The sequence below is a fragment of the Pararhizobium sp. LjRoot235 genome (assembly GCF_964254145.1).
GTDB lineage: Bacteria > Pseudomonadota > Alphaproteobacteria > Rhizobiales > Rhizobiaceae > Pararhizobium.
Map to the genome: position 1 here is coordinate 2,725,866 of NZ_CAXUSP020000001.1, position 53,731 is coordinate 2,779,596.

The 53,731-nt window shown below is 60.6% G+C and carries 59 protein-coding genes and 1 tRNA gene (2 of these 60 only partly in view); 30 read left to right on the forward strand and 30 right to left on the reverse strand.

Annotated elements, in window-relative coordinates:
• The 6 genes from ACSQ2Z_RS13050 to ACSQ2Z_RS13075 form a co-directional block, all read right to left on the reverse strand.
• Positions 1-1,218, reverse strand: the 5' portion of a protein-coding gene (locus ACSQ2Z_RS13050) for an aspartate aminotransferase family protein (protein ID WP_436081600.1). 249 nt of this gene lie to the left of the window's left edge; only the first 1,218 of its 1,467 coding nucleotides appear in the window; it begins with the start codon at positions 1,216-1,218; its stop codon lies beyond the left edge, outside the window.
• 17 nt (positions 1,219-1,235) lie between these two features.
• Complete coding sequence (locus tag ACSQ2Z_RS13055; protein WP_436081601.1) at positions 1,236-2,246, reverse strand: NAD-dependent epimerase/dehydratase family protein; 1,011 nt, start codon at positions 2,244-2,246, stop codon at positions 1,236-1,238.
• A complete protein-coding gene (locus ACSQ2Z_RS13060; RefSeq protein WP_436081602.1) occupies positions 2,243-2,698 on the reverse strand; it encodes a transporter in 456 nt (151 codons plus the stop codon). The genes ACSQ2Z_RS13055 and ACSQ2Z_RS13060 overlap by 4 nt, the downstream gene beginning before the upstream one ends.
• A 94-nt stretch (positions 2,699-2,792) precedes the next feature.
• Positions 2,793-4,115, reverse strand: coding sequence for an FAD-binding protein (locus ACSQ2Z_RS13065; RefSeq protein WP_436081603.1), 1,323 nt, complete (start codon positions 4,113-4,115; stop codon positions 2,793-2,795).
• Complete coding sequence (locus ACSQ2Z_RS13070) at positions 4,112-5,554, reverse strand: UbiA family prenyltransferase (RefSeq protein WP_436081604.1); 1,443 nt, start codon at positions 5,552-5,554, stop codon at positions 4,112-4,114. The genes ACSQ2Z_RS13065 and ACSQ2Z_RS13070 overlap by 4 nt, the downstream gene beginning before the upstream one ends.
• A 129-nt stretch (positions 5,555-5,683) precedes the next feature.
• Positions 5,684-6,568 (reverse strand): alpha/beta fold hydrolase, encoded by an 885-nt coding sequence (locus ACSQ2Z_RS13075; protein ID WP_436081605.1) that lies wholly within the window; start codon positions 6,566-6,568, stop codon positions 5,684-5,686.
• A gap of 242 nt (positions 6,569-6,810) precedes the next feature.
• Here ACSQ2Z_RS13075 and parE point away from each other — a divergent pair, with 242 nt between their 5' ends.
• Entirely contained in the window at positions 6,811-8,886 is a 2,076-nt protein-coding gene (parE, locus tag ACSQ2Z_RS13080) for a DNA topoisomerase IV subunit B (protein ID WP_436081606.1), read from the forward strand.
• Between the two features lie 102 nt (positions 8,887-8,988).
• Here the strand turns inward: parE and ACSQ2Z_RS13085 are convergent, their stop codons facing one another.
• The gene (locus tag ACSQ2Z_RS13085) at positions 8,989-9,447 is read right to left on the reverse strand and encodes a GNAT family N-acetyltransferase (protein WP_436081607.1); all 459 of its coding nucleotides are present in this window, start codon (positions 9,445-9,447) and stop codon (positions 8,989-8,991) included.
• A 249-nt stretch (positions 9,448-9,696) separates the two neighbouring features.
• Here ACSQ2Z_RS13085 and ACSQ2Z_RS13090 point away from each other — a divergent pair, with 249 nt between their 5' ends.
• Complete coding sequence (locus tag ACSQ2Z_RS13090) at positions 9,697-10,143, forward strand: hypothetical protein (RefSeq protein WP_436081608.1); 447 nt, start codon at positions 9,697-9,699, stop codon at positions 10,141-10,143.
• A gap of 3 nt (positions 10,144-10,146) precedes the next feature.
• Here ACSQ2Z_RS13090 and ACSQ2Z_RS13095 read toward each other — a convergent pair whose 3' ends face one another.
• A complete protein-coding gene (locus tag ACSQ2Z_RS13095; protein WP_436081609.1) occupies positions 10,147-11,166 on the reverse strand; it encodes an SDR family oxidoreductase in 1,020 nt (339 codons plus the stop codon).
• Between the two features lie 90 nt (positions 11,167-11,256).
• On the opposite strand from ACSQ2Z_RS13095, the gene ACSQ2Z_RS13100 reads away from it, so the two are divergent.
• Complete coding sequence (locus ACSQ2Z_RS13100) at positions 11,257-11,829, forward strand: TetR/AcrR family transcriptional regulator (RefSeq protein WP_436081610.1); 573 nt, start codon at positions 11,257-11,259, stop codon at positions 11,827-11,829.
• A 2-nt stretch (positions 11,830-11,831) separates the two neighbouring features.
• On the opposite strand, the gene ACSQ2Z_RS13105 is transcribed toward ACSQ2Z_RS13100, so the two are convergent.
• Entirely contained in the window at positions 11,832-13,001 is a 1,170-nt protein-coding gene (locus ACSQ2Z_RS13105; protein ID WP_436081611.1) for a DUF2336 domain-containing protein, read from the reverse strand.
• Between the two features lie 107 nt (positions 13,002-13,108).
• On the opposite strand from ACSQ2Z_RS13105, the gene ACSQ2Z_RS13110 reads away from it, so the two are divergent.
• Entirely contained in the window at positions 13,109-13,765 is a 657-nt protein-coding gene (locus tag ACSQ2Z_RS13110) for an aldolase (RefSeq protein WP_436081612.1), read from the forward strand.
• A 6-nt stretch (positions 13,766-13,771) separates the two neighbouring features.
• Here ACSQ2Z_RS13110 and ACSQ2Z_RS13115 read toward each other — a convergent pair whose 3' ends face one another.
• Positions 13,772-14,374, reverse strand: coding sequence for a flavin reductase family protein (locus ACSQ2Z_RS13115; protein WP_436081613.1), 603 nt, complete (start codon positions 14,372-14,374; stop codon positions 13,772-13,774).
• Positions 14,374-14,958, reverse strand: coding sequence for a nitroreductase family protein (locus ACSQ2Z_RS13120; protein ID WP_436081614.1), 585 nt, complete (start codon positions 14,956-14,958; stop codon positions 14,374-14,376). The genes ACSQ2Z_RS13115 and ACSQ2Z_RS13120 overlap by 1 nt, the downstream gene beginning before the upstream one ends.
• A 126-nt stretch (positions 14,959-15,084) precedes the next feature.
• On the opposite strand from ACSQ2Z_RS13120, the gene ACSQ2Z_RS13125 reads away from it, so the two are divergent.
• Positions 15,085-16,080 (forward strand): hypothetical protein, encoded by a 996-nt coding sequence (locus tag ACSQ2Z_RS13125; protein ID WP_436081615.1) that lies wholly within the window; start codon positions 15,085-15,087, stop codon positions 16,078-16,080.
• A gap of 9 nt (positions 16,081-16,089) precedes the next feature.
• Here ACSQ2Z_RS13125 and ACSQ2Z_RS13130 read toward each other — a convergent pair whose 3' ends face one another.
• The 5 genes from ACSQ2Z_RS13130 to ACSQ2Z_RS13150 all read right to left on the reverse strand — a co-directional run bounded on the left by ACSQ2Z_RS13130 (position 16,090) and on the right by ACSQ2Z_RS13150 (position 20,728).
• Complete coding sequence (locus ACSQ2Z_RS13130; protein WP_436081616.1) at positions 16,090-16,932, reverse strand: lysophospholipid acyltransferase family protein; 843 nt, start codon at positions 16,930-16,932, stop codon at positions 16,090-16,092.
• A 209-nt stretch (positions 16,933-17,141) separates the two neighbouring features.
• Positions 17,142-19,130 carry a threonine--tRNA ligase gene (thrS, locus tag ACSQ2Z_RS13135; RefSeq protein ID WP_436081617.1) on the reverse strand — a complete coding sequence of 663 codons (1,989 nt, stop codon included), beginning with the start codon at positions 19,128-19,130 and terminating at the stop codon, positions 17,142-17,144.
• 227 nt (positions 19,131-19,357) lie between these two features.
• Positions 19,358-19,897 (reverse strand): DUF1697 domain-containing protein, encoded by a 540-nt coding sequence (locus ACSQ2Z_RS13140; RefSeq protein ID WP_436081618.1) that lies wholly within the window; start codon positions 19,895-19,897, stop codon positions 19,358-19,360.
• On the reverse strand, positions 19,894-20,277 hold the full coding sequence (yidD, locus tag ACSQ2Z_RS13145; protein WP_436081619.1) for a membrane protein insertion efficiency factor YidD: 384 nt from the start codon (positions 20,275-20,277) through the stop codon (positions 19,894-19,896). The genes ACSQ2Z_RS13140 and yidD overlap by 4 nt, the downstream gene beginning before the upstream one ends.
• A 1-nt stretch (position 20,278) precedes the next feature.
• The gene (locus ACSQ2Z_RS13150; protein ID WP_436081620.1) at positions 20,279-20,728 is read right to left on the reverse strand and encodes an iron-sulfur cluster assembly scaffold protein; all 450 of its coding nucleotides are present in this window, start codon (positions 20,726-20,728) and stop codon (positions 20,279-20,281) included.
• 339 nt (positions 20,729-21,067) lie between these two features.
• Between ACSQ2Z_RS13150 and folE the strand changes: the two genes are divergently transcribed.
• The 3 genes from folE (at position 21,068) to ACSQ2Z_RS13165 (ending at position 23,333) form a co-directional block, all read left to right on the forward strand.
• Entirely contained in the window at positions 21,068-21,685 is a 618-nt protein-coding gene (gene folE / locus ACSQ2Z_RS13155; protein ID WP_436081621.1) for a GTP cyclohydrolase I FolE, read from the forward strand.
• 24 nt (positions 21,686-21,709) lie between these two features.
• Positions 21,710-22,162 carry a phosphoribosyl-AMP cyclohydrolase gene (gene hisI / locus ACSQ2Z_RS13160; protein ID WP_436081622.1) on the forward strand — a complete coding sequence of 151 codons (453 nt, stop codon included), beginning with the start codon at positions 21,710-21,712 and terminating at the stop codon, positions 22,160-22,162.
• 208 nt (positions 22,163-22,370) lie between these two features.
• Entirely contained in the window at positions 22,371-23,333 is a 963-nt protein-coding gene (locus ACSQ2Z_RS13165) for a patatin-like phospholipase family protein (RefSeq protein WP_436081623.1), read from the forward strand.
• 58 nt (positions 23,334-23,391) lie between these two features.
• Here ACSQ2Z_RS13165 and ACSQ2Z_RS13170 read toward each other — a convergent pair whose 3' ends face one another.
• Together ACSQ2Z_RS13170 and ACSQ2Z_RS13175 are read right to left on the reverse strand one after the other, a co-directional pair.
• Positions 23,392-23,844: a CBS domain-containing protein gene (locus ACSQ2Z_RS13170; protein ID WP_436081624.1), complete on the reverse strand. Its 453-nt coding sequence runs from the start codon at positions 23,842-23,844 to the stop codon at positions 23,392-23,394.
• A 236-nt stretch (positions 23,845-24,080) separates the two neighbouring features.
• Positions 24,081-24,815 (reverse strand): rhomboid family intramembrane serine protease, encoded by a 735-nt coding sequence (locus tag ACSQ2Z_RS13175; protein ID WP_436081625.1) that lies wholly within the window; start codon positions 24,813-24,815, stop codon positions 24,081-24,083.
• A gap of 422 nt (positions 24,816-25,237) precedes the next feature.
• On the opposite strand from ACSQ2Z_RS13175, the gene ACSQ2Z_RS13180 reads away from it, so the two are divergent.
• From ACSQ2Z_RS13180 to ACSQ2Z_RS13205, 6 genes are all read left to right on the forward strand, one after another.
• Positions 25,238-25,867, forward strand: a complete 630-nt coding sequence (locus ACSQ2Z_RS13180) for a PAS domain-containing protein (RefSeq protein WP_436081626.1) — start codon at positions 25,238-25,240, stop codon at positions 25,865-25,867.
• Between the two features lie 91 nt (positions 25,868-25,958).
• Entirely contained in the window at positions 25,959-26,567 is a 609-nt protein-coding gene (locus ACSQ2Z_RS13185) for a PilZ domain-containing protein (RefSeq protein ID WP_436081627.1), read from the forward strand.
• A gap of 591 nt (positions 26,568-27,158) precedes the next feature.
• Complete coding sequence (locus ACSQ2Z_RS13190) at positions 27,159-27,767, forward strand: transglutaminase-like cysteine peptidase (protein WP_436081628.1); 609 nt, start codon at positions 27,159-27,161, stop codon at positions 27,765-27,767.
• 626 nt (positions 27,768-28,393) lie between these two features.
• Positions 28,394-29,125, forward strand: a complete 732-nt coding sequence (locus ACSQ2Z_RS13195) for a hypothetical protein (RefSeq protein ID WP_436081629.1) — start codon at positions 28,394-28,396, stop codon at positions 29,123-29,125.
• Between the two features lie 186 nt (positions 29,126-29,311).
• A complete protein-coding gene (locus tag ACSQ2Z_RS13200) occupies positions 29,312-30,796 on the forward strand; it encodes an SPOR domain-containing protein (RefSeq protein WP_436081630.1) in 1,485 nt (494 codons plus the stop codon).
• A gap of 79 nt (positions 30,797-30,875) precedes the next feature.
• Positions 30,876-31,142: a hypothetical protein gene (locus ACSQ2Z_RS13205; RefSeq protein ID WP_436081631.1), complete on the forward strand. Its 267-nt coding sequence runs from the start codon at positions 30,876-30,878 to the stop codon at positions 31,140-31,142.
• A 55-nt stretch (positions 31,143-31,197) separates the two neighbouring features.
• Here the strand turns inward: ACSQ2Z_RS13205 and ACSQ2Z_RS13210 are convergent, their stop codons facing one another.
• The gene (locus ACSQ2Z_RS13210; protein WP_436081632.1) at positions 31,198-31,635 is read right to left on the reverse strand and encodes a DUF1489 family protein; all 438 of its coding nucleotides are present in this window, start codon (positions 31,633-31,635) and stop codon (positions 31,198-31,200) included.
• Between the two features lie 71 nt (positions 31,636-31,706).
• Complete coding sequence (locus ACSQ2Z_RS13215) at positions 31,707-33,107, reverse strand: L-serine ammonia-lyase (protein WP_436081633.1); 1,401 nt, start codon at positions 33,105-33,107, stop codon at positions 31,707-31,709.
• A gap of 256 nt (positions 33,108-33,363) precedes the next feature.
• On the opposite strand from ACSQ2Z_RS13215, the gene ACSQ2Z_RS13220 reads away from it, so the two are divergent.
• From ACSQ2Z_RS13220 to ACSQ2Z_RS13230, 3 genes are all read left to right on the forward strand, one after another.
• A complete protein-coding gene (locus ACSQ2Z_RS13220; protein WP_436081634.1) occupies positions 33,364-34,056 on the forward strand; it encodes a DUF599 domain-containing protein in 693 nt (230 codons plus the stop codon).
• Positions 34,057-34,138: 82 nt separating this feature from the next.
• The gene (locus ACSQ2Z_RS13225) at positions 34,139-35,146 is read left to right on the forward strand and encodes a heparan-alpha-glucosaminide N-acetyltransferase (RefSeq protein WP_436081635.1); all 1,008 of its coding nucleotides are present in this window, start codon (positions 34,139-34,141) and stop codon (positions 35,144-35,146) included.
• A 2-nt stretch (positions 35,147-35,148) separates the two neighbouring features.
• Positions 35,149-35,622: a methyltransferase family protein gene (locus ACSQ2Z_RS13230; RefSeq protein WP_436081636.1), complete on the forward strand. Its 474-nt coding sequence runs from the start codon at positions 35,149-35,151 to the stop codon at positions 35,620-35,622.
• A gap of 24 nt (positions 35,623-35,646) precedes the next feature.
• Here the strand turns inward: ACSQ2Z_RS13230 and ACSQ2Z_RS13235 are convergent, their stop codons facing one another.
• Positions 35,647-36,033, reverse strand: a complete 387-nt coding sequence (locus ACSQ2Z_RS13235; RefSeq protein ID WP_436081637.1) for a MerR family transcriptional regulator — start codon at positions 36,031-36,033, stop codon at positions 35,647-35,649.
• A 165-nt stretch (positions 36,034-36,198) separates the two neighbouring features.
• On the reverse strand, positions 36,199-37,623 hold the full coding sequence (gene mgtE, locus ACSQ2Z_RS13240; protein ID WP_436081638.1) for a magnesium transporter: 1,425 nt from the start codon (positions 37,621-37,623) through the stop codon (positions 36,199-36,201).
• A 258-nt stretch (positions 37,624-37,881) separates the two neighbouring features.
• Here mgtE and ACSQ2Z_RS13245 point away from each other — a divergent pair, with 258 nt between their 5' ends.
• On the forward strand, positions 37,882-38,382 hold the full coding sequence (locus tag ACSQ2Z_RS13245) for a peptide deformylase (RefSeq protein WP_436081639.1): 501 nt from the start codon (positions 37,882-37,884) through the stop codon (positions 38,380-38,382).
• 66 nt (positions 38,383-38,448) lie between these two features.
• Here ACSQ2Z_RS13245 and ACSQ2Z_RS13250 read toward each other — a convergent pair.
• Positions 38,449-38,533, reverse strand: a tRNA-Leu gene (locus ACSQ2Z_RS13250).
• Positions 38,534-38,729: 196 nt separating this feature from the next.
• Here ACSQ2Z_RS13250 and lipB point away from each other — a divergent pair.
• Positions 38,730-39,452 carry a lipoyl(octanoyl) transferase LipB gene (lipB, locus tag ACSQ2Z_RS13255; RefSeq protein WP_436081640.1) on the forward strand — a complete coding sequence of 241 codons (723 nt, stop codon included), beginning with the start codon at positions 38,730-38,732 and terminating at the stop codon, positions 39,450-39,452.
• A 94-nt stretch (positions 39,453-39,546) separates the two neighbouring features.
• Here lipB and ACSQ2Z_RS13260 read toward each other — a convergent pair whose 3' ends face one another.
• Together ACSQ2Z_RS13260 and ACSQ2Z_RS13265 are read right to left on the reverse strand one after the other, a co-directional pair.
• Entirely contained in the window at positions 39,547-40,149 is a 603-nt protein-coding gene (locus ACSQ2Z_RS13260; protein WP_436081641.1) for a hypothetical protein, read from the reverse strand.
• Positions 40,150-40,293: 144 nt separating this feature from the next.
• Complete coding sequence (locus tag ACSQ2Z_RS13265; RefSeq protein WP_436083070.1) at positions 40,294-41,205, reverse strand: DMT family transporter; 912 nt, start codon at positions 41,203-41,205, stop codon at positions 40,294-40,296.
• 230 nt (positions 41,206-41,435) lie between these two features.
• Between ACSQ2Z_RS13265 and ACSQ2Z_RS13270 the strand changes: the two genes are divergently transcribed.
• The 5 genes from ACSQ2Z_RS13270 (at position 41,436) to fghA (ending at position 45,263) form a co-directional block, all read left to right on the forward strand.
• Positions 41,436-41,831, forward strand: a complete 396-nt coding sequence (locus ACSQ2Z_RS13270; protein ID WP_436081642.1) for a helix-turn-helix domain-containing protein — start codon at positions 41,436-41,438, stop codon at positions 41,829-41,831.
• 89 nt (positions 41,832-41,920) lie between these two features.
• Positions 41,921-43,048 (forward strand): S-(hydroxymethyl)glutathione dehydrogenase/class III alcohol dehydrogenase, encoded by a 1,128-nt coding sequence (locus ACSQ2Z_RS13275; RefSeq protein ID WP_436081643.1) that lies wholly within the window; start codon positions 41,921-41,923, stop codon positions 43,046-43,048.
• A 200-nt stretch (positions 43,049-43,248) separates the two neighbouring features.
• Entirely contained in the window at positions 43,249-43,719 is a 471-nt protein-coding gene (locus tag ACSQ2Z_RS13280) for a YaiI/YqxD family protein (protein WP_436083071.1), read from the forward strand.
• Positions 43,720-43,746: 27 nt separating this feature from the next.
• Positions 43,747-44,400 carry a DUF1345 domain-containing protein gene (locus ACSQ2Z_RS13285; protein WP_436081644.1) on the forward strand — a complete coding sequence of 218 codons (654 nt, stop codon included), beginning with the start codon at positions 43,747-43,749 and terminating at the stop codon, positions 44,398-44,400.
• Between the two features lie 29 nt (positions 44,401-44,429).
• Positions 44,430-45,263 (forward strand): S-formylglutathione hydrolase, encoded by an 834-nt coding sequence (fghA, locus tag ACSQ2Z_RS13290; protein WP_436081645.1) that lies wholly within the window; start codon positions 44,430-44,432, stop codon positions 45,261-45,263.
• A gap of 61 nt (positions 45,264-45,324) precedes the next feature.
• On the opposite strand, the gene ACSQ2Z_RS13295 is transcribed toward fghA, so the two are convergent.
• On the reverse strand, positions 45,325-45,636 hold the full coding sequence (locus ACSQ2Z_RS13295; RefSeq protein ID WP_436081646.1) for a DUF1883 domain-containing protein: 312 nt from the start codon (positions 45,634-45,636) through the stop codon (positions 45,325-45,327).
• 38 nt (positions 45,637-45,674) lie between these two features.
• Positions 45,675-45,824 carry a hypothetical protein gene (locus ACSQ2Z_RS13300; RefSeq protein WP_436081647.1) on the reverse strand — a complete coding sequence of 50 codons (150 nt, stop codon included), beginning with the start codon at positions 45,822-45,824 and terminating at the stop codon, positions 45,675-45,677.
• Between ACSQ2Z_RS13300 and crcB the strand changes: the two genes are divergently transcribed.
• The 4 genes from crcB (at position 45,823) to ACSQ2Z_RS13320 (ending at position 48,764) form a co-directional block, all read left to right on the forward strand.
• Positions 45,823-46,200 carry a fluoride efflux transporter CrcB gene (gene crcB, locus ACSQ2Z_RS13305; RefSeq protein ID WP_436081648.1) on the forward strand — a complete coding sequence of 126 codons (378 nt, stop codon included), beginning with the start codon at positions 45,823-45,825 and terminating at the stop codon, positions 46,198-46,200. The two genes, ACSQ2Z_RS13300 and crcB, sit on opposite strands and share 2 nt — an antisense overlap.
• A gap of 128 nt (positions 46,201-46,328) precedes the next feature.
• The gene (locus tag ACSQ2Z_RS13310; protein WP_436081649.1) at positions 46,329-47,321 is read left to right on the forward strand and encodes an RluA family pseudouridine synthase; all 993 of its coding nucleotides are present in this window, start codon (positions 46,329-46,331) and stop codon (positions 47,319-47,321) included.
• Complete coding sequence (locus ACSQ2Z_RS13315; protein WP_436081650.1) at positions 47,321-47,986, forward strand: HAD-IA family hydrolase; 666 nt, start codon at positions 47,321-47,323, stop codon at positions 47,984-47,986. The genes ACSQ2Z_RS13310 and ACSQ2Z_RS13315 overlap by 1 nt, the downstream gene beginning before the upstream one ends.
• Entirely contained in the window at positions 47,979-48,764 is a 786-nt protein-coding gene (locus ACSQ2Z_RS13320) for an ATP12 family chaperone protein (protein WP_436081651.1), read from the forward strand. Before ACSQ2Z_RS13315 ends, ACSQ2Z_RS13320 begins: the two co-directional genes overlap by 8 nt.
• A gap of 79 nt (positions 48,765-48,843) precedes the next feature.
• Here ACSQ2Z_RS13320 and sugE read toward each other — a convergent pair whose 3' ends face one another.
• The 3 genes from sugE to ACSQ2Z_RS13335 all read right to left on the reverse strand — a co-directional run bounded on the left by sugE (position 48,844) and on the right by ACSQ2Z_RS13335 (position 51,972).
• Positions 48,844-49,158, reverse strand: a complete 315-nt coding sequence (sugE, locus tag ACSQ2Z_RS13325; protein ID WP_436081652.1) for a quaternary ammonium compound efflux SMR transporter SugE — start codon at positions 49,156-49,158, stop codon at positions 48,844-48,846.
• Between the two features lie 148 nt (positions 49,159-49,306).
• Positions 49,307-50,617, reverse strand: coding sequence for a replication-associated recombination protein A (locus ACSQ2Z_RS13330; protein WP_436081653.1), 1,311 nt, complete (start codon positions 50,615-50,617; stop codon positions 49,307-49,309).
• Complete coding sequence (locus ACSQ2Z_RS13335; protein ID WP_436083072.1) at positions 50,614-51,972, reverse strand: DegQ family serine endoprotease; 1,359 nt, start codon at positions 51,970-51,972, stop codon at positions 50,614-50,616. The genes ACSQ2Z_RS13330 and ACSQ2Z_RS13335 overlap by 4 nt, the downstream gene beginning before the upstream one ends.
• Before the next feature lie 267 nt (positions 51,973-52,239).
• Here ACSQ2Z_RS13335 and ACSQ2Z_RS13340 point away from each other — a divergent pair, with 267 nt between their 5' ends.
• Positions 52,240-53,220: an RNase A-like domain-containing protein gene (locus ACSQ2Z_RS13340; protein WP_436081654.1), complete on the forward strand. Its 981-nt coding sequence runs from the start codon at positions 52,240-52,242 to the stop codon at positions 53,218-53,220.
• A 218-nt stretch (positions 53,221-53,438) separates the two neighbouring features.
• Positions 53,439-53,731, forward strand: the 5' portion of a protein-coding gene (locus ACSQ2Z_RS13345; RefSeq protein ID WP_436081655.1) for a hypothetical protein. It continues 67 nt past the right edge of the window; 293 of the gene's 360 nt are visible here — the first part of the coding sequence; the start codon lies at positions 53,439-53,441; its stop codon lies off the right edge, out of view.

The following is a 53,731-nucleotide window of genomic DNA, read 5'->3' on the forward strand; positions in this document are numbered from 1 at the left end:
CAGAACCATCGGCAGGGTCTGGCTGAAATCCTGGAACTCCAGGCCAACCATCAGGCCCTGGCCGCGGACATCCTTGATGATTTTCGGATATTTCGCCTTCAGTGCATTCAATCTTTCGAGCAGATAGTCGCCCTGCACCGCCGCGTTTTCGATCAGATCCTCGTCATACATGATGTTGAGGCCTTCGATCGCCGTGATGCAGGCCTCGCCGATACCGCCGAAAGTAGCCTGGGCGTGGATCATCGCGGTATTCTTCGTACCATAGGCCTTCATGTAGACGTCGCGCTTGGCGATCATCGCTGCCATGGCCGACTTGCCGCCGCCAAGTGACTTCGCAAGCGCTGTCACGTCCGGAACGACGCCTGAATGTTCGAAGGCGAAGAAACGGCCGGAGCGGCCCATGCCGCACTGGACCTCATCGGCGACCCAGATCACGCCATGCTTGTCGCAGAGCGCGCGAACCTCGCGCCAGAATTCCGGCGGTGCCGAGATGATGCCGCCGCCGCCCTGGATGGTTTCAAGCACAAGAACGCCGATCGTCGGATCACGTTCGAAGGCGTTGCGGATGGCATCGATATCGCCGAATGGCACCTTGATATTGTTGTCGAGCAGCTTGAATTCGCCGCGATAAAGCGGACCATCTGTGATCGACAGCACACCCTTGGTCTTTCCGTGGAAGGAATTTTCGGCATAGACGATCCGCGGGCGCTTCGGGCCGGCGGCCCGCTCGGCCACCTTGAGCGCCGCCTCCATCGCTTCCGAACCGGAGGAGCCGAGGAAGACCATATCGAGATCGCCCGGCGCGACGGCCGCGAGGTTTTTGGCGAGCGCCGACGCATATTGCGACATGAAGGCGATGGCGATCTCGTGCCGGTTTTCGTCCTGGAATTTCTTGCGGGCCGAGAGGATGCGCGGATGATTGTGGCCGAAGGCGAGCGAGCCGAAGCCGCCGAAGAAATCGAGGATTTTCCGGCCGTTCTGGTCGGTGTAGTACATGCCCTCGGCGCTCTCGACCTTGACCCTGTTGAAGCCGAGCAGCTTCATGAAGTGAAGCTGGCCGGGGTTCAGGTGATCCTTGAAAAGCGTCGTCATGTCGGCAAGGCTCATCGCCTTGGCCTGTTCGACGGTGATCAGATCCGGCTTCCTGATGCCGCCGCCAAGAGCAGGGGCATCGAGGGCGGGTGCGTCTACTGTGACGCGGGCTGGCTTGTCGAGCATTGTGATGATCCCCTCGTTCATTCTGCCGCTACGGCAGGCGCGTGTGCGTAGGCCTTGCCGGCCTTCTTGGAGCGATATTCGTCATAAGCGGCGATCAGCATGGCGCCGTCATTGTATTGCGGCTTCCAGCCGAGCTCCTTTTTGAGCTTGCCGGTTTCGCGGATGCACATCTCGTCGGCGATCAGGTACTGTTCCGGATCCATGATCGGCATGTTGATGAAATCGAACGCCGCGAGCGTCGCCTTGACCGCGAAAGCCGGTGTCGGCAGCAGGAAAGACTTGGAGCCGGCATGAACGATCAGGTCGCCGAGCAGTTTGCGCACGGATGGCGGGTTGTCGGAGCCGAGATTATAGGCCTCGTTCGGCACGCCGCCCTTCCAGGCAAGCCGGGCCGCTTCGGCGCAATCGAACACCGAGATGAACTGATACGGGTTCTTGCCCGAACCGATCATCGGCACCGGCAGGTTGGCGTCGATCAGCTTGAACAGCTTTTCGAGGATGCCGAGACGGCCGGGGCCGATGATCAGGCGCGGGCGGAAAATCGAGACGTTCATGCCCTGCTTGCGCCATTCACCAGCGAGCTGTTCGGTTGCCCATTTCGACTTGCCGTATTCGCCAAGCGGCTTGGCCGGATGGTCTTCTGTCTGCGGCGATTGCACGGTGTGGCCGTAGATCATGTCGGTGGTGAACTGCACCAGCCGGCTGGCGCCGGCTTTGGCCGTCGCCTTCATGATATTTTCGGCACCGTAGTAATTCACCGGCCAGAAGAATTCCCAGCGCTTGGCACGCACCTGCAGCGGAGACAGCATCTTGGCCGCCATATTGTAGACCATGTCGTCCGGGCCGATTTCGACCTTCATCACGTCGTCCGCGTCGGTCACGTCGCAGCGCACGAAGCGGGCGCGGGCATAATGCGGCAGGTCGGACTTGACGATATCGGCGACAAGAACCTCTTCGCCATCCTGTACGAGGCGTTCAGCCAGATGACGGCCGACGAAGCCGTCACCGCCGAAAATGATATGCTTCATGATGCGCTCCCGATTTTTGCTGTTTTTGCGCCCGCGGCTTCAAGCGGCGGCTGGCTGTCATGAGAAGACATGCCGGCCCCAGAGATACCGGATTGGGCAATAAGGATGGTTCCGACGCAGATGAACGCGATGCCGGCGATGCGCCAGGCGTTCAGGTCCTCGCGGAAGACGAAATAGGCAAAGACGGCCACTGCCACATAGGCGAGGCTGAGGAATGGATAGGCGAAGGAAAGTTCCACCTTCGACAGGACGTAGAGATGCGACGCCATCGAAATGACGAAGGTCGCAAGTCCGGCGAAGACCCAGGGGTTGAAAATCACCTGGAAGATGCGGGCAATGAAAGTATCAGCCGTGAAGCTCAAAGGTCCAAGCGACAGCATGCCCTGTTTCAGCATGAGCTGGGCCGCGGCGTTGGTGAGTACGGTGAAGAGAATGAATACGATATACTTCATGTCGGTGTTCCCTGTTCCCATCCACACACCTAGATGCAAGAGCGGTATATTCCGTGAAATTCCCGAATTTATTTAATTCAAATTGTAGCTATTCTCATTTCGGCAAAGCCAAGGCCGTTCTCTTCCAGAAGTTCGAGACCATCGCCGGATCGCGCATTTTTTCCAGCTGACGCCACTGCGGGAACGAAGAATCAAAGGTTTGCGGGCTCATGCGGGCATCCTTGTAGGGATTGACGGCACCGCCGGCCTCGATGACGATGGCATCGAGCCTGTCGAGGAGCTTCAGGGTCTGTTCACCCTGATTTGCGAAATCCAGCGTCAGTGTAAAACCCGGCCGCGGAAATGAAAAAAGCGCCGGCGATCTTTGCTCGCCGAACTTCTTCAGGACTGTCAGGAAGGACGCATGGCCGGCCTGGCGCGCAGCTTCCATGAGCCGGGCGGTAATCAGCACCGCATTGTCCGCCGGATAGACGCTCTGGTGCTGGTAGAGGCCTTTCGGCCCATAGAGCAGGTTCCATTGGCCGATGGCGTCCAAAGGGTGGAAATAGCCGGGCCATTTTACGGTCATAACCGTCTCGCCGCGTTTTTCCCTGCGGAAGTAGAATTCGTTGAATGCCTTCAGCGTGAACCAGTTCAAGAGATTGAACGGCGGCGAAAACGGTACCGACAGTTTCCCGGAACGCGGCATGTCTGGAAATTCGCAGGACGCGTCCGCATGGTCGCCGGCGAGCAGGACGCCCCTGCCCATCCGGTTTCCCGTCGCCAGCTGGTCGATCCATGCCACCGAATATTCATGTTCGCTATCCACATGCTCGACCATGCCGAAATAGTCCTCAAGCCGGTCGAAGCGGATCGTGTGCTGCTGGATATGGGCAGACGGAACCTTCATCAGCTTCAGATCGACGGACAGGATCAGTCCGGTCAGCCCCATGCCGCCGATGGTGGCGTGAAACAGCTCGGGATTTTCCGTTGCCGAGCAGGTCAGCAATTCGCCGGTCGAGCGCAACAGCGTCAGACGCAGCACATGTTTGCCGAAGGTGCCGCGCGCATGGTGGTTCTTGCCGTGAACGTCATTGGCAACCGCGCCGGCCACCGTCACCGCAGCGGTTCCAGGCGTCACCGGCAGGAAGAAGCGATGCGGGATTGTCCGTTCAAGGATGGCGTGAAGCGTCACGCCCGCGTCGCACGAGACAATTCCAGTCCCCGGATCGAAGCCGAGGATGCGGCTGCGCATGCGGCTGTCGATCAAGGCGCCCTGGTCATTGTGGCAGCTGTCGCCGTAGGACCGGCCATTGCCGAAGGGCAGGAAAGCACCGGCGGCCGCCTTGTCCCGCAGGTTTTCATAGGCGTCCGGCGAGATACTTTGGCGCGGACGGCAGTCGATCCGTCCCCAGCTGTCGAATTTACCATCGGTCATTGCGGGCCCAGTGCGCCTGCGAGGATGAGCATCGCGCCAAGCGCCATCGTCACGAGGCTGCGCCAGTCGCGCATGATGAACACCACCGGATCCTCATGCAGCATGCGGCGGCGGGCGAGCATCCAGATCCGCAACAGCATGTAGAGCACCAGCGGGCAGAGAGGCCACAGCGCCCAGGGCAGCGTGTACATTGCCTGCATCTCCTTGCTGTGGATATAGAGCGCCAGCACCAGCGCGGCGGCAAAGGCCGAGGAAACGCCGGCCTGTCCGACCATTTCGAAATCAACCGCCATATAGCCTCGCCCGGGAACCTGGTTGCCGTCGCGCCCGTCATAATCGTCAAGCTCGACATAGCGCTTCACCAGCGCCAGGCTGAGGAAGAAGAAGATCGAGAAGGACAGGAGCCAGAAGGATAGCACCGTGCCGGTGGCGGCGGAACCGGCAACGATGCGCACCGTATAGAGGCCGGCCAGCGTGAAGACGTCCACCAGCAGCTTGCGCTTGAGCACGAACGTGTAGGCGGTTGTCGTGACGGCATAGAACGCAAGAACGAGGGCGAAATCGTAGGGCAACACGGCCGTCAGCGATAGAGATGCGACGAGAAGGCAGAGCGCGATCGTCAGTCCCATCGGCACCGACATCTGACCGCTTGCCAGCGGCCTGTTGCGCTTCGTCGGGTGGCGCCGATCATTGGCAAGGTCGGAGAGATCGTTGATCACATAGACGGCGGAGGCGAGAAAACTGAAAGCGAAGAAGGCGAGGATGACGTTGATCAGCGCATCAAGGTGCAGGATGTCGTGATTGAGTACCATCGGCACGCCGATCAGCACGTTCTTCGCCCACTGATGCACGCGGATCGATTTCAAGGCTGCGAGACGGCTCGTTCCGCCGATATCCAGTCGTTCGGCATCATGGGCACGGCGCCATTTTTCAGCCGCGGCATCCGGCGCAACGACGATCGCCTTGCGGGCCGCATCGAACACCGGCACGTCGTCGCGGCTGTTGCCCATGTAGTCGAAACCGCCCTCGCCGAACTGTTCGATCAGTTTTTCGCGTTTGCGGCGGCTGGTGAGGTTGATGTCGGTCGAGCTGTGAAGGACAGAGGAAAAGACGCCCGTATGGGCTGCGACCCCGAGTGCCACACGTTCGGCAGCGCCGGTCACCAGGATAATCTGACGGCCGGTTTTGCGCTCATGCTCCAGGCGCTTGAGCACGGGTTGGCGATACGGCCAGTCGGCCGCCTGGCGTCCCGAGCGGGCGGCGATTTCGTGTTTCAGCCGGGCCTTGCCTTTGGCCATCCAGAAAAGAACTGCAAACAGCATCAGCGGATTGCGCAGAAGGACGATCGCCACCCCCTCCCAGAGCGTGTCGGCGGCAAGCAACGTGCCGTCCAGATCGACGCACAGCGGAATATGCCGTGTTTCAGTGCGAGCATCCATAAGATCAAACCCCGAGAATACGTGCCGGGGACAGTCCCATGATCAGCTTTAAGAAAAGCAAACGGTGCACGCTTCACGAGTATCAAACTACTGGGGTGGTTAACGATTCTCCGATATAAACACGAGAATTCAATCAACACCGATCCAGTTCAAAGCATCACGCCAGTCCGTCATGCGAACCGGCGTTCCATGCGATCCGGTCTGGAACAGGACGAAACGGCTCGGGTAGTTCGCAGCTTTGAGCGACCGGTAGAGCGCGACCTGATCGGCTGCGGCGTAGACGCTGTCGGCGCTGCCGTGGCTGAAGAACATCGGCAGTCTCTTCCTATAGGCGGCACTGTTGCGGAAAGCCGGGTCCGTGGGGCCGCCCATGATCATCATGCCTTTGAGGGCGGCGACGGCCTGCGGGTTGCGTGTCATGCCCCAGCAGATGAAACTGCCCATCGAGGCGCAGGCCAGCACCACCGGGCGACCCGGAGACCGATGCTCGGCATAGGCGATCAGCCCCGCTATATCGGTGACGCCTGCGTCGTCGAAGGATCGAACGCTCGGCGCGTAATAGACGCCGCCGTTTTCGGCGGCGAGGTTCTTCAGCCGGTTGAAATTGCCGCCGAAGGACCAGTCGTTGGCCCCGAGGCGCCGGTCACCACCGCGGCCGTGGATAAAGATCACCGAGAACGCCGCACCCTGCTCGCGGCCGACACGGGTAATGTCGAGCGGCCGCCCTGCGGCATCGATGGTCTCGTTAGCCTGCTCGCTCTTCACACCCAGTGCAACATAGGCGCGTTTTGCCCGGCGCTCGGGAACCTGATCACGGCCATTGATGTCGCGCATCTCCTGATAGTCGACGACGCGATAATCGCCGCCATCCCGCGTTTCGAGGAGGTTTCCATAGGAAAACAGCTCGTCCTTGAAGGGCTTCAATTGTCCCGCCGCAGCGGGGAAAGCCAAAGCGGCGATAGCGGTGCAGGCAAAAAGACTGCGAAAAATCAAATGAGCTGTGGACAGGTGCATTCGGGATGTTCCTCTTTTGGTCCAAGCCTTGCCATCGGGCCTTCCGCAACGCAACAGTTGACGGTATTGAAGGCGTAACAGGTGTATTTGCGGGCACTCGGCCGAACGACACGACCAGTTTGGTCGCTCTGATGCCAAGAGTCTGGCAGAATTCCGGCGATTCGCGCAGACAATTCATGGCGGCTTATCCGTAACTTGATCGAGCCGAAAGCCGCCACCACGGAAAGACCTCTGAACAGACCATGACCGACAGCAACGATCTCTTTTCAGCATTTCCCGAGAAACCCAAGCCTGCGATGGAACCCGTCGTGCCGAAGCCGGTCGCGCCGGCCGTTGTGCAGCCGGCGGCGGAACAGCGCACCAATGCAACGCCTGCCCTGAAAGCAGATAATGGCGACTACAACGCATCGGCTATCGAAGTGCTCGAGGGGCTGGAGCCGGTGCGCCGGCGTCCCGGCATGTATATCGGCGGCACCGACGAAAAAGCGTTGCATCACCTGTTTGCCGAAGTCATCGACAACTCGATGGACGAGGCTGTCGCCGGACACGCGAATTTTATCGACGTCTATCTCGATGCCGAGGGCTGCCTCTCCGTCACCGACAACGGCCGCGGCATTCCGGTCGAGAACCATCCGAAGTTTCCCGGCAAATCGACGCTGCAAGTGATTATGACCGTGCTGCATGCAGGCGGCAAGTTCGACAGCAAGGTGTATGAGACATCCGGTGGTCTGCACGGCGTCGGCGTCTCCGTCGTCAACGCACTGTCGGATATTCTCGAAGTAGAGATCGCCCGCAATCGCAAGCTCTACCGCCAGCGCTTTTCGCGCGGCATTCCGCAGGGCGGGCTGGAGGAACTCGGCGACATCCAGAACCGGCGCGGCACCAAGGTACGCTTCCATCCGGACCCGGAGATCTTTGGCGCCCATGCCAAGTTCGACCCGGCGCGGCTGTTTCGCATGGCCCGCTCCAAGGCCTATCTGTTCGGCGGCGTCGAAATACGCTGGTCCTGCGATCCGTCGCTGATCGAAGGCACGGAAACGCCGGAAAAGGCCGTCTTCCACTTCCCAGGCGGTCTGAAAGATTATCTTCAGGCGACGATGGGCAAGGAATTCACCGTCACCCGGGAAATCTTTGCGGGCAAGACCGAGAAGACCGGCGGCCACGGGGCGCTGGAATGGGCCGTCACCTGGTATGGCGGCGACAGCGTCGTGCATTCCTATTGCAACACGATCCCGACGCCGGATGGCGGCACGCATGAAGCCGGGTTTCGCATTGCGCTGACCAAGGGGCTCAAGGCCTATGCGGAGCTGACGCAGAACAAGCGGGCAGCAATCATCACGACGGAAGACGTCATGATTTCGGCGGCGGGCATGCTGTCGGTCTTCATCCGCGAGCCGGAATTCGTCGGCCAGACCAAGGACAAGCTGGCGACCGGCGAAGCGCAGCGCATCGTCGAGAACGCCCTCCGCGACCCGTTCGATCATTTCCTCGCCGACAACCCGCAGGAAGCGGCCAAACTGCTCGAATGGGTGATCGAGCGCGCCGACGAGCGGGTGCGCCGCCGCAAGGAAAAGGAGGTCAGCCGCAAGACCGCCGTGCGCAAGCTTCGCCTGCCCGGCAAGCTTGCCGATTGCTCGCAGAATTCGGCCGAAGGCGCCGAGCTTTTCATCGTCGAAGGGGATTCGGCCGGAGGCTCGGCCAAGCAGGCGCGCAACCGCGCCAACCAGGCGATCCTGCCCCTGCGCGGCAAGATCCTCAACGTCGCCAGCGCCGGCCGCGAAAAACTCGGCGCCAACCAGCAGATCGGCGATCTCGTGCAGGCGCTCGGCTGTGGCACGCGCAGCAAATACCGCGAGGAAGACCTGCGCTACGATCGCGTCATCGTCATGACGGATGCGGACGTTGACGGCGCTCACATCGCATCGCTGCTGATCACCTTCTTCTATCAGGAAATGCCGGAACTGATCCGTGGCGGGCATTTGTATCTGGCTGTGCCGCCGCTTTACCGCATTACCCAAGGGGCAAAGACGCTCTATGCCCGTGATGACGCCCATCGGGTGGAGCTGATGGAAACGGAGTTCAACGGCCGCGGCAAGGTGGAGATCGGCCGTTTCAAGGGTCTTGGCGAAATGATGCCGGCGCAACTCAAGGAAACCACGATGGACCCGGCCAAGCGCACGCTGCTGAAGGTTGCCATCGACGAGATCGATTTCGAAGGCACCCGCGAGGCCGTCGACAATCTGATGGGCACCAAGGCGGACGCCCGCTTCCGCTTCATCCAGGAACGCGCAGTGTTCGCGGAAAACCTGGATATCTAGGCGCCTCTCACAGCTTGATTCAACAGGCTGTTGAATTGAATCCGGTTTCCGCTCCAACTTACGCAGCGGAAACGATTTTTCGATGTTTTGCCTGACGCTGCGTCAGCCAATCATCTTTTCCATGAACAGGCTGAGCGGATCCGGCTGGTAGGCACCGAACGGACCGATGTCGAGATAGCCGGCGGTCCTGTAGAGGCGGATGGCTTCGGGCTGATGGATACCCGTTTCGAGCCGGATGGCCGACAGGCCCGCCTCTCGGCCGTGATCCTCGATGGTCTCCAAAAGCTTGCGGCCGATCCTGAGACCGCGCGCCTTCGGATCGACGAACATGCGCTTGATCTCGGCGCTGCCGTCACCGGCATCCACCAGCGCGCAACAGCCGACGATCTCGCCTTCGTGCCGCGCCACGAAGAAGGCCACTGACGGTTTTTCCAGTGTCGATACATCGACCATATGATTGCTTTCCGCCGGATAAAGCGATTGCGCATAGGCGTCGGATTGTTCAAGCAGATCGAGCACTCCGGCCTGGCGGGGCGGTTCTTTTGCAATGACGACGGTCACTTGGCGGTATTCCTTCACAGATCGATTCACTCAGCTATGGCGATACTATGAGCAGCTTGCACGACGGAACAGACGGCAATTTTCGCACAGCGGCAACCAGCGCTCACCCGTCGAAACGAACAGAAACAATTTGTTTCGAAGATTTTTCCAGCCTGCCTTACTTCCGGAGCAAACAGGACGTTACGTCAGCGAAACACGAATCGAGCCCTCGGCGGCTGATGCCGAAATCGAACTGGAGACATATTCGCGATGGTTCCTGCCCTGATCGTCATGACAATCCTCGGCTGCGACGACAGTGTCAGCCAATGCCACTACGTATCGACCGTGAACGGTACCTGGGAGACAGTTGCGATTTGCGACGCCGAATCGCAGAAGCAACTGCCGAAGTTCTCCAACAGCAACTACCCGGTGATCGTCGCCGTCTGCGAGACATCGGACAAACAGATGGCGAAGGTACAGGATCCCGCCCCCTTGCCCGCAGTTCAGACAGAGCTTGACCAGACCCATGTGGTGACGCCGGATCCGGTTCCGACGCCGCCCTTAGCCGAACAGCAGCAGCCGAGTCTGCCGCGTCGCACACTAGCGCTGGTCACGGGTGCCCTTCCCGATACGTCCAAGCTGCGCGACGCCGTGACCAAACCGGTCCACTATATCGAGGACGGCTATTCCTGGGTGGCGCGAAAGTTCACGAAATAGCGATTACAAAAGTCCGGCGGCGATCAGGCTTTCGGCGCTGGCGCGAATGGCGTCCTCTTCCGATCGCGGCTTCCAGCCGAGAACCCGCCTGGCCTTTTCGTTGGAGACGCGCGCATCGCGGCCCAGCTCGCGGATGATCATCTTGAGACCCGGATCGAAGCGCGCGGCAAGGCCGGCCAGCCAATTGGGCAATACGAATTTCGGCAGCTTGCGTGCATAGTCGGGAAAGTCACGTTTCAGCACGCTTGCAATATCCTTCACCGACAAGGCCTCGCCCCCGGCGATGAAGCGTTCGCCCGCCGCCTCCGGCACGGTCAAGGCAAGGACATGCGCCTCGGCGACATCGCGGACGTCGACGACCGATATGCTGAAATCGGGCATGGCCGGATAGCGACCTTTCAACAGGCTTTGCACGACGCCAACCGAAGTCCCCGAATCCTTGCCGAGAATGGGTCCGAGAATCATGCCGGGATTGATCACCACAAGTTCCAGATCGTTCTCACGGGCAAAATCCCAGGCGGCACGCTCCGCGATGGTCTTGGACTTGTAATAAGGCGTGGCCAGCGGGCCATCGACATCCGTCCAGTCGGATTCGGTAAATGGCGCCCTCCCCGAACCATAGTTGATCGCCGCGATCGACGACGTCAGGACAACGCGGCGGATGCCGGCTTTCTTCACGTTCCGCAGGACACGCAGCGTTCCCTCACAGGCGGGCAGAATGAGCTCGTTTTCGTCTCTGGGCACGCTCGAGGGGAATGGTGATGCCGTGTGGATCACGCCGATCGCCCCGGAAAACGCCGTTTCCCAACCATTGTCGGACAGCAAATCGGCCTCGACGAAGGACAGCTCGCCGGCAGTGGCGCCATCTGCAGAGCGGATCGCCGTCTCGATGGAATTTGCCCGTTTCAGCGAGCGCAACGTGCCGCGAACATCGTAGCCGGCGTGCAGCAATCGCACCGCGACGTGCGCTCCAAGGAACCCGCCAATGCCGGTGACAACGACCAGCCCTTTTCCTGTGTGCATTTCTTGATCTCCTATCGGAACTGTCGTTATGACATTTCTTGTCTATTTCGTCAGGTTGACATTTTTAGTCCAAAGTGTCAATTCAGCGGAATGGACGAAAGGAAACAGCACATCGCCATGGCCGCGGCGGAGGTTTTTACCCGCTACGGCTTCAAGAAGGCATCGATGCAGGACATCGCCGATGCCGCCATGATGTCGCGCGCCGCGCTCTACCTGCACTTCCGAAACAAAGACGATCTTTTTCGGTCGCTGATGCAATGGCATCACGGAGAAGCGTTGAAGGCAGCCGAGGCTGCCCTTGCGTCGGAGAAATCCTTCCTTGTCCGCCTGGAGGCGGCGCTGATGGATTTCACGATGGTCCTGTTCGGTCCGGTGAGGGCGAGCACTTACGGGCAGGAACTGTTCGAGGCCAACATGGCCCTGGCAGCCGATACAATGGCGGCGACCTCCACCCGCCTGCGTTCGCTGATCGAAAACGCCGTGACGGAAGCGGTATCCACGGGTGAAATCTCGCTGTCGGCCACCGGGCTTTCCGCGGCAACCCTGACCGATCTTCTCTACGTCTGCCTGGATGGCATCAAGAAGGCGCCGAATGGATTGGACAAGCTCAACGGGCGGCTCTCCGCGCTGATGCGATTGCTCGGCGCCGCAACCTGCATCTGACGTCAGGCAGCTTCCCTCGCCGCAAGCAGCGCGTAGTCGCGTGCCGTCTGCCGCTGCTCGGCGATGGTCAATTTCTCGATGATATCGGTAAGGCTGCCGGATGTTTTCGAGGCATGCCTCTTGCCCCGCAACTTCGACAGCAGGACAGAGGAAATGGTGGCGGCCGGCCCAGGAGAACCGGACCGGTTTTCCTTGCGCCAGATCATCATCGCCTCGGCAAAGAGTGCGCTCACATCGGGGCCAAGGCCGGCGCTATCGAACAGAGCGCGAATGGCGTGGATCCGCCCATCGGAGAGGATCGAACGCACCCGCTTGCCGGTAACGCCCGACAGATTGACAATAACGGCCGCAAAGAAATCAATCTTGCCCGAACACAGGGCATGCAGCAGGAAGGCGGGGGTCAGACGCCCGGTCGCGCGCAGATGCTCGACCAATGCCGGGATCTGATCTGCTTGTGCGGCTCCCGCCATGTCGACGGCGGCCCTGTCGCAGGCTTCGCGGGTGATGCGCTCGACACGGCGCCCGCCGATCGCTGCCTGCACGAGGCCAAAGCTGGACAAGGCCGCGCCGACTTTCTCGGCCAGTGCGTGGCGGGCGTCCGCCGGCAGGTCCTCGCGCTCGAGCAGGCAGTTGCGGATCGACCAGAGGTGACCAAGCCGGTCACTCAACCGCTTCAGCGTCCGGGAGGAAAATCTGGCCTGCTCGTTTTCAAGCAGGATCAGCACTTCTTCCTCGCCACCGATTTCGGCGATCGCGGCGGCAACCGGCCGGGACAGGGGGTGGCGCGCAGCGATGACGGCGCGCGTTTCCGCCGTTCCCCTGGCGGCGAGATCGACGAGATCCATATCATTCAGCACCGGCGAACGGGAAATCACGGCGTAGGCGGTTTCCGGTTGATCTTCGGCCAGCGACAGGATGATTGAGCGGGGGATGCAGTTGAAATCGGCGACTGCCTCGGCGAGCGCAAGACGCACTTTCGGAGAGGGGTCATCGAGAAGAAAGGTCATCGCCATTTCGGCGGCATGGTGGTCGAGCGTGGTCATCTCCGTCGTCACGTAGGCTCGACCCAACGCCGACGCCGCCCGAACCCGATCCCCTGTTTTCGCGGTTTCGACCCAACGAAGAAATGCTTGAATGATCACCGACGCCTCACTACACACCAACCACCACATCATGATGTCGAGTATGTTAGCGATTAAAGGTTTAAGATTGGTTCACCATGTCCGTTAACCGCTTCGAAATCATGCCTTTACTGCTCTGCGCACCGGCGGAGGCGTTGGTGTCGGCAGACGTCCCGGCTGGCCGTCCCGTGACCGTCATCGTCGATATCCGCGAAGACTGGGCGACCGCGAAGGTGCAGCCGGTCCTCGATAGCCGTGCATCTGACAGCACCAAGGGGCTGACGTTGCTGCGTATCGGCATGCCGGACGATGACAATGGTCAGAAAGCGCTTTCACACCTTGTGGCGCTCAGGCCCGACGGCTTCGTCCTATCGCGCTGTGGCGGGGTGGCCGACATCCAGAAACTCGATGTCATGCTGCGGGTTGCCGAAGCCGAAACCGGGCTGGAGGCCGGATCGATCGCCATTCTTGCCGAGGTCGGAGAATTGCCAGCGTTCTTTCTTTCGCCCCATTCGCTTCTCGGCGTATCGGCGCGGCTGCGAGGCCTGATCTTCGACGGTGCGGCGTTAGGAGGGGTGACGGCAAGTGACGCGAACAACGCGTTGGCCGGAAGGCCCGGCGCACCATCCTTGTTTGCCCGAGCAGCCACGATCCTGAAGGCCGCGCAGGCCGATCTTGCATGTTACGAACTGCTTACCGAAGACCCGCTTTCGCCCGACAAATTGCGAGCGAGGCGAGACATCAGCCGTGCCGACGGTTTTTCCGGCGTGATCGCACGTAGCGCCGCCCAGTTGGCGTCTCTCTCGGCGGGCTGACCTGCGCTACCTCTTTGGCCTGAACATCTCGAAGACGTCGCCCGCATCGCAATAGTCCATATAGCCCATGCGGCCGATCGGCCTCACCTTGGCCATGTCGAAGCGCCCATCTCGAATTGCTTCTTCGCGGATATGGATGCCGACGACCTGCCCGATGACCACGTGACTGTCGGAGGTCGAGCCATCAAGAGCCTTCGGCTGAAACATCTCCGTCACCTTGCATTCGAGCACCGCGTAGGCCTCGGCGACAAACGGCGCCCGGACCAGCTTGCCCTCGAGCGGGGTCAATTCGGCAAGAGCGAATTCGCTCTCTCCATGCGGCGCCGGAGCCGATGTCATGTTCATTGCGTCCTTCAGGTCGTGGCTGACGAAGCTGGCGGTGAATTCGCCGGTTTCCTCGATGTTCCTGACCGAATCCTTGCGGCCGGATGACGAGAACATCACCAGCTTCGGTGTGTCGCTGATCGCGTTGAAGAAAGAATAGGGCGCAAGATTGAGGCTGCCGTCCGCCGCCCGCGAACCGATCCATCCGATCGGCCGCGGCGAGACGATCGCCTTGAAAGGGTCATGGGCAAGGCCGTGGGCGTTCTGCCCGGTCTCGTAGAACATCACGCGTCCTCGCCGACCCAGGTGACGATGTCGGCCAGTGCCGGTCGTGGGCGCTCCGTCGGGGGCACTTGCGGCGTGCCGATATGGATGAAGCCTGCAATTTTTTCGCCGGGCTGCACGCCGAGCAGCGGATAGGCCTTTTCATCGAAGGCATACCACTCCGTCAGCCAGTTGGAAGCATAGCCATGCGCGTTGACGGCCATCAGCAGGTTGAGGCAGACGGCACCGGCGGACATGACCTGCTCCCATTCCGGAACCTTGAAATGCGGCGCCGCCGTGCTGACGACGGCGACGACAACGGGCGCCCGGGTCAGGCGCGTGTTTTCCACCTTGATCATCTCTTCCGAAAGATCCGGCTTGGCGGCAAGCGCCATCTTCGCAAGCTCGCCACTGATTCGCACCCGCTCTTCGCCGCGATAGACGATGAAGCGCCATGGCGCGAGTTTGCCATGATCCGGAACGCGGGATGCGAGCTTCAGCATCTCTTCGATTTCCGCCGTTCCAGGCCCCGGACCGCCCATCTGAAAGGCCGGGATGGAGCGGCGGGTTGCCAGATACTCGCGCAGACTGATTTCGGTTTTCATCGCCGTCCATTTCCATTAGTTTTGCCACCGCACGCCACCATCGCACTCCACGATCAAAGAGGCAGCCACGAAATTGCCATACCGGCGTTTCAAGTGGAGCCACACACTCAGGATGTCAACCACCTCATGCGCATCACCGCCGGTCAGTTCCTTGGAGTTTTCACAGCACTTATTTTTGTTGCAGGTGGCTCCGGATCGCGCGCACAGGATCTGGCCGACCCCTTCAAAAGCTTCCCGGCGATATCCTCCCCGCAGAAGATGCCGAAGCTGAACAGCTTCAATCCCGTGGTCTCGGAGCCCGAGGGTGTCAAGGCCAAGGACATCCGGCTTGAAGCACTGCTGACGGAAAAGGGCAAACCTGTCGAGCAGGGCCTGACCTGGCGTGTCTTCAACCCCATCCCCGGATCGGACGGCAAGCTGCCGCTCTTGGCGACCTCGGAAGGGGGATCGGCGGCATTTCAGCTCATTCCCGGCGAGTATTTCGTCAATGTCGCCTTCGGACGCGCCGCCGCAACCCGCAAGATCAGGATCGCGGAAACAGGCGCGGTTGAAAAGCAGGTTCTCGTTCTCGATGCCGGCGGCGTCATGCTGAACGCGATCTCCGGCAGCGACATGCGCATTCCGCCGGGCGAACTGAGTTTCTCCATTTTCTCCGCGGATGAGAAGGAAGATGGAGAACGCGCGCTCGTTGTCGCCGACGTGAAGCCGGGCACCGTGGTCCGGCTGAATACCGGCACCTACCACGTGGTCTCCAACTACGGTTCGGTGAACGCGGTCATTCGCGCCGATATCCAGATCGAGGCAGGAAAGCTGACCGAGGCGACGATCCAGCACCGGGCCGCGAAGCTGACCCTGAAGCTGGTATCGGAACCGGGCGGCGAAGCGATCGCCGATACGGCCTGGTCGATCCTTACGTCGTCCGGCGACGTTGTCAGCGAAAGCGTCGGCGCCTTTCCGACGCTGGTTCTCGCCGAGGGCGGCTATACCGCGATCGCCCGCAACAAAGAGAAGATTTTCCAGCGGGATTTCACCGTGAAGGCAGGCGTCAACACCGACGTCGAGGTCTTGCTGAATGACAAGGGATCACCGGCGGCGGCGAACGGCGCGGCCGCGCAGGATTGAGCGAGACGCTCAGGAGACCGCTTTGCCGAAGAACTGGCGGCGCGGCGGCGCCATGGAAAAGACGGCATCATAAATCCGCGTCAGGATATCCTTACGATCCGCAATGGCGCTGAGCTCTTCCCAGGCGATCAGCTTGCCAATGCGCGACGTGATCGTCGTGCCGGAGAGCCGGCGAAACTCGCGGATGAGCAGCGAAATGCGCAGCGTCATCGATACCTTGCTGGCAAGGTGAAACAGCCGACCGTTCTGGCCCTCGAAATAGATGGGGATGACGCTCGCCTTGGCAGCCTGAATCAGCTTTGCCGGAAACATTTTCCATGGAAGGTCCTCAGCGCGTCCAAAGCCCTTCCTGGCCGTCGCGACGCCGCCGGCCGGGAAAACGATCAAAGTTACACCTTCCTTCAGAAGACGAACGGCCTCGTGGCGTGTCTGCATGTTGAGCGCCAGCGCTTCCTTGGTTTCCTCAAACGAGATAGGCAGCGAATAAGGCGCCATTTCCGGCACCTTCAGCAGCTCATTGTTGATCAGCACCCGGAACGGACGGCCGAGCTGTTCGGCGAGCGACAGGACGGCGATGCCGTCACCGATGCCGAAGGGATGGTTGGCGACGATCACGACCGGGGTGTCGGGCAGATGGCGCGGCGGCCAATCTCCGTGCACGCGCAGGCGCACATTGATTAGTTCCAGCATCTCGCCGAAAATCCGGTCGCTTCTCCCGACGATGTCATGGCGCCACTGATCGTAGAGCCTGGCATAGCGATTGCGCCCGGCAAGCCCTTCCATGGCGCGTATGAACCAACGCTTCAGCCGTCGATCATTCTCGTTGGCGTAGGACAGCTCCTTGAACTGCACGTTGTTCCTCGTTCCATCAAAGCCGCGTCCGGCGGACGCGGCACAGAGCCTTTTGGATTTTGGTCCGGCTGCGCATATTCCGTAGTGCAGCCTGGACCTCAATCGGATAGCCCGCGAATGCTACAGTTTTCCGACATGCGCCGTGGGGCGCCGGGAAGTTTGCGCCGGCGCGAACCTCCTGCACGTCATCATTCGCCACCGGCTGCAGATCAGGCCGTTGCCTTTTTCCGCTGCTCCGCCTTCCGCTTTACATCCGGCGGCGTTGCCTCCGAAACGAGCGAGGCAATCGCCTCGTCGAGCGCCATCGGCGTCTGCGCCTGCGAACCCAGCCTGCGGATATTGACGGTGCGCTCTTCCGCTTCTCGCATGCCGCAGACGATGATCACCGGCACCTTGGTCACCGAATGCTCGCGGACCTTGTAGTTGATCTTCTCGTTGCGGAAGTCGGTCTCGACGTTCAGCCCGGCATCACGCAGAAGTTCGGCCACCTCGCGGCCGTAGTCGTCGGCCTCGGAGGTGATGGTCGCGACGACCACCTGCAGCGGCGAAATCCACAACGGCATGTGGCCGGCGAAATTCTCGATGAGAATGCCGAGGAAGCGCTCCATCGATCCGCAGATGGCGCGGTGGATCATCACAGGCTGCTGCTTGTCGGAATTCTGGTTGATGTAGAAGGCTCCGAACCGTTCCGGCAGGTTGAAGTCCACCTGCGTCGTGCCGCACTGCCATTCGCGGCCGATGGCGTCCTTCAGGGTATATTCGAACTTCGGACCGTAGAAAGCGCCCTCGCCGGGCAGGATGCCGGTCTTGATGCGGCCTTCCGACTGCGCCTCGATCGTCTTCAAGACCTCCATCATCACGCTTTCGGCGCGATCCCACAGAGTGTCATCGCCGACGCGCTTTTCCGGACGGGTCGAGAGTTTGACCACGATTTCCTTGAAGCCGAAGTCCTCATAGACCGAGAGGATGAGGTCGTTGATGCGCAGGCACTCCGCTGCCATCTGCTCGTCGGTGCAGAAGACATGCGCATCGTCCTGGGTGAAGCCGCGCACGCGCATCAGGCCGTGCAACGCGCCCGAAGGCTCGTAGCGGTGGACGTTGCCGAACTCGGCAAGCCGGATCGGCAGTTCGCGGTAGGACTTCAGGCCGTGCTTGAAGATCTGGATGTGGCCGGGGCAGTTCATCGGCTTCAAGGCGAAGACGCGATCGTCATCGGTATCGTCGCCGGCAACCGTCACCTTGAACATGTTGTCGCGGTACCAGCCCCAGTGGCCGGAGGTTTCCCACAGCGACTTGTCAAGCACCTGCGGCGCGTTGACTTCCTGGTAGGTGCCGGCCAAGCGCCGACGCATGTAGGCAACCAGCGTCTGGAAGATACGCCAGCCCTTGCCGTGCCAGAAGACGACGCCCGGGCCTTCTTCCTGGAAATGAAACAGGTCCATCTCGCGGCCGAGGCGGCGGTGATCGCGCTTCTCGGCTTCCGCCAGAACGTGCAGATACTGGTCCAGTTCTTCCTGCGTGCGCCAGGCGGTGCCGTAGATGCGCGTCAGCATCGGATTGTTACTGTCGCCGCGCCAATAGGCGCCGGCCACCCGCATCAGCTTGAAGGCGTTGCCGATCTGACCGGTGGACGCCATGTGCGGCCCGCGGCAGAGATCGAACCAGTCGCCCTGATAATAGATCTTCAGGTCCTGGTTCTCCGGAATGGCATCGACCAGCTCGACCTTGTACTTCTCGCCCTTCTCGGCAAAGACCTGGCGGGCCTTGTCGCGCGACCAGACTTCCTTGGTGAAGGGCTTGTTGCGCTGGATGATCTCCTTCATGCGCTTTTCGATCTTCGGCAGATCGTCGGGCGTGAAGGGCTCGTCCTTGGCGAAATCGTAATAGAAGCCGTTCTCAATCACCGGACCGATGGTGACCTGCGTTCCCGGCCACAACTCCTGCACGGCCTCGGCCATCACATGGGCGGTATCGTGGCGGATCAGTTCCAGCGCGCGGGCGTCTTCGCGAGTGACGATCTCAAGCCGGCCGGTGACAACCGGGTCGGACAGGTCGCGCAATTCGCCATCCAGCGCGATCGCGATGGCTTTCTTTGCAAGCGACTTGGAGATCGATTCGGCGACGTCGCGGCCCGTCGTGCCAGCAGCGTAGCCGCGGACGGAACCATCGGGAAATGTAAGGGAAACAGCGTCAGACATGATTTCTTCCTTGTCCAGTCCCGCCAACGAATGCGGGTGGTGAAAAGCATGATGCCGAAAAGTGTAGGCGGTTTTCGGACGACATCATGCTCTACTTCTTTGTTTCTAGAGCGGATTCAGATTTTAGGTCGATTCGGCCTAAAATCATCCACTCTAGTGGCCGGAAGCCCGGCAAATTGACGCGCGGGTGATAGAGCGTTTTTGCCACGGAGTAAAGAACAGCCTGCTCAGACGCCGATCATGTCCCGCAGGCCGCTCACGGTATTCCAGTTGCGCAGCGTGCCAACGCCGAGGCGTTTCGCGGTCAGCACCGAAAGCAGCCTTGAAGTGCTTGGCTTTCCGGGGAAATAAATCCAGAGGTCACCGTTGACGATGCGGATTTTCTCGCCGTCGGTGCAACGCCGTTGCAAGCCCGGCAGAACATCCTTGCTCAATGGCGTCCGCATCACGCGCACGACAATGTTTGGTGCGTCCGACGCGCTGGCATCCGAAAACGGATTGCCTGCAGCAAGCGCAATCCAGTCTTCGGCAGCGCGCGCGATGATATCGACATGCTTGCCGAAATCGCGGGCGAAGGCCGTTTCCAACGCCGCTTCCACGTCGGCAACCGTTTCATCGTCGGCGTCGAAGACCAGATTGCCGGTGGCGACGAGCGTGCGCGGAGATCGGAAGCCGGCGCTTTCTACGGTTTCCCGCAAATCCGCCATGACGACGCGGCGCCCTGCGCCGAGAACGATGCTGTGCAGCAAGGCGACATAAGTCGTCATTTTATTGCAGTGCCGGTTTTCGCAACACCCGTCCGCCAGTAACGCCAGGGTGTCCACCAATGCTTGGCCGGGTCGAGCGTCTCCGGCACCGGGTCCAATCCGCTCGTACCACCCGGCCCGCATCGCATGACGCGAAACAGGGTCATCCAGCCGCCCGGCCAGAAACCGTGGCGGGCGATGGCCTCATAGCCATATTCCGAACAGGTGGGGATATGCCGGCAGGAATTGCCGATGAAGCCGGAGAGTGTCAGCTGATAGAGCCGGATGAAGGCCATGCCGAAGAGCCGCCCGGGCGTCTTGCGATACGGCCCCGCATAGTTCCGGCCAGAATAGGGTCGATGGACCGCCTCATGCCCCTGGCATCCCGGCTCGCCGCACATCTCACACCGCAGCTCTGACGAGGCGCGTCGCCTCGATCTGTCCGATGGCATCAACCACCGCATCGAAGGTCAGCATGGTTGAGGCATGGCGGGCCTTGTAGTCCCTCACCGGCTTCAGGAACCGCATGTCCTCGAAGCGGCCGGATGGCCCCTCGCCGTCCGCCTTGAGCATGGCGAGCATGTCCTCCCGCGCCTGGCGGATTTCACCGGTCGTCGCACCAACAACGTGACGCGCCATGATCGATGACGAAGCCTGTCCCAGGGCGCAGGCCTTCACCTCATGGGCGAAGTCGGTGACAACATCACCCTCCATTTTCAAGCCGATGCGTACCCTCGACCCGCAGAGCTTGGAATGCGCGGTCGCCTCGGCGTCGGGGTGCTCGAGCCTGCCGCTTCTTGGGATATTCCCGGCGAACTCGAGAATCCTGCTGTTGTAGATTTCATCCATCATTCGACGCGATCCGGTTGTTTTTGCGCGTTTTCAGGCAATCCGCGCATGATTTTCTATCGTATCCAGGAAAAAAACACAGTGTCTTCGCCTGCGCCCCTTTCACATGTATCCCGGCATATTATATGGTATGTCGTGTGGAGGCGACAGGTTCGCAAGAGCGAACGGTCGCCTGTTGTTTGGGAAACCGTGCCGGATGATCCAGAGCCTTAACCTCTGCCAATCTGAAAGCCCCGGAGCCCGCCGACGGAAACCAGGCCTGAAAGCGTCAGGTAAATGGCCAGTGGCGAGTTGTCCGAAAAGATAAACGTCAAGTAACCCGTGTTACAACAAGGGGCCATTATGGACGCAATAGTCAAGAATTTTCCTGCCCTGCCCGCCACGGATGGCAGGCCGAGCCAGAAAGAGGCTGAGGACGCCGTGCGCGTTCTCCTGCGCTGGGCCGGTGACGATCCGGAACGCGAAGGGCTCATCGATACACCCGCGCGCGTCGCCAAGGCCTACAAGGAACTGTTCTCGGGCTACGAACTCGCCGCCGAGGACGTCCTTGGCCGCACCTTCGAGGAAGTTGGCGGCTATGACGATGTCGTGCTCGTCAAGGACATTCCGTTCTTCTCGCATTGCGAACACCACATGGTGCCGATCATCGGCAAGGCGCATATCGCCTATCTGCCTGATGGAAAGGTGCTTGGCCTGTCGAAGATCGCCCGTGTCGTCGATATCTATGGCCGCCGACTGCAGACGCAGGAGACCATGACGGCCCAGATCGCCAAGGCGATCGACGATACCCTGCAGCCGCGCGGCGTGGCCGTGATGATCGAAGCCGAGCATATGTGCATGGCGATGCGCGGCGTTCAAAAGCAGGGCTCGACAACGCTGACCACCACCTTTACCGGTGTCTTCAAGACCGAGCCCGCCGAACAGGCCCGCTTCATGACCTTGCTCAGGGGCTTCAAGTAAGCTCCTTCAAACGGAGCTTTCCCCATGACCGTTGAATTTGCCCCACCGCCCGCCGACAAGGCGGAACTGGAATCAGGTTCCGCCTTCACGCCCCGTTTCGACAGCAACGGACTGATCACAGCCGTTGTTACAGACGCCGGCGACGGCACGCTTCTGATGGTCGCACATATGAACGCCGAAGCGCTCTCGCTCACCATCGAGACCGGCATTGCTCACTACTTTAGCCGTTCGCGCAAAAGCCTCTGGAAGAAGGGCGAAACCTCCGGTAACCTGCAGAATGTAGTGGAACTGCGTACCGATTGCGACCAGGATGCATTGTGGCTGAAGGTTCGCGTTGCCGGTCATGATGCGACCTGCCACACCGGCCGCCGCTCCTGCTTCTACCGTGTCATTGATACCAAGGACGGTGTCACGGCACTTAACATTGTTGATACCGAAATTCATTTCCATCCAGACGACGTCTACGGCAAAAATTAAGCATCTGACGCTTTTTGGATCAGTTTCCGTCAGGATTCACGATTTCGCAACCAGGGTGGGAGCGTAATCTCAACTTCGGACGCGTTCCGCCGGAATCACCGGCAGAGAAGAGTCTGATGTAGATTGTGTCTTACCGCATGCGCTTGCAACGCAGCAACGCGAGACGTGACGGCCTGTAACAATTCGTTCTGCGGCATGGAGGTGCCGGATGTTGAACTGGACATTTAATCGCAGCGGGATCACAGCAGACGCGTCGGCGCCCGGCGGTCCCTCCCACGCTCTGACCTCACCTCCTCCCGAACAGATCAAACCGCCAAAGTCCAAGATCGCCCTCGCCCTCGGCGGCGGCGCGGCGCGCGGCTGGGCCCATATCGGCGTCCTCAAGGCGCTGGATGAAGAAGGCATCGAAGTCGGCATGATCGCCGGCACGTCGATCGGCGCGCTCGTCGGCGGCTGCTATCTTGCCGGAAAGCTCGATGAACTCGAAACGTTCGCCCGTTCACTGACCATGCGGCGCATCGCCGGCCTGCTCGATTTCGCCATCGGCGGCGGCGGCCTGTTCGGGGGCTTGCGCCTGACAAAGCGCATGCAGGAACATCTGCAGGATATATCCATCGAAAACCTGGATCGGCCATTTGTCGCTGTCGCGACCGAGGTCAACTCCGGCCATGAAGTCTGGATCGGCGAAGGATCTCTGATCACCGCAATCCGCGCCTCCTATGCGTTGCCCGGCATCTTCGAGCCGATCAAGTCCAACAACCGCACACTGATGGATGGCGCGCTCGTCAATCCGGTGCCGGTATCGGTCTGCCGCGCCTATGAGCAGCAACTCGTCGTTGCCGTGAACCTTAATTACGATCTTTATGGCCGCTCCGCGGTGATCAAGCATCGCGCCGACAATCAGGCGATCGACAACCAGCCGGCGCCCCGCCCGACGACGCGCCTTGGCATGACGGGTGTCATGGTTCAGGCCTTCAACATCATTCAGGACCGCATCTCACGCGCACGCCTTGCCGGTGACCCGCCGGATCTGGCGCTGCACCCCAAGCTGAACGACATCGGATTGTCGGAATTCCACCGCGCCGGCGAAGCGATCGATCGCGGCTATCACGAAACCAAATCCAGGCTCAGCGAGCTGCAGCGGCTGCAGGACGTGATGGTGCGCGGGTAACGGCGGCCGCACGCTGCGGGCGAAGCCTGACACCTCGCCGCGCCGTTCGCGAAAAGCCTTATAGATGAACAGTCTTGGCGTCCTGCCCGGCGATATAGGCCTTGATGTGCTCGGCCTCGTTCTCGATCGCACGGACATGATGTCTCACCGCGTCGCCAATCGAGACGATTCCGACCAAGCGCCCGTTCTTTTCCACCGGAAGATGGCGCGCGCGCATGTTGTTCATGATTTCCATGATGTCGTGGATGCTCATTTCTTCCGTGCAACGATGGACCTTGGACCACATCACGGCGGAAACCGGTTTATCCAGGCATGCCGCGCCGTACTTATCCATGGCGGCGACCACGTCGCGCTCCGTCAAAATGCCTGCGATCTTGTCACCGGGCTTGACGACAACGATGGCACCGATGCGGTGTTCATGGAGCAACCGGACAGCTGCTCGCACCAGCGAGTGCGGATCGACGGTGAATACCTGACGGCCTTTTTCATTGAGAATTGCAGTGACTGACATTCACGACCTCCCGTTTCAGCGACTCGTCTGACCGGGATATTGGCGAACCGCAAACGCGCATATCGCGCCTTCCCGGTTGGGACCAATCCGCAAGACAGATGTCATTCCTGTCGCGTGTTTTTTCCCATCCTGCAGCCAATCGATCTCCTCTTGATCCGCTGCCCTCGGACAGGAATGGTGCGCTACAGCTTTTGGAAAATCAAGAGTTGTCGGCGAGATCGCCGATCTTTCCAAGGTCAATTCCGGGGATCGAAAAGGCCAAACAGAAAGAAGCCGAACAGGAAACCGCCGATATGCGCTTCCCAGGCAATGCTTGCCGCGCCGCCAAAAGCAAAGACGCCAAGGCCGATCAGGAAATTCGTCAGAAACCATATGCCGGCGAAGAACACGACGGAACGGTTCGACAGTGCTTCGCTCACTGAGAGACGGCGGTTCAGATGGGCAAACTGCCGGCTGATGCGGCCGCTGGGAGAAAAGACGAAGCGAGCGGCAGCCCCCATCAGGCCGGCAACGACGCCCGAGGCGCCGACGACAACGGCGATGTCGCCCCAGTGGAATGCGATATGCAACCCGACCGCGGCCGCGGCCGACAGGCACCAGAAGACTGCGAGGCGCGCCATACCGATCCGGCGAATGACAGGCGCACCAAAGGCCACCATCCAGAAGCCGTTGAAAACCAGATGTTCCCAGGAGCCGTGCAGGAACGAATAGGTGATCGGGCTCCAGAGCCAGGCGAGGCTCTGCTCGGCCAGCGGATGGTCGTAGCGCGCAGGCAAAAAGGCAACATTGAAGACCAGTTCGTTGTCAATTGACTGTGGCAGCAGATAGGTGCGCACGGCGTGGATCGCCACGAGCACCGCCAGGATGCCGACCAGGCCCGAAGGCAGATTGAACGCCGGTTCGCGCACGCGCACCGGCTTTTCCGTTTCGGCATCCTCTGCCGGCGTCACGCCGTCCGGTTCGCCCGTCATGCTGCTCACAATTCCTTCTGCGGTTCCAACCGCTGCCGCACGTTGATGTCCTCGCTTTATACGATAAACGCGCGCACCAAAAGCGGGCGAAAGCGCGGCATCCGTTGGCGAAGATTTCGCACGACATTCATGTCCCTGCTTTTCTAGAAAGCATCCGGCGTTGTCGACGAAAAAAAGCCGTCCAGTCAAAAACCGAACGGCCGGTGAGCTCCCAAAACCCGAGCCCAAAGTTTGTGTGCCGAAGGCAACCCTTCGTGAAGTGATGTCCCAGGATGCCACCGATACCGCCCGCTTTCAATCTAAACCAAAAATTAACCTTAATATCCGTGTGGCACGGAATTCGCACCGTCGTTACTGCGGGGCCAGTTCTCCGCCGCCAAATGTGTCAAAGCGGCACACAGTGTTTCGAACGGACCACGAGAATGCGCAGCAAAACCGCAATCGAGATCTACGCCTACTGGGACGAGTTGCGAGGACATCGCGACGTGCCGGCCCGCGGCCAGATCGAGCCTGCCCACATCCGGCATATTCTGCCGGACCTCTTCATCCTGGAAAAAACACCACGGGGCGAAATCCGCTTCCGATTGGCCGGCACGCGCATCTGTGCATTGTTTGCCCGCGAACTGCGCGGCTCGAGGTTCGACGCGCTGTGGCTTGGCGAACAGACGGCCCGGCTTGATCGGATCGCCGGCGATGTCATGACACAAAAGGCGCCCGTCGTCCTGACGGCGGCGGCCATCGCCGGCGCGGCCGATCATCTGCCGACCGAACTTGTCCTTTTGCCGCTGAAATCACCCGATGGCAGCGTCGACCGCCTCATCGGTGCGCTCGTTCCGCTGGCGCGGCCCCATTGGCTGGGCGCCACCCCCGTCAACTTCCTAGATCTTGGCGAAATTCGCGTCCTCGATATCGAAAAGACCAGCCTGTTTTTGCAGAACCGCCCCGCAATCTCCCTGCCCGCAAATCCGCACCCGGTTTCCGACCACGGTATAGCCGGCGCGATCCGCCGCGTTCTCCATCTGCGCGTCTTCGAGGGTGGTCGGCGCGACTAAAGCGCATCGCACCGCGGAAGCGCAAAAAAACCTTCTGTTAACCGGAACAAGGTAAAGCTGTGATCCAGATGGACATCGCATAAGTGTGGTCATGTATTCGTTTCAGCAAACGCAGACTGCCGGCCCCAAGCAGCACAACGAGAGCGCATTTCAACGCGTTTCGGTGAACCTGACCGGCCGGCTCATGCTTGCGAATCATGACGAATTCGAATGCACAGCGATCGACATGTCGCCGGGTGATGTTCTTTTCACCTGCGACGCGCGGCCGCGCACCGGCGAGCGCATCATCGCCTATGTCGACCATGTCGGCCGCCTGGAAGGCACTGTTTCGCGCCTTGCCGAAAACGCCTTCGTCATCCAGATCAACGCGACCGACCGAAAGCGCGAAAAACTTGCGGCACAGCTGACCTGGATTGCCAACAAGCACGAGCTTGGCCTGCCGGAAGACCGGCGGCATGATCGTCTTGCGCCACGCAAGACCCGCACCGAAATCACGCTCGACGACGGCAGCAAATATGTCTGCCGCATCATCGACCTGTCGCTGTCCGGCGCCGCCGTCGATATCGAAACCCGCCTGCCGCTTGGAACAGCCGTCCTGCTCGGCAGCATGAAGGGCCGCGTCGTCCGCCATTTCCAGGAGGGCATGGCTATCGAATTCCTCGGCATCCAATCGCGCGACGCTTTGAGAGAGTTTCTCTAGGCACGCCTCAACGCGCCGCGTCCACCCCTCGGGTCCGATCCAATCACGCACATTCCGGCGCCACCGCCACGCCGACCGGCAAGTCACACGCGGCGCGCAGAGGCGCGCCGCGACATGCCCCAATCTGGCACATACACCAGGCGGTAAAGGTCCCGATTATTCAAATTTCGTCATTCGGTCCGCAGACTTTCGTGCCAGAATAGAAAATAATTTTGCCTTTTCACCATTATTTCCGGTCGAAATCAGCAAACATCCTGGTAAACAAAGTCTATCCGGAACACGCCCCCGCCGCCCGGAGCCGCGCCAGCCTTAGGGATCACATGGCCGGGCTCCCGGTCGCCGCAGATGCCGCTTGAAGAAAACATCGATTTTTCCGCGATTTAGGTAGTTTCCCATCGATTAATCGCGCCTGAGCACGCGGAAAATGCATAAAAATTTACACATAATTGAATCAAATGAATATCAAACTTTAGTCAAGTTAAATTCGAATTTTGTACTTATTTCAATTTGTTTTGTACTTTATTTTACTTCCAATTTTCGCGAGCGATAAAAAACTCGGTGTCATTGTCTAGCCACAACGGGGAGACAAGAATGACAACGAAAACGTTCCTGAAGGCAGGCCTCATCGGCGCACTCTTCTCTGCAGTCGCAGCCCATTCGGCGCTCGCTTTTCCAGCCAACATGACGACCGATGGCCCGACCAATCCGCCGGTCGGGCACTACGAATTCTGCCGCAGCCTGCCTCAGGAGTGTGGGTCCAATCCGGGTAGCGCGGCGCCAGGCGTGCTGACCCGCGAAGGCTGGAAGAAGATCCTTGAGGTCAACTACGAGATCAACCAGGCGGTGACGCCGATGACGGACAAGGAGATCTACGGCGTCGAAGAGCACTGGGCCTATCCCGACAAGGTCGGTGACTGCGAAGACTATGTGCTTTTGAAGCGCAAGCGGCTGATTGAGACCGGCTTTTCGCCTGCCGACCTTCTGATCACCGTTGTCTTGCAACCGAACGGCGACGGCCATGCGGTGCTGACCGTGCGGACCGATCGCGGCGACTTCGTTCTCGACAACATGCGCAACAAGGTGCTTTTGTGGTCGGAGACCGAATACACCTACCTCAAGCGGCAATCGGAACAGAATTCCGGCCGGTGGGTAAAGCTTCAGGATGGCCGCACGGTGGCCGTCGGCAGCGTAAGCCAGTAGCCCCACAGATAACAGAGATTCGCGGATCGGCTCAGGATACCGGGACCGCGTTTGAAAAGGGCTTCGGTCAGTCCCCAATCCCCGTCCCAGACCAGGCCCTTTTGGCCGGTTCCGCTGTCCCCGGAACCGGCCGTTTCTTGCACGCCGCAATCGCAGCAGAAATCAGGGGGCTGGCAGACCTGCAAAATGGACGCATTGCGCAACCAATAGCCCGTAGCAGCAAGCCCATGCGCAGGCGATCGCGACCCCAACGACACCGTCGCTGATCCGTGCACCTCTCGACAAGAGCATCCGCCACAGCGCCATCACGAACAGGGCCGGTCCAGCAAACAGTGCCAGGAATATGGCGAACGGCCGGAAATTGTCCCTCACCATATGATGCGAGGATGGCCAGTGCGGCGGCCCGCAACGTAGCTGACATCCAGAACAATGAAAGAGACGCCAAATCCGGCAGCTAGCAGAACGAGGATCATCGCAAAAATTCATTGAAAATTAACCATGTTGCAGCAGCGTTGAGATCACCCTGCCAATCAGCAAGTTCCGTGCCGCCGAGGCTGGTTCGTTTCGGGACGTATGCGGCTGGAATTGATACCGCCCGTTAACGAGAGCAAGGTTGCGATCCGCCGATGACAGCCAATCCTGCAGCCACCGATGAGGATCACGGACCGCTGATCTCCGCGCGTTTTGTCTATGGATTAACGGCCGTCGTCGCCAGCCTGGCCCTGTTGACCGCGGGCATTGGCATTGCCGGGCGCTGGTATGGCGAAAACCTGGCGTTGGCGGGACATACGACGAGTACCGAGAACAACGATATTTTCATCGGCTTGGATCACCTCCGTCTGCCGTCCAACGTCATCCGCTTCGAAGAGCAACGCATGACCGGCGTGGCCGAGCGGGCCGACCTCTACCTCACCTGGCCCGGCATGCAGGGCTACACAGACAAGACCCGCACGCTCTTCAACGACGTCAATCACCCCGGAAAGCTGATCTTTCTTCAAATTTCCCAGAGCACGATGTCGCGCGACATGTCGGGGCGGTTGGAGCCGATCTACCAGCATCTTTTTGACGGTACCGCCCTGCCCGGCCCGGCCGGACTGCAACGCCACTTGATGAAGGAGAATTCCGGTTATGGCCAGGAAGTCTTCTTCACGGCGGACCGCGATGGAGATATCACGTATACCGTGCGCTGCATCCTGCCTGCAACGCCCGCGATGTCCAGCAGCGCCGATTGTCAGCGCGATATCCATGCGGGTCGCGATCTTGTTGTGCTTTACCGCTTTTCGAGCCAATTGCTGCCACAATGGCAAGCCATCGACACGGCCGTCCTCAACTACGTCAATAGCAAGCTCGTCCCATGACACTCCCTATCCACCTCGTCATTTTTCTCGGCCAGACCTGCGGCTGATTTTGTACTGAAATGCAATTCAATCGGCGGAATACGGAAACCAATCATTCATCATAAACCGATTGGTAACGCTATCCCGATAGAGTTTTAAGAACGGTCGTTTCTGGAGGCCACGCCCGGACGCCATCTGTGAAAAAGAATGAAGAGTACTGTAGTGTCCAAATCCATATTCAACGGTTCCGTTCAACGCACCATCGCCCCTTTCTTCCAGAAGGCTTGCCGGGTGCTACTGGTTTCGTTGGCTGCTTCGCTGACGACCATTTCCACGGCCGCTGCAGCGCAGTATGCCGGCATCGTCGTTGATGCCAAGACCGGAAAGGTGCTGTATAGCGAGGATGCCGACAGCCTGCGCTACCCCGCATCGCTGACCAAGATGATGACGCTCTATCTGACCTTCGAGGCGCTCGAAGCCGGCAAGATCAGCAAGAGCACACCGGTACCGTTTTCGAAGCGGGCATCGGCGGAGCCGCCGTCCAAGCTTGGCGTACGCGCCGGCCAGTCGATCACGGTGGAACAGGCAATCCTCGCCCTGGTCACCCGTTCGGCGAATGATGCGTCAACCGCCCTTGGCGAGCTGCTCGGCGGCTCGGAGGAGCGTTTCGGCCGGATCATGACAAACAAGGCCCGCGCGCTCGGCATGACCCGCACTACCTATCGCAATGCCAACGGCCTGCCGAACACCGCGCAGATGACGACGGCGCGCGATCAGGCGCGGCTCGGCATCGCGCTTCGCCAGCATTTCCCGCAGTATTATCCCTACTTCTCAACGCGCAGCTTCCGTTTCGGCAAGCAGACGATCGGCAACCACAACCGCCTGCTCGGCAATGTCCGCGGCGTCGACGGTATCAAGACCGGCTATACCCGCGCTGCTGGCTTCAATCTTGTGACATCGGCACAGGCCGATGGCCGCAGCATCGTCGGCGTTGTGCTCGGCGGCAGGTCCGGCGGCGCTCGCGACACGCAGATGCGCGCCCTCGTCGCCAAATACCTGCCCGCGGCCTCGCGCCGCGGTGGCGGTGATCTGATTGCGGAAACTGCCGACGCGCCAACCATGCAGGCGCAAGCCGCCGAACAACCGGCCGAAGCGGCTGTTGCTGCGACCGGCGGCAGCTTCAATCTGCCGAACAGTGGCCCTGTTCCGGATTTCCGCTACAGCGGCGAAACCACCCAGAGCATCGAAGTCGCCTATGCCGAACCGGCAAAGGTCAGCGCCAACCCCGTGCTGAACGAGAGCATCGCGCCGAACACACTGGAAGCCCAGAGCCGCAAGATCGCCAAGGCTGCACCGGTCCCGGCCGCCGCTGTCGACAACCAGATCACCAATTCCGTTGTCAAGCCTGCAGTCGAAACGCCGGTCTCCGCCACCGAATCGACGCCTGCCGGCTGGGTCATTCAGATCGGCGCCACGCCGGACAAGGATCAGGCAATGACGCTGCTTGGAAAAGCCAAGGACAAGGGCGGCAAGGCGCTGCGCGGCGCAACGCCCTTTACCGTGGCCTTTGCCAGCGGTGACGGCCATCTCTATCGGGCACGCTTCGGCGGCTTCGCCAATCAGGACAAGGCCGTCAACGCCTGCAAGACGCTGAAGCGCAAGGGTTTTTCTTGCTGGGCCAGCCTGCAATAGCATCTATGCAAGTTTCGATTGCGGGCGCGTGTTAGCCGGCAATCCTCCTCGGATTTGGTTTTGCGTAACGAGGTCAGTTATGGGAATGAACGAGAATGGTCCGGGCTTGACGCCCGCTCCGGACAAGAAACGCAAGGCGCCGCGCTACGGCCTGCATCCCTTGCACGAAGCGGCCATGCGCATCGCCGAACTCGGCAGCCGCCCGAAGTCGAAGACGAAGGATCTGGTAACGCTGCTTCTGACGCATGGCGCGCGGGCCTGGCGCTCGACCCAGCCGAACGCCCATATCCATGTGCATGTCACCTCGCCCTCGGGGCGCTTTCCAATCCGGATCAAAATCCGGTAAAGGAGTTGACATCCAGAACGATGAAAGCCCGGCATCACCGGGCTTTCATCGTTCGTCAAAGAAGACCAAGCTTTGCGAGTTCCCGGCGCAATTCGAGCGGCATCTCGGTCGCACCGCCTCCGAGAGCTGTCAGATCGCGCGGCGTATCCTTGTCCTCCAGATAACGCCAGCCCTGAAAGGCACGGCGCGGCTGGTAGGCGGTTTCGATCACTTCGGGGCCGAGAATGAGATTACAGCGGCCGATGCCGTCGGCATCCGTAAACGTTTCGATAGCGATCAGCCGCTGGCGTGCCTGCACCTGCCCCTTGATCACCCAATAAAGCGATCCGCCGTCCAACAGTTCCTCGACGCGTTTCGGGACCATGCGCGTCGTGTGCGAGGAATGTGGCTCGAGGCCGGCGGCAATCGCCGTCAGCGCCCGCCGCGAAACCCATTCGCGTAGGTCTCCGATCGAATCCGCGCCAACGCAGAGCTTGATGAGATGCAAAGCCATGGCCGGAGTTGAACACCCAGTCGCCCATCGCGGTCAAGCTTGTTCTTGACCGCTCCACAAACGAGACTGCTTCAGCACTCGACGACATTGACGGCGAGGCCGCCCGTCGAGGTTTCCTTGTATTTGTCGTGCATATCGACCCCGGTCTGGCGCATCGTCTCGATGCAGGCATCCAGCGGCACGAAATGCTGTCCGTCGCCCTTGATCGCCAGCGATGCGGCCGTGACAGCCTTAACCGCGCCGAGCGCGTTGCGCTCGATGCACGGCACCTGCACCAGACCGGCAATCGGATCGCAGGTCATGCCGAGATGGTGTTCGAGCGCGATCTCCGCGGCATTTTCGATCTGCTCGGGCGTGCCGCCCATCACGGCGGCAAGACCCGCCGCCGCCATGGCCGAGGCCGAGCCGACCTCGCCCTGACAGCCGACCTCGGCACCGGAGATCGAGGCGTTGAACTTGATGATGCCACCGATTGCGGCGGCTGTCAGAAGGTAATCGCGAATGCCATGATGATCCGCATCGTCATGGAAATGCAGGTAGTAACGGATGGTTGCCGGGACCACACCCGCAGCGCCATTGGTTGGCGAGGTCACCACCCTGCCGCCTGCGGCGTTCTCCTCGTTGACCGCCATCGCATAGACGCTCAGCCAGTCGTTGGCGAGCAGCGGATTGACCTTGTTGGAGCGCCATTCGTCCTGCAGCTTGTCATGGATCATGGCGGCGCGACGGCGCACCTTCAGCCCGCCGGGCAGGATCCCGCCACCGGTCAGGCCGCGGTCGATGCAACTTTTCATCGCCGCCCAGATGCGGTCGAGGCCCTCGTCGAGTTCTTCCCGCGACATCGAACATTCTTCGTTCGCCCGCTTCATCTGGGCGATCGACAGGCCGGAGCGTGCCGCCATCTCCAGCATTTGCTTGGCCGTTGCGAAGGGATAGGGAACCTTGACGCCGCCCGGCTTGGTCTTGCTCGCCTTCATCGCCTCGAGCTCGGTATCGGTGACGACGAAACCGCCGCCGATGGAATAATAGACACGCTTCAACAAGAGCCGCCCGTCCTTGTCGAAGGCAGAGAAGGACATACCGTTGGCGTGGCCCGGCAAGGGCACCTTCTTGTCGAAGACCAGGTCGGTCTTCGGCTGGAATTCATAGGCCGGATGTCCGGGCGGCGTGATGCGGCCGGTGCGTTCCACCGTTTCGATGATCTCATCCATGCGATCGGGATCGACCTGATCGGGGCGCTCGCCCATCAGGCCGAGGATCACCGCCCTGCCCGTGCCATGGCCGACGCCGGTAAAGGCGAGAGAACCATGCAGGCTCGACTTGATCGAGGCAACGGCGGCATTGGCCGGCCGCGGCCAGTCGCTCGACAGGATCAGGTCGAGAAAGCGGTTCGCCGCCGACATCGGGCCCATGGTGTGCGAGCTTGAAGGACCGATACCGATCTTGAAGACGTCAAAAACCGAAAGAAACATTCGAACTCCGCCCTGGGCACTGGTCGGCCGGAAAGATCGCCGGCCACAATCATATCCATGAAACTAGGCCATCCTGCGCCTGGCCTCCGGCGATCGACCGACATCCGCTCCTGTGCGTGCGACACGCTTTGTCGCGCCAGTACCGACGTGGCGATTCTTTCCCCATAAGTCGCCATGGGCGGCATAGGATTTCAAGGGGCGCCACAAACTTTCGTGATGCCTTGCAATTTCGGCAAACCATGCCAAAAACGCAGGCATGACACTTACGGATTATATCGCATTGGCGGTTTTTGCGCTGCTGTGGACTGGGTACAACTGGGCCACGGACGGCAAGGTGCATCTCAAGCGGATCAGCCTGACGCGGCTGATGATGGAAAACCGCCGCCGGTGGATCCTCAATTCGCTCAATCGCGACCTGAAGATGATCGATACCCAGATCGTCGCCGGGCTACAGGCAGGCACGGCCTTCTTCGCGTCCACGACGATCTTCGCGCTCGGCGGCTGTTTTGCCTTGCTCGGCGCCACGGACGAGGTCCAGAGGATCATGAACGACCTGCCCTACGTCTTCCGTGGCGGGCGCAGTGCCTTTGAGCTGAAGGTCGGCGGCCTTGCCTGCCTGTTCGCCTATGCCTTCTTCAAGTTCGCCTGGTCCTATCGCCTGTTCAATTACTGCTCCATCCTGATCGGCGGCATTCCGATGATGTCGGACATGCATGAGGACCGCGCCGGGGCCGAACGCGCAGCCGGGCGGGCGGTCAGGATGAACATCCTTGCCGCCAAGCATTTCAATGCCGGCCTGCGCAGCATCTTCCTGTCGATCGGCTATCTCGGCTGGTTTGTCAGCCCCTATGTCTTCATCGCCCTGACCGTCTTCGTCATCTTCGTCCTGACGCGGCGGCAATTCTATTCGGAAGCGCGCCAAGCGCTGCTTGACGACACAAACCGCTGAAATCCGCAAAATAGCGCCGCGAAGCATTGCGCCTCGCGCAAGCTCGCGCATGTATGTTCCGATGATTGGAAAAGATAGAGCCATGTCGATTACCAACGCAGTTTCCGCAAGCGACACCGGGGCGGCGCCACCGGCAACAACCGAAAAAGGGGGCCGGATCTGGGCGATCGATGCCCTGCGCGGTGTCGCCCTGATCGCCATGGCGACCTATCATTTCTCCTGGGACCTGGAACTCTTCGGCTATCTTGAACCGGGCACCGTCGGGACCGGTGCATTCAAGATGTATGCCCGGCTGATCGCCGGCAGTTTCCTGTTTCTGGCCGGCGTTAGCCTCGTGCTCGGGCACTACCCCGCCGTCCGCGCCCGCTCCTTCGCCATCCGCTTTGCCAAAATAGCCGCCGCCGCCCTCGCCATCACCGGCGTCACCTGGTTTACCTTTCCCGACAGCTTCATCTTCTTCGGCATCCTGCATTCGATCGCCGCGGCGAGCCTGATCGGCCTGATTTTCCTGCGACTGCCCGCCCTCCTGACGCTGGCAGCGGCGGCCGCTGCCTTCGCGGCGCCCCTCTACTTGCGCTCGGAGGTCTTCGACACGCCGGCGCTCTTATGGGTTGGCCTGTCGGAAACGTTGCCTCGCTCGAACGACTACGTGCCGCTGCTTCCGTGGCTTGCTCCGTTCCTTGCGGGCATTGCGGTGGCGCGCCTCGCGTCGCGCTTTGGATGGTTCAACAAATTGCGCACCGACGGCAGCGCGCGGTGGAAAGCGCTGCTGACCACGGCCGGCCGCCACAGTCTCATCATCTACCTTCTGCATCAGCCGCTGCTGTTGGCACTCGTCTATCTCTTCTCTTTTGGTTTTCCCGCGGCCAAGCCGGACCCGGTCGAGGCCTTCCGCGCCAATTGCGAGGTGACCTGCAGCAAACAGGAAACCGCCGCGCTCTGCGCGAAGTTCTGTGGCTGTACGATAGACAAGCTGATGGAAGAAAATCTGTTCGAGCCGCTGAACACCGGCAAAATCGACATCAACACCGACGAGCGCATTGCGCGCATCGCCGGTCAATGCACCGTGGACGCACAAGCGAAGGAATAGACATGAACGCCTATCGCGCCAAGCCGCTGAGATACCCCTGGCCACCCGTTCTCTATGCGGCTGCCATGCTGGCCGCCGTCAGCTTGGGGCGTTTGGCGCCGATTTCCGTCGCTCAAAGCCAAGGCTTGATACCGTGGCTTGCCGGTGGCGCCCTTATCGTCGTCGCAGTGTCGCTGGATATCTGGGCGATGAAGACGCTGATCGAGCGGCAAACCGCCGTTCTGCCGCACCGGTGTTCGTCGCATCTCGTGACCTGCGGGCCGTTCCGCTACACCCGCAATCCGACTTATCTCGGCTACACGATCATGATGGTGGGCTTCGGCCTGATCATGCTCAATCCATGGTTCTTCATTCTGGCCAGCGCTTCCGTCGCCCTGACGACCGCTTTCGCGATCCGCAATGAAGAACTGCATCTTTTGTCGCGCTTCGGGTTCGAATTCGAGCGCTATTGCCGCGCCACCAGCCGGTGGATTTGACACGGCATCAGGAGACTGAGCCGCTCAGGTGCCAACGCCGATCTCAGCGAGCCGCGTCAGACAGGCTTCCTCGACATTGCCCAGTTCTTCGAGTGTCTCCTCGATGTCCTTGCGCTTCTGCAGCAATTCTTCGCGCTTTTCCTCGACGCGCTTCATCAAAAGGCGCAACTGCCCCGCCTCGCCGGGCGGGTCCTTGTAGACCTGGATGATTTCGCGAATCTCGGCGATCGTGAAGCCGATACGGCGGCCACGCAGGATTTCCATGATCAGCCGGCGATCGGCCGAGCGGAACAGCCGAGTGCGGCCGCGACGCTCGGGATGGATGAGCCCCTCATCCTCGTAGAAACGCAGCGTGCGGGTCGAAATCCCGAATTCCCGTGTCAGTTCCGTAATGGTATAGTATTTGTTCACGCCTGCCTCGCTGGGGAACCGCAGCTTGAAGACCTGACGCGAAACGCCCGTACTGCAGATGCGGTTTAAGTGTCGCGTCGGTCAACCCGCCTGGAACGAGGCCGTCGCATATCGCTGTCCAATCTGATTGACTTTGACGTAAAAGTCAAATTTTTGACGTAACCATCAGCTGACCTGGAACCACCAGGCTGCCAGCCCCAGAAAGGCGAAAAATCCGGTCACATCCGTCACGGTGGTAACGAAAACCGCCGAAGAGACGGCGGGGTCGGCCCCGAAACGGTCGAGCAGCAGCGGGATCATGATCCCGGCCAGAGCGGCGGCGATCATGTTGATCAGCATGGCAGCGGCGATGATGCCGCCGATATTATAGTCCTGGAACCAGGTACCGGCGACGATGCCGATCAGCACGCCAAACAGCATCCCGTTCAAAAGGCCGACGCCGGCCTCGCGCCGAACGATGCGCCAGGCATTGTGGATGTCAAGGTCGCGGGTGGCAAGCGCGCGCACCGTCACCGTCATCGTCTGCGAGCCGGCATTGCCGCCCATGCCGGCAACGATCGGCATCAGCACGGCAAGCGCGACGATTTGCTGGATCGTCGCTTCGAAGAGCCCGATGACCGACGCAGCCAGAAACGCCGTCAGCAGATTGACCATGAGCCACGGCACGCGTGAACGCGACGTACTGCCGATCGAATCGGAGAGTTCTTCGTCGCCGACGCCACCGAGGCGCATCAGGTCTTCTTCGGCTTCCTCCTGGATGACGTCGACGACATCGTCGATGGTCAGGACGCCGACGAGGCGGTTGTTTTCGTCAACGACGGCGGCAGAAAGCAAATCGTATTGCTCGAACAGTTGCGCTGCCTCTTCCTGGTCCATTTCGGCCGGGATAGGATGAGTGGTTTCCCGCATGATCGTCTCGACCTTGACCGAGCGTTTGGTGCGAAGCACGCGGTCGAGATCGAGCGCACCGACCAGCTTGAAGGTCGGATCGATGACGAAAATCTGCGTAAAGCTTTCCGGCAGATCATCATCTTCACGCATGTAGTCGATGGTCTGGCCAACGGTCCAGAATGGCGGCACCGCGACGAATTCCGTCTGCATGCGGCGGCCGGCCGTACTTTCAGGATAATCGAGCGAACGCCGCAACCGCACCCGTTCGGTGAACGGCAATTTCGACAGGATTTCTTCCTGGTCTTCCTGGTCGAGGTCTTCCAGGATGTAGACGGCATCGTCCGAATCCATTTCGCCGATCGCTGCGGCGATCTGCTCGTTCGGCAGGTGTTCGACAATATCGAGGCGGATCGCCTCGTCCACCTCGGTCAGTGCCGAAAGGTCGAAATCCTCGCCGAGCAGGGAAACGAGCGCCCGGCGCTGCTCCGGCTGGATCGCTTCCAGCACGTCGCCCATTTCCGACGCGTGCAGGCGGGCCACATGCTGGCGGAGATAAAGCAGATCGCGATCTGCGATGGCGGCGCCGACATGCATCAGGTAGTCGGAGCGCACCGACCCGTCTTCTGCGTAGATATCGGAGCCGTCATAGGCACCCTCGACCGCAATGCGCTCTTTTTCCTGATCGCCGGTGCTGCTCATGTGCCCGCCCTCGAAAGAATTACAGCCCTCCGAAACGCCGGCTCAGGGTCCGGCGGGAGCAGGAAGGCGATGCCGTATACAGGTGGTCGCAGACGCCTTGCGAACGGCAACCGCGCCTCCCTGCTAACCCAACATACCGGCGAGGTCCACCATCCGATTCGCCCCCAGACCGCCGACGCCATCACTTTTGCCCAAGCTGTTGCAAAATCATAGGAATTGTTTAGCTCTGATGTCGCCGAAAAAACGCGGAGAACGACCTTGCCGATACGATCGATCCTGCGGTTTCCCGATGCGCGGCTGAGCATGCCGGCAGCCCCCGTGGAAAGGTTCGGTCCGGATCTCGCCGCTCTTGCCAGTGATCTCCTGGAAACGATGCGCGCAGCGCCGGGCATCGGCATCACGGCGCCGCATATCGGCGTGCTGCAACGCCTCGCGGTGATCGAGCTGGATTCCGTATCCGGGCCGAAAATCTACGTCAATCCTGAAATTACCTGGTCTTCCGACGACACGGTCTCCAACACCGAAGGCAGTGTCTCCATGCCGGGAATTACCGAAGACGTCGTTCGGCCCCGTCTGGTCCGCGTCCGCTACCAGATGATTTCCGGCGATGTGGTGGAAACAGAAGCGGACGGCTTCCTGTCGATCTGCCTGCAGCATGAAATCGACCAGCTCGACGGCATCTTCTGGCTGCAGCGCCTATCACGGCTGAAGCGCGAGCGCGCGACAAAGCGTTTCGCAAAGCTGGCGAGGAGTGGCTAATCCCCTTGCAGGACATAAAAAAACCCGCTGAAAAGCGGGCTCTTTTTGCTTGGCTCGAAAGCCAAATGGTGCGGTCGAGAAGACTCGAACTTCCACGGGTTGCCCCACAGCGACCTCAACGCTGCGCGTCTACCAATTCCGCCACGACCGCATCGTGGTAGGTGCCAGATTGCTCCGGCGGGGTGCATGTAGCAAAAGCATTTGGGGTGCACAAGAGCAGGATGGCAGAAAGTTGACGGCAACAGCAACTATTTCAACAGGCCGATCTCGCGCTCCCTGAGAACGCTGGACTCTTGGTCTTTCGCGTACCATTTAGAAAACACGCACAAACAGGATTACCCGCGGCCATGCAACGCGAAAGCCTTGAAAAGACATTCTTCTCTGCCGATGGCTCACCGCCGGTGCGCTGGAGAATCGCACCTTCGCTCGTCGATTACGCCGAGGCTGTGGAAACGATGGAGCGCGAAGCAGCGGCAATCTCTGCCGGCGAAGCGGACGAACTTGTGTGGCTGGTCGAGCATCCGCCGCTGTACACCGCCGGCACCAGCGCCGATGCTTCGGACCTCGTTATGCCTGATCGATTTCCGGTGTTCCAGACCGGCCGCGGCGGCGAATACACCTATCACGGGCCGGGACAGCGCGTCGTCTACGTCATGCTCGATCTGAAGCGGCGCAAGCAGGACGTCCGCGCCTTCGTCGCCGCTCTGGAGGGCGTGATCATCGAAACACTCGCCGGGATGAACGTGAAGGGCGAGCGCCGTGAAGAGCGTGTCGGCGTCTGGGTGCGCCGACCGGAACGGCCAGCCCTGCCCGATGGCTCTATGGCGGAAGACAAGATCGCCGCCATCGGTATCCGCCTGCGCAAATGGGTGAGCTTCCACGGGCTTTCGCTGAATGTCGATCCGGATCTCGATCATTTCGGCGGTATCGTGCCCTGCGGCATTCGCGGCTATGGCGTCACCAGCCTCGTCGATCTCGGCCTGCCGGTGATGATGGCCGATGTTGATATCAAGCTGCGGCAGGCGTTCGAGGCTATTTTCGGCCCGACCGTCAACGACGGGTCTGCTTAGGAGAACAGCCGGTCCGTCGCATAGATGATCGCATAACCAGCAGGGCGACAGCGGCCGACGCCACGGCGTCGGCCGCTGTCCTGCGTCCAAGGCCCTATGCTACGGTCGCATCATGGGCCGGCAGGCCCGTTAGAACACCGATCTGGTCGAGCATATGGCGCTCGCGCGCCGTCAGATGGTTGCCGCGCGATCGCGCGATCGCGCTCATCACCCGGCCGATCCGCATGACGTCCGATGCCTGCAGGCCATGCTGCCTGCTGCCGCGCATTCCAGCCCAGGCGCCAACCTCGTCGGTGATCGCGAGGCGAACCTGTTCCAGCGCGAAGACCGAAAGGCTGTCGGGAATGCGAGACGAGATATCGATGACATGAAACAGCAGATCGAGTTCGATGGGCGAATTGATCACGCCTTGCGTCGAGATCATCGCGATCAGCCAATCGGCATTCCGTTCGTCCATGGCGCCCTGCGGATCCTGGTCGTGAACGATGAAATCCGTCATGGTCTCGAGGAAATAGTGATGCCATTCGGGACATTTTTCGCTGCAGGAGCTGTTGATCGCCAGCAGGACCATCGCATCCTGCGACGACGTCAGCGCTCTCGCGAAAACATGCTCGCGCAGAATGCCGATATCCTCGGCCGCCAAGCGCGTCTTCCCGGCGATCGCACATGCCGGATAAGAAAGACGAAGTTCGCTCATCTTTTCTCCTCCCCGTTTCATCATGAAACTGGAGGTAGTGTAGACGCAAGCCCTTTCCATTCAGAAAAGAATGGGCGTTAACAAAAGCCTGCGCGATTCATTCAACTTTTGCCATTCCTGCGCTATCAGAGTTGCGGTTTGTCCTTAGACCGCTTCCGATTCCAGGGAATTATGCAGTCGCCCCGCCCGCCGCTCCCGCCAGATCATGAAAAGACCGGAACCGACGATAATCGCGATGCCGAGCCATTTCGACGCTGTCGGAAATTCGCCGAAGATCAGGAAGCCCAAGGCGGTCCCCGAGATGATCTCGAAATAGTGGAACGGCGCGAGGAGCGATACGGGCGCTGCCTGAAAAGCCTTGACGACGAGGAGATGGCCGTAGCCGGAAATCGTGCCGAGGGTGATGACCAGAACCCATCCGAGCGGGGAATGCGGCAGCGACGGGACGAAATCCACCGCTCCGGCACCATGGCCGACGGCGATCACCACGATCATGAACAGAGACCCGCCGATGCCGGCGATCGTCTGCATCGCCAGCGGCGTGTCGGCACTGCCGACAATTCGGTTCAGCAGGAGATAGCAGGCGAACAGGAAGGCGCAGAAAACCGGCAGCAACGACGTCGCCCCGAAGAGTTCGAAGCTCGGCTGAATGACGATCATCGCCCCGCCGAAACCGACGATGATGGCAAGCCACCGCCGCCACCCGACCTTTTCGCGCAGGACCAGTGCCGAAAGGCAGGTGAGGATGAACGGTTCGACGAAATAGATGGCAAAGACGTCGGCGAGCGGCATGTATTTGACTGCGACGAAGAAGAACAGTGCCGCTGCGGCAAGCAGGACGCCGCGCAGGAGATTGAACCAGAGCCGCCTGGGTTTCAGCGCCCTGAGACCTCCGGTCGTCAGCAGCAGCGGCAGCACCGAAACAAGCTGGAAGAAAAACCGGTAGAACGTCACCTGCCCCGGCGACATGCCCTGATAGACGGCCAGGTATTTGGCAATCGCATCCATACAAGGCAGGATGATCATCGCAAACAGCATGATCGCAAGCCCCTGCATGACGGTGGTAGCGGCGGCGCCGGTTGTGCGGGACGGTGTGCTCAAACTGGAGTTCCCATTTCTTTGTTGCCGGACACGGAAGCGAAGGCGTTTTTGGCGGCATTTTTGGCGTGCTGGAGTGCCCGGTCATGTGCCGGGCCATATAGACTGGCTGAGTAACTATCCGACCGCAACAGCGCGGCCGCCCCGGAACTCGACCATCCAAGCCAGCAAGGCAAAAGGAGAGACCGATGCGCTTATCAACCGATACCTTTTTAGCGATGATTCGCCGGCCAAGCGACAATGATACGCTCGGGGGCCGCATCTGGCGCGCGCGCGACGCGATGAACCTCTCGGCACAGGAACTGGCAGACCGGCTGGGCGTTCGAAGCGACACGATTTCCGCTTGGGAACGCGACCGCTCGGAGCCCCGCACCAGCCGGTTGTTCACGCTGGCGGGCGTGCTTGGCGTCAGCCCGGCCTGGTTGATTGCCGGTATCGGTGAAGCGCCGAAGGACGATCTTGCCAACAGCATTTCCGGACATTTGCGCGACCAGCTGGCGCAGGTGAAGAAACTGCACGAACAGACGGGAAAAGCGATCTGCGCCCTTGAGATGGAGATCAACCGCGTCCTACAGGACACATGATAAATCAGGACCCAATACGGCCGATTCCGGCTTGAGCGCCGCACGCCACTCTGCGATTGTGGCGCCAAATCAATTCAGGGAGAAGAACCATGGACGTACGCGCCGCTGTCGCCGTTCAGGCAGGCAAGCCATTGGAAATCATGACCGTTCAGCTGGAAGGCCCGCGCGCCGGCGAAGTGCTGGTCGAGGTCAAGGCGACCGGCATCTGCCACACCGACGAGTTCACGCTGTCGGGTGCCGATCCGGAAGGCATCTTCCCCGCCATCCTCGGCCATGAGGGTGCCGGTATCGTCGTCGATGTCGGGCCAGGCGTGACGTCGTTGAAGAAGGGCGACCATGTCATTCCGCTCTACACGCCGGAATGCCGCGAATGCTACTCGTGCCTGTCGCGCAAGACCAACCTCTGCACGTCGATCCGCGCGACGCAGGGTCAGGGCCTGATGCCGGACGGCACCTCGCGTTTCTCGATCGGCAAGGACAAGATCTTCCACTATATGGGCTGTTCGACCTTCGCCAACTTCACCGTTTTGCCGGAGATCGCGCTCGCCAAGGTCAATCCCGACGCGCCGTTCGACAAGATCTGCTACATCGGCTGCGGCGTCACGACCGGCATCGGCGCCGTCATCAACACCGCCAAGGTCGAAATCGGCTCAACGGCCATCGTCTTCGGCCTCGGCGGTATCGGCCTCAACGTCATCCAGGGCCTCAAGCTTGCCGGTGCCGACATGATCATCGGCGTCGATATCAACAACGATCGCAAGGCCTGGGGCGAGAAGTTCGGGATGACGCATTTTGTCAATCCGAAGGAGGTTGGCGATGACATCGTGCCCTATCTGGTCAATATGACCAAGCGCAACGGCGACACGATCGGCGGCGCCGACTACACGTTCGACTGCACCGGCAACACCAAGGTGATGCGCCAGGCGCTGGAATCGTCGCATCGCGGCTGGGGTAAGTCGGTCATCATCGGCGTGGCAGGTGCTGGCCAGGAAATCTCCACCCGTCCCTTCCAGCTCGTCACCGGCCGCAACTGGATGGGCACGGCCTTCGGCGGCGCACGCGGCCGCACCGACGTACCGAAGATCGTCGAATGGTACATGGACGGCAAGATCCAGATCGATCCGATGATCACCCACACGATGCCGCTCGAGGAGATCAACAAGGGCTTCGACCTCATGCATGCGGGCGAGAGCATCCGAAGCGTGGTGATCTACTAGGGCTAGCCAAATCGACTTCGATTTTGATGATTCGTGCCTATAATACCGCGTCCCATTCAGGGGCGCAGACTTGATTGAAAACGGCAACGTCCGGATGCAGCCGGCTCGCTCGACCGGCCAAAACGCTGGTCAGCAATGCGATGAAGCCGATGGGCAATCGGTCGCGCGGCCATAACAGTGAAGATCCGGGTTTAGCGGCCATGTCGGAAGAAACGTCTCCCAGCAGCACCATCTACGTCGATGCCGACGCCTGTCCGGTCAAGCCGGAGATCCTGAAGGTTGCCGAGCGACATGGCCTGCCCGTAGTCCTCGTCGCCAATTCGGGCCTGCGGCCGTCCCGCAACCCGATGGTGCGCAACGTCATCGTCTCGGCCGGTTTCGATGCGGCCGACGACTGGATCGCGGAACGGGCCCGCGAAGGCGACATCGTCGTCACGGCTGACGTACCGCTTGCCGGCCGCTGTGTTGCTGCCGGCGCGCAGGTGACGGGGCCGACCGGCCGGGTCTTCGACAAGGCCAATATCGGCATGGCGACAGCGATGCGCGATCTCGGCGCTCACCTGCGCGAAACCGGCGAAAGCAAGGGCTACAACGCCGCCTTCTCGCCCCGTGATCGCTCCGCTTTTCTCGAAACGCTCGACCGGCTTTGCCGCCGTGTCAAACAGCGCTAGTGATGTAAAAAAGCGCCGGGAGCATCCATGAGCAAGACTGACAGGAAGATCGCCCATCGCCGCCATGCGCCCTTCTACACGGGTGGCATTTGCGCCGTCATCACCGCTGTTTTTTGTCTGTTTGTTGCACCAAAATTCGCGATCGGCCTGTCGGCGGTCGTCTTCTTTTCAGCCTATCTGGCTCTCATCGCCCGTCGTCTGCCGAAATTGACGGGCGCCTATCTGAAACGTCATGCCGCGGGAAGCGACGAGCCCGCGGCAGTCATTTTTGTCGTCACACTCCTCGCCGTCGGCGTTTCCATCGTTTCACTGTTCCAGGCGCTCAATTCCGGCGGCACAGAGACAGTGATCGAACTCATACTCGCGTTTGCACCCGTCGTGCTCGGCTGGCTGACCATCCATACGATGGCGGCGATGCACTACGCCCACCGGTTCTGGAGCCCGGAGATGGACGGTAACGAGGGCGACGGCCACAGCCTCGATTTTCCGGGCACGGCAGAGCCGGGTGGCTACGATTTCCTCTACTTCGCTTTCGTCATCGGCATGACGGCGCAAACCTCGGATATTGCCGTCACCTCGACCGCAATGCGAAAGATCAATCTCGGGCACGCTGTCGTATCCTTCTTCTTCAACACGGTGCTGGTGGCGGCGGCGGTCAACGCGGCGGTCTCGCTGGCATAGCGGCACGTTCAGCTTCAAAGGAGCACAGCTTGAAAGTCCTTTCCCAGAACACCGCCTTCGGCGGCATGCAGGGCGTCTTTTCGCACGCATCGCAGGCCTGCAAGACTGAAATGACCTTCGCGGTCTACGTCCCCCCGCAGGCGATCTCAGCCCCCTGTCCGGTCCTCTGGTATCTCTCCGGCCTCACCTGCACCCATGCAAATGTGATGGAAAAGGGCGAGTACCGCCGCATGGCAGCCGAACTCGGCCTGATTATCGTCTGCCCGGATACGAGCCCGCGCGGCAACGATGTAGCGGACGAGCTCACCAACTGGCAGATGGGCAAGGGAGCCGGTTTCTATCTCGATGCGACAGAAGCGCCCTGGGCCGAGAACTACCGGATGTACACCTACGTCACGCAGGAACTGCCCGTTTTCGTCGGCCAGCATTTCCGCGTCGACATGGACCGTCAGGGTATCTTCGGACATTCGATGGGCGGCCATGGCGCGATGACGATCGCGCTGAAGGACCCTCAGCGCTTCAGGAGCTGCTCGGCCTTCGCTCCGATCGTCGAACCATCAACGGCTGACTGGTCAGTCGGCGCCTTTGAAAAATACCTTGGCGCCGACAAGGCCGCGTGGCGGCAATATGACGCCTGCGCGCTGGTGCAGGACGGCGCCCGGTTTCCGGAATTCCTGATCGATCAGGGCAAGGCCGACAATTTCCTGGAAAACGGCCTGCGTCCCTGGCTGTTCGAGGAAGCGGTCAAGGGCACCGGCATCGACCTGACGCTTCGGATGCATGAACGCTACGACCATTCCTACTATTTCATTTCGACCTTCATGGACGATCACCTGAAATGGCACGCCGAGCGGCTGGCCTGAGCTTTAGCCGGCGATGCCTGATAGCCGCGCCATGCCACACGGCGGGGCTATCGCAATTCTTTCAGGATGCCGATTGGAAACGGGGCGTAGCCGCGGTCTCGATGATCCGGATACTCGAACCGCTCTGGCCATGATGGCCTTCCATGTCGACGACGACGTGCCAGCGGCCGGATTGCGGGATGGTCAGCCGGATCGGCGACTTGCGCGCCACGCCGCCGATGAACTGGTGCTTCATCGCCTGCTTGTAGAGCGCGAAATTGTTCTCCGTCATCAGCCGGACATTGGCTACGGCGCTGAGCGTGATCTCGATGGAAACGCCGGCGCGCTGCTGCTTGAGATCATAGTGGGTGAAGCTGAATTTCGGTTTCGTCATTCCAGTCTCTTCGAATCCTTGCCCCGGGAACCGGTATATTAGGTCTTGCGCGTTAAAGAATAGTTTTGTCCGGTCGTCTCAAAGTGGTACCGGTTGTTTCCAGAATCGACGCCAGCTCCTGCAATCAAGCCATCCTGCGGCGTTGACTCCTTCCCTGTCCGGCCGGTTTCGGCTATGGCCTTTTTCATGACACATATCCTTCTCGTTGCCGCCGGTGGCGCCTTCGGTTCCGTACTCCGCTATCTAGTCGGGCTCTGGGCATTGCGCGGTTTCGGACCGTCCTTCCCCTGGGGTACACTCGCCGTCAACGTTACGGGATCCTTTTTGATCGGCTTCCTGGCGGAGGTGATCGCGCGCAAATTCGGTGCATCGACCGAGATGCGGGTTTTCCTGATCACCGGCATTCTCGGCGGCTATACGACCTTCTCCGCCTTCTCGCTCGATGCGATCACGCTCCTCGAACGCGGCGAGCCAGTCACAGCGGCCATTTATGTGGGTTCCAGCGTGCTTCTTTCGGCAATCGCCGTGTTTGCCGGGCTGGCCCTTATGCGCGCAATGGTCTAAAGCGTCCGTCTCAGAGCGCCGCGCGTCCATAAGGGACCGGCCTGCTCTGTCATATCAGTTTGCGCAGGATTTCCGGTCGGCACTCTTGTCGAGGCGCGATCGCAATTGGATGCAGGTAAGAACACATCATGGCGGGCATTGAACACAGACAAGTGGAATCCGACGAAGCCGGCATGCGGCTCGATCGCTGGTTCAAGGTCCATTATCCCGGCCTTGGCTTTGGCCCCCTGCAGAAGCTTCTGCGTTCCGGCCAGGTCCGCGTCGATGGCGGCCGCGTCAAATCGGACACCCGTGTCCAGCCGGGCCAGGTCGTCCGCATCCCGCCGATGGATGTCGATGCCAAGGCGAAGACCGGCCCGATCGCCGGCCGCGACCTGCGCCACGCCTCCGATCACGAGCTTCTGTCTCGCATGCTGCTGCATGAAGACGCCAAGGTGATCGTTCTCAACAAGCCGCCGGGCATTGCCGTTCAAGGCGGCTCCGGCGTCAACCGTCATATCGACGAGATGCTCGAAGCCTGGACCAGCCCGAAGGGCGAGAAACCGCGCCTCGTGCACCGGCTCGACCGCGATACCTCCGGCGTGCTAGTCGTCGCCCGCACCCGTGGCGCGGCGCAGAAGCTGACCGCGGCTTTTCGCGAGCGCGACACCAAGAAGACCTATTGGGCACTGGTGAAAGGCGTACCGCGCAAGCGCGAAGACAAGATTTCCACCTGGCTCGTCAAGGAACAGACGCCGGACGGAGACCGGATGCGTGTCGCCAAGCACGGCGAGGACGGCGCCGACCACGCGATATCCTACTACCGCATCATCGAGCAGGCCGGCCAGAATTTCGCCTGGCTGGAGATGGAGCCCTATACCGGCCGTACCCATCAGCTGCGCGTCCACGCCGCCCATATCGGCCATCCGATCATCGGCGACCCCAAATATTTCGAGGCCGAACCGAGTTGGGCGTTCCCCGGTGGCGTTCAGAACCGCCTGCATCTGCATGCACGCCACATCGACATCCCGCATCCGGACGGCGGGCGGCTGAGGGTCAGCGCTCCCATGCCGCAGCATATGGTCCAGAGCTGGAACCTGATCGGCTTCGACATGGCCAGCGCCGAAGAAGATGCAGACTGATGAAGCTCGTACTATTCGATTGCGACGGCACACTGGTCGATAGCGCCGGTCTGATCCACGAGGTCATGGCGCGCACCTTCGAGGACTTCGGTCTTGCCCGCGTCTCGCTCGACGCCACCAAGGGCATTATCGGCCTGACGCTCGACATCGCCATCGCGCGACTGATGCACCAGTCGCATGTCGACGACCGTGCGCTTGCGATGACCGCCCATTACAAGAAGATCTATGGTGGCGTCCGGGCCGAGATGGATTTCCGCGAGCCGCTTTTCCCGGGCATTCAAGAGCTCGTCGCCACGCTTTCGGCACGCGACGCGCTTATCCTGGGTGCCGTAACGGGAAAGTCACGGCGCGGACTTGATCAGATCTGTGCAAGTCACGGTTACGAAAAGACATTCTTCGTTTCGAGAACGGCCGACGACTGCCCCTCGAAGCCGCATCCCGCAATGGTGACGGAGTGCTGCTTTGAGGCCGGTATCGACCCGAAGGACACCATTGTCATCGGCGACGCGATCTACGACATGCAGATGGCCAAGAGCGCTGGCGCTGCCGCAATCGGCGTTGCCTGGGGATATGCGGCCGTTTCCGAACTTGTCGAGGCCGGCGCCGATCATATCGCCTACGCTCCGAACCACATTCTGGACTGGATGGAGACATGTCATGCCTGATATCCGCGACGAGCTGACAGGTGCACTTAGCGACCCCGATCCCGTGCGCCGCGCGCAGATACAGATGCTGAAACCGCTGCCCAAGCGGTTCTACACGACCGTCAGCATCGGCCCTTCCGAAGAAGGCGGTCATGCCGTGCTGCTCGACGGCCGCACAGTCCGCACTCCCGCAAAACATCCGCTGACCGCGCCGACGGCCCGCGCCGCTGAATTGCTGGCAGCCGAATGGGAGGCGCAGAAGGACGTGATCAATCCCGCGACAATGCCCGTCACGCGGCTTGCCAACACTGCAATCGACGGCGTCGCGAAGGATATCCGAGGTGTTTTCGATGACATTCTGAATTTCGCAGGGACCGATCTCCTGTGCTACCGCGCCAGCGAGCCGGAAGGTCTGGTGGCCCGGCAGACCGAACGATGGGATCCCGTGATTTCCTGGGCTGCCGAAAAACTTGGTGCGCGCTTCATCCTCGCCGAAGGTATCGTGCATCAGACGCAGCCGGGCGCGGCGATCAACGCCTATGCCGAGGCACTGCGCGCCTATGCGACGCCGCTCGGCCTTGCCTGCCTGCACACGATCACGACCCTCACGGGGTCCGCGCTGCTCGCCATCGCCTTTGCCGAGAAACACCTTTCGGCTGAGGAAGCCTGGGCGCTCGCCCATCTCGACGAGGACTGGCAAATCGAGCATTGGGGCACGGACGAGGAAGCCTTTCAGCGTCGCGAGAATCGCTGGCAGGACATGCAGGCGGCCACGGCGACGCTCGACGCGTTGCGCTGAAAGGCACCTCGGCTCAGAACGACGACCATACCGCGTCAGTCATGGCGCAGTGTGATCGCGAATCCAAGATGAGAAAGGATCAGGCCGTCAGCTTCAACCCGGCGATGCCGGCAATGATCAGCGAGATGCAGCCAAGGCGTATGGCGGTCGCCGGTTCGGCGAAAAGCACGATGCCGAGAGTGACCGTTCCGACCGTACCGACGCCGGTCCACACGGCATAAGCCGTACCGAGTGGCAGGGTCCTGACCGCGATACCAAGCAGAACGACGCTTGCCACCATAGAGGTCGCGGTCAAGACCGTCGGCACCAGCCTGGTAAAGCCGTCGGTGTATTTGAGGCCGATCGCCCAGCCGATTTCGAGAAGTCCTGCGAGGAAAAGAATGACCCAGGCCACGATATAACTCCGTTCAAGGGAGCGAGGCCGTCCTCGCGGATGTTCGGTTATCAAACAATGGCTTGATTCCGTGCAGCCGTCTGCATGGGCAATGTATGCCATCCCGGCTTGACGCCTGCAAGAGCCCGGCCTGCATGGCTGATCTGTCCTATTGGCCACGCTCTTTCCTGAGCTTTGCCCACCATTCGAGGCGCTTGCGGATATCGCGCTCGAAACCACGCTCGGGTGGATCGTAGAAAATCTTGCGGCCCATCTTCTCCGGGAAATAGTCCTGGCCCGAAAACGCGTCCGGCTCGTCGTGGTCGTAACGATAGCCGTCGCCATAGCCCTCGCCCTTCATCAATTTGGTCGGCGCATTGAGGATGTGCTTCGGAGGCAGCAGCGAGCCGTTTTCCTTCGCCGCGCGCATGGCGGACTTGTAGGCGGTATAGACGGCGTTCGACTTCGGCGCGGTCGCGAGATAGACGCAGGCTTGCGCCAGCGCCAGTTCACCCTCCGGCGAACCGAGATAGTCATAGGCATCCTTGGCGGCGTTGCAGATTACCAGTGCCTGCGGATCGGCAAGGCCGATATCCTCCACCGCCATGCGCACCAGCCGCCGTCCGAGATAGAGCGGATCCTCGCCAGCATCGAACATGCGGCAGAGATAGTAGAGGGCTGCGTCAGGGTCCGAGCCGCGCACCGATTTGTGCAGGGCGGAGATCAGATTGTAGTGGCCATCCTGCCCCTTGTCATAGACCGGCGCGCGACGCTGGACGATCTCTTGCACGGCGTTGGCATCGAACACCTCGTCCTTGCGCGCCGCCCGCCAAACCTCTTCGGCAAGCGTCAGCACAGCCCGCCCATCACCGTCGGCCATGCGCACTAGGCTGGCGCGGGCGTCAGCATCGAGCGGTAGCGGCTTTCCCTCCACCTGTTCGGCGCGTGCCAGCAATTCGGCAAGGCTCGCTTCGTCATGCGGCTTGAAAGTCAGCACACGAGCGCGCGACAGAAGAGCGGCGTTGAGCTCGAAGGACGGGTTTTCCGTCGTGGCCCCGACCAGAATGACCGTGCCGTCTTCCATGACCGGCAGAAAGCTGTCCTGCTGGGCGCGATTGAAGCGATGGATCTCGTCGACAAACAACAGGGTCTGCCGTCCGGACATGCGCCGCGCACGGGCCGATTCGAACACTCGTTTCAAATCCGCAACGCCGGAGAAAATCGCCGAGATCTGTTCAAAGGCAAGGCCTGCTTCTCCCGACAGCAGCCGGGCAACCGTCGTCTTGCCCGTTCCCGGTGGGCCCCAGAAGATCATCGACCCGAGCGAGCCGGAGGAGATCATGCGGGCGAGGACACCGTCCTCGCCTGTCAGATGCGCCTGGCCGGTGACCTCCGCCAAGGTCTGCGGCCGCAGCCGATCGGCCAGCGGTCGTTTCTCGCTCATGCCTGCGGGTTCGGACGGGGAAAACAGGTCGCTCATCGGAAGAACTGGCGGATGCGCTGGCCGTCGCGCTCGATCTCGACGCGCCACAGAGACGGATCGTCCTGGGTGATCGCCTGGAGCGTCGCCGACTTGTCGATCGGCGTGCCATTGACGGCAATGACGATATCCTTGGGCTGGAAGCCGACCCGCGCGGCAGGCGAGCCGCGATTGATCTGCGTGATCACCACACCCTGCGACGAGGTCGACATGTGCAGTTCGTCAGCCAGCCGCGGCGAGAGATTGCCGACCACGGCGCCGGCGAAAGGATTGCGCCCCTCGATCAGCCGCTCGTCGCGCGGCGACGTTTCCGGGGCTCCGGATAGTGTCAACAACAGATCACGGGTCTTGCCACCTTCGCTCACGGTGACCTTTGCCTCATGACCGATGCCGACTGTCGTCAGGCGGTAACCGAGCGCGTCCGGATGTTCCACCGGGATGCCGTTGACCGCGACGATCACCTGGCCTGGCTTCATGCCCGCCTTTTCAGCCGGTCCGCCTTCGATCACCGAACTCACCAGCGCGCCCCTCGCCCGGTCGAGCCCGAGCGCATCTGCGACCTCCGACGTCACCGGCTCGAAGCTTGCGCCAATGAACGGCCGCGTGAAGCTGCCGTTGCCGCCTTCGGCCGATGCCAGGAAGACTTTCACGAGATTGGCGGGGATGGCAAAGCCCACACCGTTGGAGCCGCCACCGCGCGAAAAGATCGCCGTGTTGATCCCAATCAGCTGGCCGTTCATGTCGATCAGGCCGCCACCCGAATTGCCGGGATTGATCGCCGCGTCGGTCTGGATGAAGAAGCCGAAATCACCCGAGACGACCTGGTTGCGGGCGAGCGCCGAAACGATGCCACTCGTTACCGTCTGGCCGACGCCGAACGGATTGCCGATCGCGAGCACGAGATCACCGACTTCGACCGCGTCGGAATCGCCAAGCGGAATGGTTTCGAACGGGCCGTCCGACTTGATCTTCAGCACGGCCAGATCCAGCCGGTCGTCCTTGAGTATGATCGTGCTCTCGAATTCTCGTCCGTCGGCAAGTGCGACCTTGATGTCGTCGGCGTCGGCGATCACGTGGTTGTTGGTCACGACGATGCCGTTCTTGCCGACGATGACACCGGAGCCGAGCGACGACTGCTTTTCCGAGCGGTTCGGCATCTGTTGGCCGAAGAACTGCTCGAAGAACGGATCGTCGGCGAAGGGCGAGCGGCGCTCGACCGTCTTTTCAGCATAGACGTTCACCACCGCGTTTGCCGTCTGCTTGACCAGCGGCGCAAAGGACAGCTGCATTTCCGTGCGGCTTTGCGGCAATACCTTCTGCGTGTCCGCCGGCGCGACGACGGAACCGGTCGTCATATTCTCCACACCATAGGAGGTGTCCGCACGAGGCACGATGAAATGCACGACGCCGGCAAAGAGAGCCAGCCCGGCCATGGTGGACAGGACAAGAGTACGGGGCGAACGGGTCATGCGGGGCATCCTGCCAAATCGATTGTTGGAAAAGACAGATAGGACGTCAGGGACAAAAAGCAAAGACGACCGCCGACAGAAAAACCGCGCCCCTTCGTCCCCGCTCCCTCACCCGCGACTATCATGGCGGGGAGGCAGACGAGAAACGTGACCATGGGCGACACGCAGACAATACAAATTTTCAAACTGGCGCAACTGCGGCTGATGATTACCGCGGCGACCCTCCAAACGTTGTTGCGCAAAGCCAATTTCAACCCTGACCAGCCGCGCATTCCTGCGGGTGAACAGGGTGGCGGGCGATGGATGGATGGCGGCGGCGGCTCAGGAGACGCGGCAACGGCTCACCGGGTCAATGATGAATTCGGCCAGCATTACGTTGACCTACGGGCGATCGAAGGCTACCGCGGCGCTCACACGATAACCAGCCATGTGTTTCGATCCAAAGCAGAGTTGCTTGTGGCAATAGGCCCCGAGGCCTCGCGTTGGCTTCCATTTACCGGCGCAGTCAGACGTGAAGGCAAATTCGGAAGCTATCCCGAAGCGCTTCGCTACGTGAACGAGACGATACAGGCAAATATCGCGACCGTTGAGGCCGTGAAAGCTGGACTTCTGGGGGTCGACGAAGGTGAGTTAATCACCAAATATTACGGACGCCCAACCGGGGCGGAATGGTACAGAGATGCGCCTTACTCGAAGCCGCGATGGCGAACAACCTATAGCGTTGGAGTCATCCTTCGGTACGATCCAAGATTGCCACAAGGCTTTCTCGTTGTTACTGCTTATCCCAGAAATGAGGACTGGGAGGAGAAATTTGTGAGAGAACACGTTGCCAAATCCCCCGGCTTCCGGGCGTTTACCAGAGCAATGATTCACGATCCCCTAATCTTTAGTTCGCAAGACGAACTCATCGACTTCGGAATTGCCCACGTGTTGCACCAGCACCCTGAAGCGGCCGATGATCTCGACCGCTTTCTCGATCACTGGCTAAATGCGAATGCGACGGATCAGCAACTGGAAGACCTTTGGACCGCCTCGAGCGCGGACTTTTTCCTGATCGGTGTTGCTGTCCGCCCGTTTCTTACCCGTGTCCTGCAAAAGCTGCGAGATCGGCGCGGCACGCATTTGGTAAGCTGATATAGTGCTGGACAGCAAAGGCCGGACGATCGCTCACCCGGCCTTTCATAATCTCGAGCCGACAACCCGAATTACGCGGCGTCGGCATGCGTGATCCTTCCTGCGAAAGCGGCTTCAATACCGCCTACCCACTAACGAGAATTTTAAGAGGAGGAAGAGCACCATTCTGCCGAAGGTTTACTTGGACTTACGCTGACGAACCAAACGAGGTGAAGAGCATGTCACGCAGGTCCATCGCCGCTCCAAAAGCCTTCTATCTCTTTGCCGAAGGCTTTTTTCAGGATGCCGATTTCTTCGATACCATGGACGATCTTGTCCGGTTTTGCCTGAAAGGCATTCCACGCGAGCAACTTGGAGACTTCATCGCCTTCGCCAAACGTGCAGAAAACGGCGAGTTCACCGACGAGCAGCTTGAGGACCTCTGGAATCATTCCCGCGCGGATTACTTTATCGTCGGGAAGAACGCAGTCCGCCGCTTCCTCGGCCGAGCCCGCGACATGGCGGAACGGGA

What these genes read in the sequence shown, in the direction of transcription:
- ACSQ2Z_RS13055 (WP_436081601.1), bottom strand. Translation starts at nt 2,246, where the DNA reads ATGAAGCATATCATTTTCGGCGGTGACGGCTTCGTCGGCCGTCATCTG.
- ACSQ2Z_RS13060 (WP_436081602.1), bottom strand. Translation starts at nt 2,698, where the DNA reads ATGAAGTATATCGTATTCATTCTCTTCACCGTACTCACCAACGCCGCG.
- ACSQ2Z_RS13065 (WP_436081603.1), bottom strand. Translation starts at nt 4,115, where the DNA reads ATGACCGATGGTAAATTCGACAGCTGGGGACGGATCGACTGCCGTCCG.
- ACSQ2Z_RS13070 (WP_436081604.1), bottom strand. Translation starts at nt 5,554, where the DNA reads ATGGATGCTCGCACTGAAACACGGCATATTCCGCTGTGCGTCGATCTG.
- ACSQ2Z_RS13075 (WP_436081605.1), bottom strand. Translation starts at nt 6,568, where the DNA reads ATGCACCTGTCCACAGCTCATTTGATTTTTCGCAGTCTTTTTGCCTGC.
- parE (WP_436081606.1), top strand. Translation starts at nt 6,811, where the DNA reads ATGACCGACAGCAACGATCTCTTTTCAGCATTTCCCGAGAAACCCAAG.
- ACSQ2Z_RS13090 (WP_436081608.1), top strand. Translation starts at nt 9,697, where the DNA reads ATGGTTCCTGCCCTGATCGTCATGACAATCCTCGGCTGCGACGACAGT.
- ACSQ2Z_RS13095 (WP_436081609.1), bottom strand. Translation starts at nt 11,166, where the DNA reads ATGCACACAGGAAAAGGGCTGGTCGTTGTCACCGGCATTGGCGGGTTC.
- ACSQ2Z_RS13100 (WP_436081610.1), top strand. Translation starts at nt 11,257, where the DNA reads ATGGACGAAAGGAAACAGCACATCGCCATGGCCGCGGCGGAGGTTTTT.
- ACSQ2Z_RS13105 (WP_436081611.1), bottom strand. Translation starts at nt 13,001, where the DNA reads ATGTGGTGGTTGGTGTGTAGTGAGGCGTCGGTGATCATTCAAGCATTT.
- ACSQ2Z_RS13115 (WP_436081613.1), bottom strand. Translation starts at nt 14,374, where the DNA reads ATGTTCTACGAGACCGGGCAGAACGCCCACGGCCTTGCCCATGACCCT.
- ACSQ2Z_RS13120 (WP_436081614.1), bottom strand. Translation starts at nt 14,958, where the DNA reads ATGAAAACCGAAATCAGTCTGCGCGAGTATCTGGCAACCCGCCGCTCC.
- ACSQ2Z_RS13125 (WP_436081615.1), top strand. Translation starts at nt 15,085, where the DNA reads ATGCGCATCACCGCCGGTCAGTTCCTTGGAGTTTTCACAGCACTTATT.
- thrS (WP_436081617.1), bottom strand. Translation starts at nt 19,130, where the DNA reads ATGTCTGACGCTGTTTCCCTTACATTTCCCGATGGTTCCGTCCGCGGC.
- ACSQ2Z_RS13140 (WP_436081618.1), bottom strand. Translation starts at nt 19,897, where the DNA reads ATGACGACTTATGTCGCCTTGCTGCACAGCATCGTTCTCGGCGCAGGG.
- yidD (WP_436081619.1), bottom strand. Translation starts at nt 20,277, where the DNA reads ATGTGCGGCGAGCCGGGATGCCAGGGGCATGAGGCGGTCCATCGACCC.
- ACSQ2Z_RS13150 (WP_436081620.1), bottom strand. Translation starts at nt 20,728, where the DNA reads ATGATGGATGAAATCTACAACAGCAGGATTCTCGAGTTCGCCGGGAAT.
- folE (WP_436081621.1), top strand. Translation starts at nt 21,068, where the DNA reads ATGGACGCAATAGTCAAGAATTTTCCTGCCCTGCCCGCCACGGATGGC.
- hisI (WP_436081622.1), top strand. Translation starts at nt 21,710, where the DNA reads ATGACCGTTGAATTTGCCCCACCGCCCGCCGACAAGGCGGAACTGGAA.
- ACSQ2Z_RS13165 (WP_436081623.1), top strand. Translation starts at nt 22,371, where the DNA reads ATGTTGAACTGGACATTTAATCGCAGCGGGATCACAGCAGACGCGTCG.
- ACSQ2Z_RS13170 (WP_436081624.1), bottom strand. Translation starts at nt 23,844, where the DNA reads ATGTCAGTCACTGCAATTCTCAATGAAAAAGGCCGTCAGGTATTCACC.
- ACSQ2Z_RS13175 (WP_436081625.1), bottom strand. Translation starts at nt 24,815, where the DNA reads ATGACGGGCGAACCGGACGGCGTGACGCCGGCAGAGGATGCCGAAACG.
- ACSQ2Z_RS13180 (WP_436081626.1), top strand. Translation starts at nt 25,238, where the DNA reads ATGCGCAGCAAAACCGCAATCGAGATCTACGCCTACTGGGACGAGTTG.
- ACSQ2Z_RS13185 (WP_436081627.1), top strand. Translation starts at nt 25,959, where the DNA reads ATGTATTCGTTTCAGCAAACGCAGACTGCCGGCCCCAAGCAGCACAAC.
- ACSQ2Z_RS13190 (WP_436081628.1), top strand. Translation starts at nt 27,159, where the DNA reads ATGACAACGAAAACGTTCCTGAAGGCAGGCCTCATCGGCGCACTCTTC.
- ACSQ2Z_RS13195 (WP_436081629.1), top strand. Translation starts at nt 28,394, where the DNA reads ATGACAGCCAATCCTGCAGCCACCGATGAGGATCACGGACCGCTGATC.
- ACSQ2Z_RS13200 (WP_436081630.1), top strand. Translation starts at nt 29,312, where the DNA reads ATGAAGAGTACTGTAGTGTCCAAATCCATATTCAACGGTTCCGTTCAA.
- ACSQ2Z_RS13205 (WP_436081631.1), top strand. Translation starts at nt 30,876, where the DNA reads ATGGGAATGAACGAGAATGGTCCGGGCTTGACGCCCGCTCCGGACAAG.
- ACSQ2Z_RS13210 (WP_436081632.1), bottom strand. Translation starts at nt 31,635, where the DNA reads ATGGCTTTGCATCTCATCAAGCTCTGCGTTGGCGCGGATTCGATCGGA.
- ACSQ2Z_RS13215 (WP_436081633.1), bottom strand. Translation starts at nt 33,107, where the DNA reads ATGTTTCTTTCGGTTTTTGACGTCTTCAAGATCGGTATCGGTCCTTCA.
- ACSQ2Z_RS13220 (WP_436081634.1), top strand. Translation starts at nt 33,364, where the DNA reads ATGACACTTACGGATTATATCGCATTGGCGGTTTTTGCGCTGCTGTGG.
- ACSQ2Z_RS13225 (WP_436081635.1), top strand. Translation starts at nt 34,139, where the DNA reads ATGTCGATTACCAACGCAGTTTCCGCAAGCGACACCGGGGCGGCGCCA.
- ACSQ2Z_RS13230 (WP_436081636.1), top strand. Translation starts at nt 35,149, where the DNA reads ATGAACGCCTATCGCGCCAAGCCGCTGAGATACCCCTGGCCACCCGTT.
- mgtE (WP_436081638.1), bottom strand. Translation starts at nt 37,623, where the DNA reads ATGAGCAGCACCGGCGATCAGGAAAAAGAGCGCATTGCGGTCGAGGGT.
- lipB (WP_436081640.1), top strand. Translation starts at nt 38,730, where the DNA reads ATGCAACGCGAAAGCCTTGAAAAGACATTCTTCTCTGCCGATGGCTCA.
- ACSQ2Z_RS13260 (WP_436081641.1), bottom strand. Translation starts at nt 40,149, where the DNA reads ATGAGCGAACTTCGTCTTTCTTATCCGGCATGTGCGATCGCCGGGAAG.
- ACSQ2Z_RS13265 (WP_436083070.1), bottom strand. Translation starts at nt 41,205, where the DNA reads ATGCAGGGGCTTGCGATCATGCTGTTTGCGATGATCATCCTGCCTTGT.
- ACSQ2Z_RS13270 (WP_436081642.1), top strand. Translation starts at nt 41,436, where the DNA reads ATGCGCTTATCAACCGATACCTTTTTAGCGATGATTCGCCGGCCAAGC.
- ACSQ2Z_RS13275 (WP_436081643.1), top strand. Translation starts at nt 41,921, where the DNA reads ATGGACGTACGCGCCGCTGTCGCCGTTCAGGCAGGCAAGCCATTGGAA.
- ACSQ2Z_RS13280 (WP_436083071.1), top strand. Translation starts at nt 43,249, where the DNA reads ATGTCGGAAGAAACGTCTCCCAGCAGCACCATCTACGTCGATGCCGAC.
- ACSQ2Z_RS13285 (WP_436081644.1), top strand. Translation starts at nt 43,747, where the DNA reads ATGAGCAAGACTGACAGGAAGATCGCCCATCGCCGCCATGCGCCCTTC.
- ACSQ2Z_RS13295 (WP_436081646.1), bottom strand. Translation starts at nt 45,636, where the DNA reads ATGACGAAACCGAAATTCAGCTTCACCCACTATGATCTCAAGCAGCAG.
- crcB (WP_436081648.1), top strand. Translation starts at nt 45,823, where the DNA reads ATGACACATATCCTTCTCGTTGCCGCCGGTGGCGCCTTCGGTTCCGTA.
- ACSQ2Z_RS13300 (WP_436081647.1), bottom strand. Translation starts at nt 45,824, where the DNA reads ATGAAAAAGGCCATAGCCGAAACCGGCCGGACAGGGAAGGAGTCAACG.
- ACSQ2Z_RS13310 (WP_436081649.1), top strand. Translation starts at nt 46,329, where the DNA reads ATGGCGGGCATTGAACACAGACAAGTGGAATCCGACGAAGCCGGCATG.
- ACSQ2Z_RS13315 (WP_436081650.1), top strand. Translation starts at nt 47,321, where the DNA reads ATGAAGCTCGTACTATTCGATTGCGACGGCACACTGGTCGATAGCGCC.
- ACSQ2Z_RS13320 (WP_436081651.1), top strand. Translation starts at nt 47,979, where the DNA reads ATGCCTGATATCCGCGACGAGCTGACAGGTGCACTTAGCGACCCCGAT.
- ACSQ2Z_RS13330 (WP_436081653.1), bottom strand. Translation starts at nt 50,617, where the DNA reads ATGAGCGACCTGTTTTCCCCGTCCGAACCCGCAGGCATGAGCGAGAAA.
- ACSQ2Z_RS13335 (WP_436083072.1), bottom strand. Translation starts at nt 51,972, where the DNA reads ATGACGACCGGTTCCGTCGTCGCGCCGGCGGACACGCAGAAGGTATTG.
- ACSQ2Z_RS13340 (WP_436081654.1), top strand. Translation starts at nt 52,240, where the DNA reads ATGGGCGACACGCAGACAATACAAATTTTCAAACTGGCGCAACTGCGG.